Source organism: Streptomyces sp. NPDC099050 (assembly GCF_044759865.1).
Lineage (GTDB): Bacteria > Actinomycetota > Actinomycetes > Streptomycetales > Streptomycetaceae > Streptomyces.
Genome location: NZ_JBIWAE010000024.1, coordinates 1 through 56,240, shown reverse-complemented (window position 1 = coordinate 56,240; position 56,240 = coordinate 1). Strand labels below are relative to the sequence as shown.

Annotated in this window: 53 protein-coding genes and 2 pseudogenes (1 of these 55 running past the window's edge); 22 read left to right on the top strand and 33 right to left on the bottom strand. The window is 71.6% G+C overall.

Annotated features, from left to right (window positions below; translation table 11 throughout):
• Positions 1-783 carry the 5' portion of a glutamate-1-semialdehyde 2,1-aminomutase gene (gene hemL, locus ACIQV3_RS32100; protein WP_403718340.1) on the bottom strand. 540 nt of this gene lie to the left of the window's left edge, so only the first 783 of its 1,323 coding nucleotides appear in the window; it begins with the start codon at positions 781-783; its stop codon lies off the left edge, out of view.
• 293 nt (positions 784-1,076) lie between these two features.
• On the opposite strand from hemL, the gene ACIQV3_RS32095 reads away from it, so the two are divergent.
• Both ACIQV3_RS32095 and ACIQV3_RS32090 read left to right on the top strand, forming a co-directional pair.
• Positions 1,077-1,514, top strand: a complete 438-nt coding sequence (locus tag ACIQV3_RS32095; protein WP_008738524.1) for a hypothetical protein — start codon at positions 1,077-1,079, stop codon at positions 1,512-1,514.
• A gap of 142 nt (positions 1,515-1,656) precedes the next feature.
• Positions 1,657-4,182, top strand: coding sequence for an FG-GAP-like repeat-containing protein (locus tag ACIQV3_RS32090; RefSeq protein WP_403718338.1), 2,526 nt, complete (start codon positions 1,657-1,659; stop codon positions 4,180-4,182).
• A gap of 194 nt (positions 4,183-4,376) precedes the next feature.
• Here ACIQV3_RS32090 and ACIQV3_RS32085 read toward each other — a convergent pair whose 3' ends face one another.
• A complete protein-coding gene (locus tag ACIQV3_RS32085; protein WP_403718548.1) occupies positions 4,377-5,276 on the bottom strand; it encodes an NADP-dependent oxidoreductase in 900 nt (299 codons plus the stop codon).
• A gap of 202 nt (positions 5,277-5,478) precedes the next feature.
• Between ACIQV3_RS32085 and ACIQV3_RS32080 the strand changes: the two are divergent.
• Together ACIQV3_RS32080 and ACIQV3_RS32075 are read left to right on the top strand one after the other, a co-directional pair.
• Positions 5,479-5,886, top strand: a pseudogene (locus ACIQV3_RS32080) (winged helix-turn-helix transcriptional regulator); the annotation flags it as partial.
• 128 nt (positions 5,887-6,014) lie between these two features.
• A complete protein-coding gene (locus ACIQV3_RS32075) occupies positions 6,015-6,764 on the top strand; it encodes a Mut7-C RNAse domain-containing protein (protein ID WP_403718335.1) in 750 nt (249 codons plus the stop codon).
• 120 nt (positions 6,765-6,884) lie between these two features.
• Here the strand turns inward: ACIQV3_RS32075 and ACIQV3_RS32070 are convergent, their stop codons facing one another.
• Positions 6,885-7,382, bottom strand: a complete 498-nt coding sequence (locus ACIQV3_RS32070) for a hypothetical protein (RefSeq protein ID WP_403718330.1) — start codon at positions 7,380-7,382, stop codon at positions 6,885-6,887.
• 156 nt (positions 7,383-7,538) lie between these two features.
• Here ACIQV3_RS32070 and ACIQV3_RS32065 point away from each other — a divergent pair, with 156 nt between their 5' ends.
• Positions 7,539-8,300, top strand: a complete 762-nt coding sequence (locus ACIQV3_RS32065) for an SDR family NAD(P)-dependent oxidoreductase (protein ID WP_403718328.1) — start codon at positions 7,539-7,541, stop codon at positions 8,298-8,300.
• A 12-nt stretch (positions 8,301-8,312) separates the two neighbouring features.
• On the opposite strand, the gene ACIQV3_RS32060 is transcribed toward ACIQV3_RS32065, so the two are convergent.
• From ACIQV3_RS32060 to ACIQV3_RS32050, 3 genes are all read right to left on the bottom strand, one after another.
• Positions 8,313-9,059: a polysaccharide deacetylase family protein gene (locus ACIQV3_RS32060; protein WP_403718326.1), complete on the bottom strand. Its 747-nt coding sequence runs from the start codon at positions 9,057-9,059 to the stop codon at positions 8,313-8,315.
• Positions 9,060-9,100: 41 nt separating this feature from the next.
• Positions 9,101-10,057 carry a hypothetical protein gene (locus ACIQV3_RS32055; protein WP_403718323.1) on the bottom strand — a complete coding sequence of 319 codons (957 nt, stop codon included), beginning with the start codon at positions 10,055-10,057 and terminating at the stop codon, positions 9,101-9,103.
• Between the two features lie 453 nt (positions 10,058-10,510).
• A complete protein-coding gene (locus ACIQV3_RS32050) occupies positions 10,511-10,792 on the bottom strand; it encodes a hypothetical protein (protein ID WP_403718321.1) in 282 nt (93 codons plus the stop codon).
• A 618-nt stretch (positions 10,793-11,410) separates the two neighbouring features.
• Between ACIQV3_RS32050 and ACIQV3_RS32045 the strand changes: the two genes are divergently transcribed.
• Positions 11,411-13,018: a membrane-associated oxidoreductase gene (locus ACIQV3_RS32045; RefSeq protein ID WP_403718318.1), complete on the top strand. Its 1,608-nt coding sequence runs from the start codon at positions 11,411-11,413 to the stop codon at positions 13,016-13,018.
• Positions 13,019-13,079: 61 nt separating this feature from the next.
• Here ACIQV3_RS32045 and ACIQV3_RS32040 read toward each other — a convergent pair whose 3' ends face one another.
• Together ACIQV3_RS32040 and ACIQV3_RS32035 are read right to left on the bottom strand one after the other, a co-directional pair.
• Positions 13,080-14,660 (bottom strand): ISL3 family transposase, encoded by a 1,581-nt coding sequence (locus ACIQV3_RS32040; RefSeq protein WP_403718316.1) that lies wholly within the window; start codon positions 14,658-14,660, stop codon positions 13,080-13,082.
• 250 nt (positions 14,661-14,910) lie between these two features.
• Entirely contained in the window at positions 14,911-16,104 is a 1,194-nt protein-coding gene (locus tag ACIQV3_RS32035) for an RtcB family protein (RefSeq protein ID WP_403718313.1), read from the bottom strand.
• Positions 16,105-16,275: 171 nt separating this feature from the next.
• Between ACIQV3_RS32035 and ACIQV3_RS32030 the strand changes: the two genes are divergently transcribed.
• The 3 genes from ACIQV3_RS32030 to ACIQV3_RS32020 all read left to right on the top strand — a co-directional run bounded on the left by ACIQV3_RS32030 (position 16,276) and on the right by ACIQV3_RS32020 (position 19,778).
• Positions 16,276-17,157 carry a DUF3558 domain-containing protein gene (locus ACIQV3_RS32030; protein ID WP_403718310.1) on the top strand — a complete coding sequence of 294 codons (882 nt, stop codon included), beginning with the start codon at positions 16,276-16,278 and terminating at the stop codon, positions 17,155-17,157.
• 147 nt (positions 17,158-17,304) lie between these two features.
• Positions 17,305-18,141 (top strand): DUF3558 domain-containing protein, encoded by an 837-nt coding sequence (locus ACIQV3_RS32025; RefSeq protein WP_403718307.1) that lies wholly within the window; start codon positions 17,305-17,307, stop codon positions 18,139-18,141.
• A gap of 182 nt (positions 18,142-18,323) precedes the next feature.
• Positions 18,324-19,778, top strand: coding sequence for a DUF2637 domain-containing protein (locus tag ACIQV3_RS32020; protein ID WP_403718304.1), 1,455 nt, complete (start codon positions 18,324-18,326; stop codon positions 19,776-19,778).
• An 82-nt stretch (positions 19,779-19,860) separates the two neighbouring features.
• Here the strand turns inward: ACIQV3_RS32020 and lysS are convergent, their stop codons facing one another.
• Positions 19,861-21,600, bottom strand: a complete 1,740-nt coding sequence (lysS, locus tag ACIQV3_RS32015) for a lysine--tRNA ligase (RefSeq protein ID WP_403718301.1) — start codon at positions 21,598-21,600, stop codon at positions 19,861-19,863.
• 228 nt (positions 21,601-21,828) lie between these two features.
• Here lysS and argS point away from each other — a divergent pair, with 228 nt between their 5' ends.
• From argS to ACIQV3_RS32000, 3 genes are all read left to right on the top strand, one after another.
• The gene (argS, locus tag ACIQV3_RS32010) at positions 21,829-23,622 is read left to right on the top strand and encodes an arginine--tRNA ligase (RefSeq protein ID WP_403718298.1); all 1,794 of its coding nucleotides are present in this window, start codon (positions 21,829-21,831) and stop codon (positions 23,620-23,622) included.
• A 102-nt stretch (positions 23,623-23,724) separates the two neighbouring features.
• Positions 23,725-24,027, top strand: coding sequence for a hypothetical protein (locus tag ACIQV3_RS32005; RefSeq protein ID WP_403718295.1), 303 nt, complete (start codon positions 23,725-23,727; stop codon positions 24,025-24,027).
• Positions 24,024-24,524 carry a hypothetical protein gene (locus ACIQV3_RS32000; RefSeq protein WP_403718293.1) on the top strand — a complete coding sequence of 167 codons (501 nt, stop codon included), beginning with the start codon at positions 24,024-24,026 and terminating at the stop codon, positions 24,522-24,524. The genes ACIQV3_RS32005 and ACIQV3_RS32000 overlap by 4 nt, the downstream gene beginning before the upstream one ends.
• On the opposite strand, the gene ACIQV3_RS31995 is transcribed toward ACIQV3_RS32000, so the two are convergent.
• Positions 24,453-24,653, bottom strand: coding sequence for a FitA-like ribbon-helix-helix domain-containing protein (locus ACIQV3_RS31995; protein ID WP_403718288.1), 201 nt, complete (start codon positions 24,651-24,653; stop codon positions 24,453-24,455). The genes ACIQV3_RS32000 and ACIQV3_RS31995 overlap by 72 nt on opposite strands.
• 153 nt (positions 24,654-24,806) lie before the next feature.
• Here ACIQV3_RS31995 and ACIQV3_RS31990 point away from each other — a divergent pair, with 153 nt between their 5' ends.
• The 3 genes from ACIQV3_RS31990 (at position 24,807) to ACIQV3_RS31980 (ending at position 26,897) form a co-directional block, all read left to right on the top strand.
• Positions 24,807-25,601: a VOC family protein gene (locus ACIQV3_RS31990; protein ID WP_403718546.1), complete on the top strand. Its 795-nt coding sequence runs from the start codon at positions 24,807-24,809 to the stop codon at positions 25,599-25,601.
• Between the two features lie 112 nt (positions 25,602-25,713).
• Complete coding sequence (locus ACIQV3_RS31985; protein WP_403718285.1) at positions 25,714-26,439, top strand: RNA polymerase sigma factor; 726 nt, start codon at positions 25,714-25,716, stop codon at positions 26,437-26,439.
• On the top strand, positions 26,436-26,897 hold the full coding sequence (locus ACIQV3_RS31980) for a hypothetical protein (protein ID WP_403718283.1): 462 nt from the start codon (positions 26,436-26,438) through the stop codon (positions 26,895-26,897). Before ACIQV3_RS31985 ends, ACIQV3_RS31980 begins: the two co-directional genes overlap by 4 nt.
• Here ACIQV3_RS31980 and ACIQV3_RS31975 read toward each other — a convergent pair.
• From ACIQV3_RS31975 to ACIQV3_RS31965, 3 genes are read right to left on the bottom strand one after another with little or no spacing between them, the layout of a single operon-like run.
• Positions 26,887-29,385, bottom strand: coding sequence for a tetratricopeptide repeat protein (locus ACIQV3_RS31975; protein ID WP_403718280.1), 2,499 nt, complete (start codon positions 29,383-29,385; stop codon positions 26,887-26,889). The two genes, ACIQV3_RS31980 and ACIQV3_RS31975, sit on opposite strands and share 11 nt — an antisense overlap.
• Entirely contained in the window at positions 29,382-29,762 is a 381-nt protein-coding gene (locus ACIQV3_RS31970; protein ID WP_403718278.1) for a hypothetical protein, read from the bottom strand. The genes ACIQV3_RS31975 and ACIQV3_RS31970 overlap by 4 nt, the downstream gene beginning before the upstream one ends.
• Positions 29,763-29,798: 36 nt before the next feature.
• The gene (locus tag ACIQV3_RS31965) at positions 29,799-30,194 is read right to left on the bottom strand and encodes an ATP-binding protein (protein ID WP_403718276.1); all 396 of its coding nucleotides are present in this window, start codon (positions 30,192-30,194) and stop codon (positions 29,799-29,801) included.
• Positions 30,195-30,346: 152 nt separating this feature from the next.
• Between ACIQV3_RS31965 and ACIQV3_RS31960 the strand changes: the two genes are divergently transcribed.
• Both ACIQV3_RS31960 and ACIQV3_RS31955 read left to right on the top strand, forming a co-directional pair.
• Positions 30,347-31,132: a Scr1 family TA system antitoxin-like transcriptional regulator gene (locus ACIQV3_RS31960; RefSeq protein ID WP_403718273.1), complete on the top strand. Its 786-nt coding sequence runs from the start codon at positions 30,347-30,349 to the stop codon at positions 31,130-31,132.
• The gene (locus ACIQV3_RS31955; protein WP_403718271.1) at positions 31,129-31,374 is read left to right on the top strand and encodes a DUF397 domain-containing protein; all 246 of its coding nucleotides are present in this window, start codon (positions 31,129-31,131) and stop codon (positions 31,372-31,374) included. The genes ACIQV3_RS31960 and ACIQV3_RS31955 overlap by 4 nt, the downstream gene beginning before the upstream one ends.
• Here ACIQV3_RS31955 and ACIQV3_RS31950 read toward each other — a convergent pair.
• Positions 31,352-32,119, bottom strand: coding sequence for a TetR/AcrR family transcriptional regulator (locus ACIQV3_RS31950; RefSeq protein WP_403718267.1), 768 nt, complete (start codon positions 32,117-32,119; stop codon positions 31,352-31,354). The genes ACIQV3_RS31955 and ACIQV3_RS31950 overlap by 23 nt on opposite strands.
• 113 nt (positions 32,120-32,232) lie before the next feature.
• Here ACIQV3_RS31950 and ACIQV3_RS31945 point away from each other — a divergent pair, with 113 nt between their 5' ends.
• Positions 32,233-33,207 (top strand): ABC transporter ATP-binding protein, encoded by a 975-nt coding sequence (locus tag ACIQV3_RS31945; RefSeq protein ID WP_403718265.1) that lies wholly within the window; start codon positions 32,233-32,235, stop codon positions 33,205-33,207.
• Complete coding sequence (locus ACIQV3_RS31940) at positions 33,204-33,962, top strand: ABC transporter permease (RefSeq protein WP_403718262.1); 759 nt, start codon at positions 33,204-33,206, stop codon at positions 33,960-33,962. Before ACIQV3_RS31945 ends, ACIQV3_RS31940 begins: the two co-directional genes overlap by 4 nt.
• A 90-nt stretch (positions 33,963-34,052) precedes the next feature.
• Here the strand turns inward: ACIQV3_RS31940 and ACIQV3_RS31935 are convergent, their stop codons facing one another.
• The 9 genes from ACIQV3_RS31935 to ACIQV3_RS31895 all read right to left on the bottom strand — a co-directional run bounded on the left by ACIQV3_RS31935 (position 34,053) and on the right by ACIQV3_RS31895 (position 44,081).
• The gene (locus tag ACIQV3_RS31935) at positions 34,053-34,322 is read right to left on the bottom strand and encodes a DUF1876 domain-containing protein (RefSeq protein WP_403718260.1); all 270 of its coding nucleotides are present in this window, start codon (positions 34,320-34,322) and stop codon (positions 34,053-34,055) included.
• 73 nt (positions 34,323-34,395) lie between these two features.
• Positions 34,396-35,589, bottom strand: coding sequence for an acyltransferase family protein (locus ACIQV3_RS31930; RefSeq protein ID WP_403718257.1), 1,194 nt, complete (start codon positions 35,587-35,589; stop codon positions 34,396-34,398).
• A 199-nt stretch (positions 35,590-35,788) separates the two neighbouring features.
• Positions 35,789-36,790, bottom strand: a complete 1,002-nt coding sequence (hemB, locus tag ACIQV3_RS31925; protein ID WP_403718255.1) for a porphobilinogen synthase — start codon at positions 36,788-36,790, stop codon at positions 35,789-35,791.
• Between the two features lie 3 nt (positions 36,791-36,793).
• The gene (locus tag ACIQV3_RS31920) at positions 36,794-38,161 is read right to left on the bottom strand and encodes a HEAT repeat domain-containing protein (RefSeq protein ID WP_403718544.1); all 1,368 of its coding nucleotides are present in this window, start codon (positions 38,159-38,161) and stop codon (positions 36,794-36,796) included.
• An 82-nt stretch (positions 38,162-38,243) separates the two neighbouring features.
• Positions 38,244-39,911, bottom strand: coding sequence for a uroporphyrinogen-III synthase (locus ACIQV3_RS31915; RefSeq protein WP_403718253.1), 1,668 nt, complete (start codon positions 39,909-39,911; stop codon positions 38,244-38,246).
• On the bottom strand, positions 39,908-40,876 hold the full coding sequence (gene hemC / locus ACIQV3_RS31910) for a hydroxymethylbilane synthase (protein WP_403718249.1): 969 nt from the start codon (positions 40,874-40,876) through the stop codon (positions 39,908-39,910). The genes ACIQV3_RS31915 and hemC overlap by 4 nt, the downstream gene beginning before the upstream one ends.
• Positions 40,873-42,714 (bottom strand): glutamyl-tRNA reductase, encoded by a 1,842-nt coding sequence (locus tag ACIQV3_RS31905; protein WP_403718246.1) that lies wholly within the window; start codon positions 42,712-42,714, stop codon positions 40,873-40,875. The genes hemC and ACIQV3_RS31905 overlap by 4 nt, the downstream gene beginning before the upstream one ends.
• The gene (locus ACIQV3_RS31900) at positions 42,711-43,529 is read right to left on the bottom strand and encodes a redox-sensing transcriptional repressor Rex (protein WP_403718244.1); all 819 of its coding nucleotides are present in this window, start codon (positions 43,527-43,529) and stop codon (positions 42,711-42,713) included. The genes ACIQV3_RS31905 and ACIQV3_RS31900 overlap by 4 nt, the downstream gene beginning before the upstream one ends.
• Positions 43,530-43,802: 273 nt before the next feature.
• Complete coding sequence (locus ACIQV3_RS31895) at positions 43,803-44,081, bottom strand: glutaredoxin family protein (RefSeq protein WP_403718241.1); 279 nt, start codon at positions 44,079-44,081, stop codon at positions 43,803-43,805.
• A gap of 116 nt (positions 44,082-44,197) precedes the next feature.
• On the opposite strand from ACIQV3_RS31895, the gene ACIQV3_RS31890 reads away from it, so the two are divergent.
• The 3 genes from ACIQV3_RS31890 (at position 44,198) to ACIQV3_RS31880 (ending at position 47,889) form a co-directional block, all read left to right on the top strand.
• Positions 44,198-45,187, top strand: a complete 990-nt coding sequence (locus tag ACIQV3_RS31890; RefSeq protein WP_403718239.1) for an HAD family hydrolase — start codon at positions 44,198-44,200, stop codon at positions 45,185-45,187.
• A 361-nt stretch (positions 45,188-45,548) separates the two neighbouring features.
• Positions 45,549-46,367, top strand: a complete 819-nt coding sequence (locus ACIQV3_RS31885; RefSeq protein WP_266880342.1) for an ECF subfamily RNA polymerase sigma factor, BldN family — start codon at positions 45,549-45,551, stop codon at positions 46,365-46,367.
• A 304-nt stretch (positions 46,368-46,671) separates the two neighbouring features.
• The gene (locus tag ACIQV3_RS31880) at positions 46,672-47,889 is read left to right on the top strand and encodes a DUF5667 domain-containing protein (protein ID WP_403718235.1); all 1,218 of its coding nucleotides are present in this window, start codon (positions 46,672-46,674) and stop codon (positions 47,887-47,889) included.
• 96 nt (positions 47,890-47,985) lie between these two features.
• On the opposite strand, the gene ACIQV3_RS31875 is transcribed toward ACIQV3_RS31880, so the two are convergent.
• The 10 genes and pseudogenes from ACIQV3_RS31875 to ACIQV3_RS31830 all read right to left on the bottom strand — a co-directional run.
• On the bottom strand, positions 47,986-48,990 hold the full coding sequence (locus tag ACIQV3_RS31875; protein ID WP_403718232.1) for a lysophospholipid acyltransferase family protein: 1,005 nt from the start codon (positions 48,988-48,990) through the stop codon (positions 47,986-47,988).
• Positions 48,990-50,045: an NAD-dependent epimerase/dehydratase family protein gene (locus ACIQV3_RS31870; protein WP_403718229.1), complete on the bottom strand. Its 1,056-nt coding sequence runs from the start codon at positions 50,043-50,045 to the stop codon at positions 48,990-48,992. The genes ACIQV3_RS31875 and ACIQV3_RS31870 overlap by 1 nt, the downstream gene beginning before the upstream one ends.
• Positions 50,046-50,146: 101 nt before the next feature.
• A complete protein-coding gene (locus tag ACIQV3_RS31865) occupies positions 50,147-50,245 on the bottom strand; it encodes a 30S ribosomal protein bS22 (RefSeq protein ID WP_003948845.1) in 99 nt (32 codons plus the stop codon).
• 142 nt (positions 50,246-50,387) lie between these two features.
• Positions 50,388-50,597, bottom strand: coding sequence for a helix-turn-helix domain-containing protein (locus ACIQV3_RS31860; RefSeq protein WP_162688852.1), 210 nt, complete (start codon positions 50,595-50,597; stop codon positions 50,388-50,390).
• Positions 50,598-50,711: 114 nt separating this feature from the next.
• Positions 50,712-51,542, bottom strand: a complete 831-nt coding sequence (locus ACIQV3_RS31855) for a phosphatase (RefSeq protein WP_403718226.1) — start codon at positions 51,540-51,542, stop codon at positions 50,712-50,714.
• Between the two features lie 194 nt (positions 51,543-51,736).
• A complete protein-coding gene (locus tag ACIQV3_RS31850; RefSeq protein WP_403718540.1) occupies positions 51,737-52,888 on the bottom strand; it encodes an acetoin utilization protein AcuC in 1,152 nt (383 codons plus the stop codon).
• Positions 52,860-54,089 (bottom strand): MFS transporter, encoded by a 1,230-nt coding sequence (locus ACIQV3_RS31845; RefSeq protein ID WP_403718223.1) that lies wholly within the window; start codon positions 54,087-54,089, stop codon positions 52,860-52,862. Before ACIQV3_RS31845 ends, ACIQV3_RS31850 begins: the two co-directional genes overlap by 29 nt.
• A gap of 73 nt (positions 54,090-54,162) precedes the next feature.
• Positions 54,163-54,864 (bottom strand): HAD family hydrolase, encoded by a 702-nt coding sequence (locus ACIQV3_RS31840; protein WP_327305255.1) that lies wholly within the window; start codon positions 54,862-54,864, stop codon positions 54,163-54,165.
• Positions 54,865-54,978: 114 nt separating this feature from the next.
• The gene (locus ACIQV3_RS31835) at positions 54,979-55,347 is read right to left on the bottom strand and encodes a VOC family protein (protein ID WP_403718538.1); all 369 of its coding nucleotides are present in this window, start codon (positions 55,345-55,347) and stop codon (positions 54,979-54,981) included.
• A 561-nt stretch (positions 55,348-55,908) separates the two neighbouring features.
• A pseudogene (locus tag ACIQV3_RS31830) lies at positions 55,909-56,094 on the bottom strand (nucleotidyltransferase domain-containing protein); the annotation flags it as partial.
• Positions 56,095-56,240: the final 146 nt, after the last annotated feature.

The following is a 56,240-nucleotide window of genomic DNA, read 5'->3' as shown; positions in this document are numbered from 1 at the left end:
CCAGCCGGCGCGCGAGGTACGGAAACCCGTCATGACCTCGTCGGAGATGTACAGGGCGCCGTTCGCCCGGCACAGGTCGGCGAGCCCCTGGTTGAAGCCCTCCCCCGGGGTCACGACGCCCATGTTGCCGGGCGCCGCCTCGGTGATCACACAGGCGATCTCGCCGGGGTGCGCGGCGAAGGCCGCCCGGACCGATTCCAGATCGTTGTAGGGGAGCACGATCGTGTCCCCGGCCTGCGCGCCCGTCACCCCGGGGGTGTCCGGCAGCGCGAAGGTCGCGAGCCCGGAGCCGGCGGCGGCCAGCAGCGAGTCCACGTGCCCGTGGTAGCAGCCGGCGAACTTCACGATCTTGGCGCGGCCGGTGAACCCGCGGGCGAGGCGGATCGCGGACATGGTCGCCTCGGTGCCCGAGGACACCAGGCGGACCTGCTCCACGGGCTCGATCCGCGCGACGATCTCCTCGGCGAGCGCGACCTCGCCCTCACCGGGGGTGCCGAAGGAGGTGCCGCGGACGACGGCGGCCTGGATGGCCTCCACCACGGCCGGGTGGGCGTGGCCGAGGATCATCGGCCCCCACGAGCAGACCAGGTCGACGTACTCGCGCCCGTCGGCATCGGTCAGGTACGGACCGGTACCGGACACCATGAACCTGGGCGTTCCGCCCACGGCGCGGAAGGCGCGCACCGGAGAGTTCACGCCGCCAGGCGTCACGAGGGACGCGCGGTCAAAGAGAGTCTGCGAGACTTTGGCTTCATACGGGTACGGGTAGCTCACACCAGCCATGGTCTCATCAGGCCGCGACTGACTTGCGGACGGGCGTTTCACCGCGCCGCCCCGGGGGAGGTCACTGCCATGATGATCAGGCTGCGTGGCGGGGGTCACGGGGCCGGGGCAGGCAAGACACGTCGGGTGGAGATATGCAACGCGGTGGTGGACCGGGCGAGGGCACGGACGGCCTGGACCCGCAGCGCGCCCGGGAACGTCGCCGCGGCAAGCACCGCCGTCGTGCCACGGACGCGGCAGAACCCGTACCGGGACCCACGCAGGACCCCGACGGCCTGCCCAGGGGCCGCGGCATGGGCGTGACGTACAAGTACTTCGGCGCCCCCGACGGGGCCACGGCCGCGCGCGTCCCGGTGACGATGCGACCGGAGGAGCTCGGCGGCGACGAGCTCGGCATGGGCGGCATGTTCACCAAGATCAAGCCGGAGACCGTCGCCGCGATGGTCCTGACCGGCATCGAGGGCATACCCCTGCACAAGGTGCCCCCGCTGGAGCTGGTCGTCCTCCACCCCGACTACGCCGTCGTGAAGCTCCCGATGACCGTCGTCGACCCGCTGCGCGGCATCGGCGAGGAATCGGTCGGCGCCGCCGCCTTCATCTGGTCCACGGTCCCCGACCGGGGCGGCCCCCGCGACGCCTTCAACGTCTACCAGCTGCTCCACGAATGGCAGGATTTCAGCCACCGCCTGCACGAAGCCGGGCATCAGCCGTACTGCCTCGTCTGGCCCTGACCCGGCCTTCCCCCCCCCTGCGGGCGGCCCTCCGCGAGGACTTCCCGGCCCCGCCCGCGATCAACGGCCCCGGCCGTACAACCCGGCGGGGTCTTCGGGCGTCTCCCTTGCGGAGTAACTGCCTTTCACCTCAGGGGGATCCGTGCACCTGTCCGCTTCCGTCCGTCCCGCACGCGGCGCGCGCCGCCGCGGCCTGTCCGCGCTGGTGGTCGCCGCCGTCGTGGCCGGCACCGCCCCGGCACTGGTCGGCACCGCCCACGCGGCGTTCGTGCCCGCGTGGACCGCGGGAACCAGCGTCACCCCAAAGATGATCTTCAGTGACAGCCAGGCACTGGTACGGACCGACGACGGCACCGACGTCGTCCTCTACAACCAGGAGCTGGGCCCCGACCGCGCCCTGTACGCGGCGGTCCGCCCGGCCGGCACCGAGGTCTGGGGAGCCCCGGTCCTGCTGTCCGTGACCGCGCAGCACCCGGGCCAGGGGCGGCTCGTGACCGTCGGGAACAAGGTGGTCGCCGCCTGGACCGACTACCCGGCGAGCCGCATCGGCGACGGGGGCACGACCCCGGGCCGGGTCGTCACCGCCACCCTCGACAAGGGCGCGTGGTCAGCGCCCACCGTCCTGCTCGGCACGGACCAGAACCGCCGCCCGTCCGAGCCCGACCTGGCCGTCGGCGCGGACGGGACGATCGTCGTCACCTGGCAGCAGCGCCTGCCCGCCGGGGCCGAGTCCTCGGTCTGGGCCGCCACCCGCTCCGGCGCGGGCGCCTGGTCCGCCCCGGCCCGCGTCAGCAACGCGGCCGGGGACGGCCACGCCGGGGCCGACCGCCCCCAGGCCGCCGTGGACGCCGAGGGCACCCCCGTGGTCGCCTTCCACCAGCAGACCGAGGACGGCGGCTCCAGCATCCGTACGTCCACGCTGCCCGCCGGCGCCTCCGCCTGGACCCTTCCCGCCGCGGTCGCCGAGTCCGCCGCCGCCCAACTGGGCGAGCCCGCCCTGACCAGCTCCGCCGCCGGCACCGTGGCCCTGACCTGGTCCGAGCCGCGCCCCGCGCAGGGCGACCGGCTGCTGCGCACCGCCACCGCCGCCGACGCGTCCGCCGCCTGGAGCACGGCGGAGCCGCTGCCCGTCGCGGCGGCCCTGCAGGAGACCCCGGAGCCGCTGATCGAGCCCGACGGCGACGTGACCCTGGTCTGGAACGGCGGCCCGGACCGCGGCAAGGGCCGCATCCGCTCCGCCACCCTGGACCACACCGACCGCCACTGGTCGGCCGTCGCCACCGTCTCCGCCAAAGACCACTCGATCAACGCCGAAGACCACTCCGTGTCCCTGGGCAAGGACGGCACCGTCTGGGTGACCTGGGCACACAACGCCGACCGCCAGGAGATGCGCCAGGCTCGCCTCAAGGACGGTGTGTGGAGCGGCAGCGGCAGGCTGTGGAACTCCAGCGCCGACAGCGTCAAGGGCCTGATCGCCGCCGGCCCCGACGGCAGCGCCACCGCCGTCTGGGACCGCGACGGCGAAGGTGACATCGGGCTGCTGAGCGCCCACACCACGGACGCTCCGGTGACCGTCGTCAGCTCCTCCGTCACGGCGGAGTACGACCACGCTCGCGGCTCCTGGGGTCCGCGGTGGCAGCTCAGCCGCCCCGTCTCCTCCTGGACCCTGACCCTCGCCGAAGCGACCGGGACCTTCAAGCGCACCATCAAGGGCGGCGCGACGCTGAGCCCCTCACTGATGTGGGACGGCTACGGCGACGACGGCACCACCGTCGCCGCCCCCAACGGCCCGGTGACGTGGACCCTCACGGCCACGCCGTACGCCGGGGACACCAGCGCGCGGACCCTGGCCACGGGCACGGTCACCGTCGTCAACGGCACCGCCCCCCTCCGCGACCAGGGCAGCGCCACCGGCCGGCCCGACGGCACCGGCGACGCGTTCGTCCTGACCACCAACGGTGGCATCCGCTCGATCTTCGGGGACCGCGCCACCGGCGCCTTCAAGGGCTACGCCACCGGCTACGGCTGGCCCGCCGGCACCCTGCCGATCCCGGTCAAGGACGCGAACACCGACCGCTGCAACGACCTGCTGGTCCGCAACTCCAAGGGCGAGCTCCGCCGTTACACCCCCGCCTGCGGCCAGACCGTCACGCCGAAGACCCCCCACAAGCTCATCGGCGGCGGCTGGAACCAGTACGACGTGCTGACCTCCCCCGGCGACGTCGCCGGTGGCGGCCCGGCCGAACTCGTCGCCCGCAACGCCTCGACCGGCGCCCTGTACCGCTACGCCCGCGCCACGGACGGCACCTTCGCCCCGCGCGTGCAGATCCCCGGCTCGTACAAGGGCTACAAGAAGATCCTCGGCGCCGGCGACCTCAACGGCGACCGGTTCGGCGACCTGATCCTCCAGGACAAGTCCAACCGGCTGTGGCGCATGAACGGCACCGCCAAGGGCACCTTCACCGCGCCGGTGAAGATCTCCGACAGCTGGGGCTCGTCCTACGACTTCGTGGTCGCCGCCGGCGACCTGAACGGCGACGGCCGGACGGACCTCCTGTCCCGGGACACCTCCGGCGCCGTCTGGCGGATCCCCGGCACCGGCAAGGGCACCTTCGGCAGCCGCGTGAAGGCCGGCACGGGCTGGCAGATCTACAAGGGTCTGTACTGATCCCGCTACCGGCCTGATGGACCGGCGCCTGGGACCTGCCGGGGCTGGGCCGGGCCTGGGCCTGGGCTGGGCCTGGCTCAGGCTCGGCTTAGGCCTGGGCCCCGGCCTGGCAGGGCCTGGCGGGCCGGGCAGGGCCAGGCCTGGCCCGGTCGGGACGGGAGGGCCCGGCCCGGCCGCCCGGGCTCCCCGTGGGCTCAGGCCGTCAGGACGATGCGGCCGCGCGTGCCCGGGTCCGCGAGGTCGGCGTGGGCCTTGGGGGCCTCCGCCAGGGGGAAGGTGCGCGCCACCCTGAGCGTCAGCTCCCCCGCGTCGACCAGCGTCACCAGGCGGGCCAGGTGCGCGCCGTCCGCCGCCACCTCCTGCTCCACCACGCGGACGCCCCGCTCCGCCGCCGGGGCCGCGTGGGGGATCAGCCCGACGTACGAGCCGCCGTCGCGGACGAAGGCCAGGGCCGGCCCGCCGAGCACCGCCGTGTCCACGACGCCGTCCACGGTGCCCGCCGCCGGAGCCGAGCCGCGCGGGACGAAGTGGGCCGCGCCCAGGGACCGTACGAGTTCCTCGTCATCGGCTCCCGCCAGGGCCGTCACCACGTAGCCGGCCCGCGCCGCCAGCTGGACCGCGAGCCCGCCGACCGCCCCCGCCGCGCCCGTGACCAGGACCGCGGCCCCGGCCGGGAGTTCCAGCAGATCCACCGCACGGGCCGCGGTCAGGCCGCTCAGCGGCAGCGCCGCCGCCGTCACCCGGTCGACCGTGACCGGGGCCGGAGCGAGCGCCGACGCGTCCAGCACCGCGTACTCCGCGTGCGTGCCGAGCGGCTTGACCGGCCCGTAGTGCAGGCCGACCACCTGGTCGGACACCGCCCAGCCGTCCACGTCCGCGCCGAGCTCGTCGATCTCGCCCGCCACGTCCCAGCCGAAGCCCAGCCGCTGCCCCTCGCCGCCGAAGACCCCGGCCCGTACCGCGCCGTCGACCGGGTTCAGGCCCGCCGCCCGGACCCGTACCCGGACCTGCCCGGCGCCCGGCCGCGGGATCGGCACCCGTACGATCTCGACCCGCTCGGGGCCGCCGAAGCCCTCGGCCACCGCCGCCGCCATCGTCCCCGTAGCCGTCGCCCTAGCCGCAACGGTCTCCGTCGCCTGGCCGGTCGTCTGCTCGGTCTCGCTCATCGCCATCGCCTCTTCCGCGGGCTCGCTCTCTCGTTCCGGTGTTCCCGGTGAGAACCAACCTAGGGAGAGCTACTCTCTATTCGTAAGTACGTACCTCGAAGTGCGTACCCGACCCGGAAGTGGGGCACCCATGGCCACCCGTACCGCCGAGGCCCGCCGCGAAGAGGCCCGCGAGTCCTACGACGCCTTCCTCAAGGAGTGCCCCACCAGCCAGCTCCTGGCCCGCATCAGCGACAAGTGGGTCGGCCTCATCGTCAGCGCGCTCACCCAGGCCGAGGACCGCACCATGCGCTACAGCGAGCTCGGCCGCAAGATCCCCGGCGTCAGCCAGAAGATGCTGACCCAGACCCTGCGTTCCCTGGAGCGCGACGGCCTCGTCGCCCGCGCCGTCACACCCACCGTCCCCGTCCGCGTCGACTACCGGCTCACCGAACTCGGCGCCAACCTCGGCTGCCTGCTCAGCTCCGTGAAGGAATGGGCCGAGAACCACTTCGACCAGGTCAACGCCCATCGCGAACTGCACGACGCGGTGGCCGCGGGCACGGACACGGGCACGGGCACGGCTACGGGCACCGATCCGGGCACCCGTACGCGCACGGACGCGAACGTGCGCGCGGAGGCGTAAATCCCCCGCCGCACCCCACCCCGCGATGGCATGCTGGCCCCGTGAACGGACCCGGAATTCAGCTCACCCTCGCCCCCGAACTGCACGTGTTCGCCGCGCCCGCGCGCCGCGGCACCCGCGTACCGACCACCACCGACGGCGCCTCCAGCCTCGGCCACGTCGTCGAATCGGCCGGCGTCCCGCTCACCGAAGTCGGCCGGATCCTCGTCGACGGCGCCGAGACGCCCCTCGCCCACGTGCCCCGGGCCGGCGAATCCGTGGAAGTCTTCGGCGTGGACCGCCCCCAGCACCTCCCCGGCGTCCCCGGGAGCATCCCGCTGCGCTTCCTCCTCGACGTCCACCTCGGCACCCTCGCCCGCCGCCTGCGGCTGCTCGGCGTGGACACCGCGTACGAGAACGAGGACATCGGCGACCCGGCCCTGGCCACCCGCTCCGCCGCCGAGCAGCGCGTCCTGCTCTCCCGCGACCGCGGACTGCTGCGCCGCCGCGAGCTGTTCGCCGGCGCGTACGTCTACAGCGACAACCCCGACGAGCAGGTCCGCGACATCCTGGGCCGGTTCGCCCCGGCCCTCGCGCCGTGGACCCGCTGCACCGCGTGCAACGGGACCCTGCGCGAGGCCGACAAGGACAGCGTCGGCGACCGGCTGGAGAGCGGCACGCAGCGCTCGTACGAGGTCTTCGCCCAGTGCACCGACTGCGAGCGCGTCTACTGGCGCGGAGCCCACCACGCCCGGCTGGAGCGGATCGTCGACGAGGCCCTGGCCGAGTTCGGCGGCGTGAGCACGCCGTAGCGACACCCGCCCGGGCCCGCTCGGGCCCCGGCGGACTCCGGCGGGCCGAACCGGGTTCGCCCCGGCCCCCGCAAGGTCACCCGGGCCCACGCGACCCACACGACCCACACGACCCACGCGTCAGAACGCGTACGTGTCCCCCGTGTCCAGGGCCAGCACCACGTGCTCGTTGTTGGTGTGGTTCCGGTCCGTCGCGCCGCCGTTCCACCACGTGTCCACCCGCACCACCACCTCCGGAGCCGGCTCCTTCAGCCGCAGCACCAGCCCGATGTGCCGCCCCCGCCCGCGCAGCGGCAGCGCACCCGTCTCGCACACCACCTCGCGCAGCCCGGCCCGCGCACAGCCCTCCGCCAGTTCCTGCCGGTCCGCGAGATCGGCCGACAGGCGCAGCCGTACGGTCGCGTTCGCCAGGGCGGACGGACCCTCGTTCTCCGGGACCAGCAGGATCCGCAGCCGGCCGCCGTCCAGGGCGACCCGCCCGTGATAGGCCACATCGGCCTCCGGCCCGGCCCCGGCGCGGGCGTTCCCGACACCGCTCCCCAGCCCTCCGAGCAGCACCAGCAGCCCGGCCATCACCACACTCCGTACGGCACCTCGGCGCACCGCGACCACCTCCACGCGCGGACGCTAGCCCTCCCACCCGCCCGATGGTCGGACCATCACACGAACGAGGGCGAGCCCTCCCCCGCGCGGCCGGTGACCTGCGCGGGGACCGGCCTATGCTGGCCAGGCCAGTCACCACCGTACGAACACACGACCGCACGAGGAGCCAGCATGAGCACGGCCACCCGAACCGCCGTAGTCACCGGCGCGAGCAGCGGCATCGGCGCGGCCACCGCCCGGCAGCTCGCCGCGGCCGGCTACCACGTCGTCCTCACCGCCCGCCGCAAGGACCGCATCGAGGCCCTCGCCGCCGAGATCACGGCCGCCGGCCACGAGGCGACCGCCCATGCCCTCGACGTCACCGACCGAGCCGCCGTAGACGCCCTCGCCGCGTCCCTCGACCGCTGCGACGTGCTCGTCAACAACGCCGGCGGCGCCATCGGAGCCGACCCCGTCGCCACCGGCGACCCCGCCGACTGGCGCACGATGTACGAGGTCAACGTCATCGGCACGCTCCACGTCACCCAGGCCCTGCTCCCGGCCCTGACAGCCTCGGGCGACGGCACGGTCGTCGTGCTCTCCTCCACCGCCGGCCACGCCACCTACGAGGGCGGCGCCGGCTACGTGGCCGCCAAGAACGGCGCCCGCGTCCTCGCCGAGACCCTCCGCCTGGAGATCGTCGGCCAGCCCGTCCGCGTCATCGAGATCGCCCCCGGCCTGGTCAAGACCGAGGAGTTCGCCAAGACCCGCTTCCGCGGCGACGCGGAGCGGGCGGAGAAGGTCTACGCCGGCGTGGCCGAGCCGCTCTCCGCCGACGACGTGGCCGACACCATCACCTGGGCGGTGACCCGCCCCAGCCACGTCAACATCGACCTCCTGGTGGTCCGCCCCCGCGCCCAGGCCTCGAACACGAAGCTCCACCGCGAGCTGTAGCCCCTACGGGCCCTACTTCACCAGCCCGGCACTCTTCAGGTGCGGCATCAGGGCCGCCGGCTTCAGCCCGGCGGCCTTCGCCGCGTCCAGGGCCCGCTTCAGGTCCGCGCCCAGCGTCGGCGTGAAGTGCAGCAGCACGATGTCCCCGGCGTTCAGCTGCGGCGTGGCCGGCGTCTCGCTCCACGTCGTGAAGTCGTGCGTCCACGTGATCAGCGCCTTGACCCCGCACGCCTTGGCGGCCAGCCGCACGTCGTCGTTGACCGCCCCGTACGGCGGCCGCAGCAGCTTCGGCTCCCGCCCGAAGGCCGCGGAGAGCTGCTCCCCGGCCCCGCACACCTCGGCGTCCTTGCCGGCGGCATCCAGCATCGTCAGATCAGAATGACTGACGGTGTGGTTCTCGACGTTCACCGACCGTCCCTGCGCGACCAGCCCGGTGAAGTACTGGGCGTCGTACGAGAACGCCCCCGGCAGCAGGAACAGCGAAGCGGGCACCCGCTGATCCACCAGCGTCCGCGCGACGGCGGGATCGTGCGCCCACCCGTCGTCGATGGTGATGAACACGACCTTCTCGCTGGTCGGCACGTGCGACACGACGGGCGGCAGCCCGACGGCCCGCGCGCCCGCGGCGGCGGCCGGAGCAGCGGCCGGGACAGCGGCCGGAGCGGCACCCCCGGACCCGACGGCATCGGCTGCCTGAGCGGCACCAACGGTGAGCGACAACGACGCGAGCGCGGCAAGAACCGCACGGGATCTCCACATGCGGCACACCTTGGTCTAGACCAACTCCCGCCGTCAATCCCCTATGCGGGAGTTCCTTTCGCGGAAAGCAGCTCCGCACCACGGGAGTTGACGGTCACGACATCGGCCGGTCCCTGCGCCGGAACCTCGATGACCGCCGTCACCGCCCAGTGCCGGTCCGCGACCTTCCAGCGCCGGGACCCGCCCAGCATCCGCTCGACGTCGCCGCCCTTCTTGAACGTGAACCACTTCGTCCCCGGCTTGTTCTCCGAGTGCTCGGACATCACGTACGTGCAGGTCACCAGCGAAGCGCCGCCCGCCAGCCGCACCACCGGCAGGTCACCGCCCGTGGGCGCGTAGGAGAAGGTGTCCCGCACCAGCCCGTCGACCAGGGCGTCCTTCGCGTTGTACGCGTCGACCACCCCGCCCGTGAGGGGACCCTGGACGAAGTGCTCGCTCTCGCGCTTCCCGTCGGGGGCGGTGAAGCTCAAGTAGTCCCCGTACCGCCCGCAGACCTTCCGGTCCTCATCGGCCCGCGCCGAGAACACCGCACCCGCGACCACCTCCGTACCCGGAGCCGCGATCTCCTTCTCCCGCATCAGGAGGCCCTCGCCCTCAAGGTACCGGGCCGGGGACTCCCCCGCCTTGGCCGGCGCCCCGTACACCCAGGACGTGGCGGCCGCCTTCCACGCACCGCCGGACCGGTCCTGCACGAAGTGGTGCACCGCCGTCGCACGGTCCTCCACGTAGGAATCGACCTTGCTGAACACGACGAACGAACGCGGATACCCCGGCTGCTCGCGCTCCGTCGGGATCACGAACACGGGTCGCGCGAAATCGGTGTCCCCGTCCCTGACGATCGAGTGCAGGTTCTTGCGCTCGTGCCGCGCCTTGCTCTCCTCCAGCAGCGCACCGGTCTGGATCCTGAAGATCGCCCCGAAGTCGGCCTTCCCCTCGGCCACCGAGTTCGCCCACCCGTAGTTGTTGAACACCTTCTCGGCATCGGCGACGGAAATCACCCGCGGCTCCACGGGCGCGGCGGATACGGAAGCCGGCGCGGCCTTCGCCCCGCTCTCCCCCTTCCCGCCCGAACACCCGGAAGCCCCGGCCACGACCACGAGAGCGACCCCGAGCCCGACCCACCCACCAGCAACCCCACGCACCACGACAGCTCCCCCTCAGGACTGGACAACCGAAACGCCGCCGATCCCATCACACCCGCGAACACCCGCATCGACACCCCCCACCCGAAAGGGAACAACGTCGTCTACGCCAAGGAAGCGGTCGTCGAACGGGCCTCACACCTCTACACCGGTTCGTGATTCAGGTGCCGGAAATGTGATGAGCACTGGCACGACCCGAAGAGCTGCTCCCGGGCGCACTCCCGGTAGCGGGCTGTTCGGGGAGCTGCCAGAGCTGGGCGGGCAGACGCCGGGGAGGTGACGGGTCAACGAGCACCACCCGGCGGACCGTCACCTGACCAGGAGCAGCCTGAGGAGCAGCAGTGAGGAAAGGATCGCCGCCGCCAGCAGCGGGGGGCTGGTGAACCGGCGGAGCAGGCTGACCGACCAGGCGACCGATGCAACCGGGCCGCCTACGAGGGGGACTACGAGCAGGAGTTCGAGCATGCCGACCAGGCCGCCGCTGGAGGTGGACGCGTTGTCCAGCAGGCTCATCAGCACGTACGAGATGAATGCCAGGGGCAGCCCGAGCAGCCAGATGAACCACGTCTGACGCTGGTATGTGTCAGGCAACGGGGGCCGGAGGGCTGTTGCCGGCACCGGCGGCCGTGGAGGCGCCGGGGGCTTCGGGAGCGGCGGGGGCAGTGGTGGTGCCTGACCGGTCGTTCCAGCATGTGCGCCAACGCCCACCACGTCCGCCAGTAGCGCGGCGTAGGCAGCGTCCCGGCCAATCTCGTCAGCCAGGACCGACGCGGCGATCGAGACAGCGCTCTCACCGGGCTCGTCCCGTAGGCGATTCAACGAGGCCGCCCCCAGCGCACTCTGGCGGAGCCGGTCCTCGACGACCACGCGGAGCTTCGCTTGCCGGGCGGCCCCCTCCGCGGTACCTCCCGCGCCCCCTGCCAACATCCGTATCGCGGTAGTCGCCAACTCCATACCGTGCACTTCAGCCCCCTCCAGCCAGCCGATCACAGCGGGAACTGATCGTATGTACAGCCGAACCCGAAGCCCAGGCCTGTCACTGAAACCCGCGCCGCTGTGGAGTCAGAACTGGGTTCTGGCACAGATCTTGGGGAGTCGTCGCGGAGTGTTACCTCGATGTTCGATTGCGAGCGGACTGTTCGCGTCAGACCGTGTCGGGGACGAACGCATCGAGGACGACGCGGCGAGGTCCTCGACGCTGCTCGAGAGGTGGTGAAGATCGTGATGAACTCGCAGTTGATAAATTGGGGGCCGGGCTCGGTGCTGGCCGGGCGGGACGGGGGATTCGAGCAGAATGACGTTCTCTGTGCGGCAAGTGACAGCTCGAACGCGACACGTCAGAGTCCCGGCGTGAGCGAGACCAATGATCTGACGTCGGCGGAAGCGCGTATATGGCGGGCCTTTTCGCGAGGCGAGTCCGTGGACTTTCGCGCCGCCGAGGACGAGGATCCGGCGCTCGCCAACGCCTGGGGCGCTGAGCGGACCGTGCGGGCGAGAGTACTGCGGGCACTGCTCATCAAGGCTCCGCAGGAGGAGGGAGAGATCGCCGCGCTCAAGATCACGGGGGCGCGGATCACCGGCGTACTGGCCCTGAAACACGCCGCGATCGATGCCGCCATCCGGCTGAGCCACTGCCAATTCGACGACGTTCCCGACTTGTACGGTGCCCAGCTGCGCGAGCTCGATCTGAGCAGGTCGGTCCTGCCGGGCCTGACCGCAGAGACCTTGAGGGTCGAGGGGGTGCTGCGGATGACGGGCTGCCGTATGCAGGGGCCGGTGCGGCTCGGCGGGGCGCAAATCTTCGGGGCGTTGTTCATGGAGGAGGCGGAGTTCACGGCGCCGGACGACTCCGAGCCGGTGCTGCAGCTCAACCAGGCCGTGATCGGTGCCGACCTGTGGGCGCCGGAGATGCGCGCCAACGGACAGGTACGACTCACCGGCGCTTCCATCGCCGGGCGGATCAACGTTCAGGACGCCGAACTCAACCAGCCCGGTGGCACCGCACTGGACGCACAGAACCTCAACGTGGGAGCCCACGTACGGGCGCGGCGCATACGTACGCAGGGCGGGATCGAGCTCCGGGGCTCGCGCATATCAGGCCGTCTCGACCTGCTCCACGCCCACCTGTCGCATCGGGGCGGCACGGCACTGCGGGCCAGCAGCTGTGTCATCGGTGAACTCTGGCTGCTCGGTGGCGATCGCATCGAGGGTGCCCTGAATCTGCGGCGTTCTCGAATAGAGATCATGAACGTCGAACCGAAGATCCTGCCGGACCAGGTGTTCATCAGCAATCTCGCCTACACCGTACTCACCCCGCACGAGCCCGCCGAGAGGCGCCTTCCGATGCTGGAGCGGGACGGCGACCGTTATGAGCCGTACGGCTACGAGCAGTTGACGGCGGCATACCGCCACGTCGGTGACGACGACGCGGCCCGACTCGTCCAACTTGCCAAGCAGCGCCGCCGGCGCACCACGCTCACCTGGTACGGACGGCTGTGGGGGTACCTCCAGGACGGCATCGTCGGCTACGGCTTCCGACCGTTGCGCGCGGCCGTCTGGTTGCTGTCGCTCATGGCCATCGGGTCGATCGCGTACGGCCTGGACCACCCCGGCCCCGTCAAGGCAGGCGAGGGGCCTGCCTTCAACGCCGTCTTCTACACCCTCGACCTGCTCCTGCCGATCATCAGCTTTGGCCAGGAGTCGGCATTCGCCCCTGTCGGCTGGCACCAATGGTTGTCGTACGCCCTGATCATCACCGGCTGGATCCTGGCGACGACGATCGTCGCAGGCGTGACCCGTACGGTGAGCCGCCAATGACCCGCCCTGACCTGCACGACACGGCTCCCTAGGTAAAAGATCTTGAAGAGTTGCGGGGGTGTTATTGGAGGAGGATCATCTTGCGGAGTAGTTCGAATCCGGCTCGGCCGTAGAGCTGCCGCTTGATCTTCTTGATGCGGTTCACAGCACCCTCGGTGCCGCCGGAGCTCCAGGACAGGGTGAGGCCGGCGGTGACGGCGTCGAAGTCGGTGTTCAGGCCGCGGGCGAAGCCGTTCAGTCCGGGCAGGTAGTCCCGGACGACGGCTTCGATCCAGCCGGGGAGTTGGTTGCCGAGGCGGCAGGTGAGGATCTTTCCGAAGTCGCGGATGTGCTGGTGGGCGGCTTCCAGTTCGGGGCATTGGGCCAGGATCATCTTTAGGTGTTGATGCTCGTCTTCGCTGAGCGTGCCGGGATGGCGGGTGAGCCAGCCGGTGACCCGCCGGACACTGGGCGGCGCGGGTGCCGGAGTGCCAACTGTGGGACGGAAGGCCACGAGGTAGTCGCGAACGGACGCGTAGCCGTCGGGGTATCCGCGTTCAGTGATCTCGCGATGCAGGGCGCGCGCGTTCTTGCACCCCTCCGACCAGCGCCGTTGCAGGTATGGCTTGTAGGGATCGAGCTTGCTCGGACGCGGTGGCATTCCAACGATCATGTCCTGCCAGCGGGCGGCGTGCGCGTACCGCATCACCGTTTTCCGGCCCCAGCCGAGGTGCCGGGCGATCCCCCGGAGGCTGTGTCCCTGGGTGATCAGCTCGTGGACCTGGGCGTGGGCAGATCGCATACGCTCTGCTCGTGGTCCGGTGGGATCCGCATGTGCAGGAGGCTCGATGCTGTCCGCCTGCGTCGATGGCGGAGCCGGTTCCTGCAGGCAGGAGCGGTGTGCGCCGACGGACTTCTCCACTGCCCGGCCAAGACCCTGCCAGAGATGGAAACGGTCGGCGACCTGGACCGCATCTGGGGCGCCGAGTCGCGAGCCCTCCGCGTAGGCTCCCGCCCGGTCCCGGCAGATGACCTCCACCCCCGGATGCGCGCTCAGCCAGGCGGCCAGCGGCCCCGCCTCGCGCCCCGGCAGCACGTCGATGACCTGGTGCGTCTCACCACTGGTGATCACAGTGGCGTATGTGGCTCCGCGGCGGGTGGCGAAATCATCGACGCCCAGGACCCGCGGAACCCCGCGCTCGGGATCGGGCAGCGCCAGCACCCGCCGCAGGAACGTCATACGGCCTGCCACGATGCCGAAGGCTGTCGCGAGCCGGGCCCCGGCCCGGCCGGCGAGGGCCAGCCCGATCACCTCCAACCAGGAGCCCAGACGCCGCGTGCAGCGCGCGTACGGTGCGGTTACCCGAGTGAACGGCTCGGCGAACGTCCGACGCGCACAACGCGTGTTATCGCAGATGAAACGGCGTACCAGCAACGTGATCACCACAGGCTGACCGCCCAGCGGGAGATCGTGCACCCGCCTGCGATAGCGATCGTGGACACGCTCGCCCAGCCGTCCGCAATCCGGGCACTCCTCACTCGCCGACCGGCCCGATCCCGTGACGCACACCAGCCCCAGGGACGACCGCACCGCTCTGACGGCGAGTTCGCCGTCGAGACCAGCGAACACGAGCGAGGTCCAGCAGGAATCTTCGAGGCCCATGCCCGACCGTTCGCGCGCACGCCTCCGCCCGTCACGACCCGAACCTGTGCCTGATGGAGCGTCACCTACTATCCGGCACGCGCGTCAAGTCGACTGTTCACCCCGGCGCACGACCCTCCCACTCGAACACGGCAGTAACTCTCCGCGACAGCTCCCCAAGATCTGTGCCAGACCCCGCTTGTCACCTATGGACGCTGGAAGGCCGGAACCCATCGGGTTCCGGCCTTCCAGCGTTCCGCACCTCTTCGCGTCAGCCCTTGATGCAGACGACCTGCCGGAGCCTGGCCACGACCTCCACGAGGTCCCGCTGCTGCTCCATGACCTGTTCGATCGGCTTGTACGCCGCCGGGATCTCGTCCACGACGCCCGAGTCCTTACGGCACTCCACACCCTTGGTCTGGTCCGCCAGATCCTGCGCCGTGTACCGCTTCTTCGCCGCCGTCCGGCTCATCCGCCGGCCCGCGCCGTGCGAGGCCGAGTTGAAGGCGGCCTTGTTGCCGAGGCCCTTCACGATGTAGGTACCGGTGGCCATCGAGCCCGGGATGATCCCGTACTCGCCGCTGCCGGCGCGGATCGCGCCCTTACGGGTGACCAGCAGGTCGACGCCGTCGTACCGCTCCTCCGCCACATAGTTGTGGTGGCAGCTGATCTCCGGCTCGAAGGTGACCTTCGCCTTCCGGAACTGCCGGCGGACGACCTCCTTCATGAGGCTCATCATCACCGCGCGGTTGTACTTGGCGTACTCCTGCGCCCAGTAGAGATCGTGCCGGTACGCGGCCATCTCCGGTGTCGCCGACAGGAAGACCGCGAGGTCCCGGTCGATCAGCCCCTGGTTGTGGGACAGGCCCCGGGCGATGCCGATGTGATGGTTGGCGAGTTCATTACCGATGCCTCGGGATCCGGAGTGCAGGGTCAGCCACACTGACCCTTCTTGATCGATACTGACTTCTTGATGGTGATTTCCGGATCCAAGTGTCCCCATTTGCCGCAAAGCCCGCTCCCGCCGGAACTTCACCGCGTCCGCGACATAGTCGAACCGCTCCCACAGATCCCCGAACCCCCGTTCCGAGAACCCGTACAGCCGCCCCGGGTCCACCGCCTCGCGGTGCATCCCAGCCCCCACCGGGACCGCCTTCTCGATCTGCGAGCGCAGGCCCGACAGGTCGCCCGGGAGGTCGTTCGCGGTCAGCGAGGTCTTCACCGCCGACATGCCGCAGCCGATGTCCACGCCCACCGCCGCCGGACAGACCGCGTCCTTCATGGCGATGACCGAGCCGACCGTGGCGCCCTTGCCGTAGTGGACGTCCGGCATCACGGCGAGGCCCTTGATCCAAGGGAGGCCGGCGGTGTTCTGGAGCTGGCGCATCGCGCTGTCCTCGACCGACGCCGGGTCGGTCCACATCCGGATGGGAACCTGCGCCCCGGGAACTTCTACGTACGACATTTCATCCTCAACACCCCGTCAACACCACAAAAGTCTGAAAACGCAAAAAGCCTCGCTCATAGCCCTAAATACGACAGAGGACCGGCGCCGGCACCAGCGTGTGCGATAGACATTGTGTCCATCCGCGCCCGAGCCGCGGCAACGCATTTTCCCGAAGGGAGCCGGTGGAACGTGCAGCGCAAGACGGTACGAGTGCGTGGAGTCCTGCCAGCCATCGCGATGCTCGCCGCCCTCACGGCCGGCCTCACCGCCTGCACCGACGGCGACGGCGGAATCGGAATCACCAGCGGCGACTCGAAGCCCGGCGGCAACGCCGGTACGGTCCCGCAGCCCGGCAAGTACCGCAGCCTGCCCATGCCCTGCAAGGCCGCCGACACCAAGAAGGTCAAGGCCATGCTCCCGGCCGCCGAGGGACTCACGCCCGAGGCCCTGGCAGCCCTCTACGCCGGGGTCGCGGACCCCTCCTACGACGCCGACCGGCGCGTCGGCTGCCGCTGGACCGCGCAGACGCCGGCCGAGACCCGGCTGCTGTCGGTGGACTTCGAGCGCGTGGTCTCGTACGACCGGGCCACCACGAGCGACGACGACAAGGCGCGCCAGGTCTACGGCCGCCAGCTCACCGCCGCCAACCTGCCCGCCCCGGGGCCGTCGGCGAGCCCGACGCCGTCCGGGTCGGGGGCCGCCCCGACCGGGGCTCCGGCACCGACCCCGAGCACGGGCGCCAGTACGGGCGCCGGCACGGGCGCGAGCACGGGCGCGAGCACGGCTACGAGCCCGAGCCCGAGCGGCAGTCCCTCCGCCCCGCCCGAGCTCGGTTCCCGCGTGCTCGACGGGCTCGGCGACGAGGCCTTCGTCGACGACAAGCTCGCCGCGGCCGGCGCCACCGCCGCCCAGGCGCGCACCGTCCGCATTGTGTTCCGTACCTCGAATGTCATCGTCACCGTCGAGTACAGCGTCCAGCCCGCGCTCCCCGGCACGGTCCCGCCCAGCGGTGAAACCCAGGACAGGGCACGGCAGTTGGCGCAGGCACTCGTGGAGCGGTTCGACGACTAGTCGGCCTTGCCCCAGGGGGGCGTGCGGGGGCGCCGTGACGGCGCGCACAGCAGGCGGGCGCCGGGTCGGGCTACCGTTGCTCGGGTCCCGCGCCCGCCGGAGGGCCCGAACGAGCCCGCACGAAGACCCACAACGTCTGAAGGAATCATGCACCGATCAGCCTCGCGCCTCACCCGCGTCCTCGCCTGCGCAGCCGTCCCGGTGATCCTCACGGTCGCCGGCTGCTCGTCCGACTCGGGCGAGAAGTCGGGCACCGACAGCGGCAAGAAGTCCGAAAGCTCCTCGTCCGCCCAGCCGAGCTCCGAGCCCTCGAAGGAGGCGCTGGAGAAGGCCGCGTACGCCACGCTGCCGGAGCCGTGCAAGGCGGTCTCCGCGAAGACCATCGGGACGATCGTCCCCAAGGCCAAGGACGCGAACGGCACCGCCGCCAAGTCCAACGACCTCACCAGCCGTGCCACCTGCACCTGGAACGGCCTGGACGAGGCCGGTCTGAAGGGCTCGCAGTACCGCTGGCTCTCGATCTCCCTGGTCCGCTACGACCCGCTCGCCTCGGTCGGCACCGGCAACAAGCGCGCCGAGGACGAGTACGCCAAGCAGGTCGAGAAGGCGAAGGCCGTCGAGGGCGCGGAGAACGTGAAGCCGGAGGCGGCGGGCGGCATCGGCGACCAGGCCACCTCCGTCACCTTCACCACCAAGAAGGGCGGCGAGTTCTTCAACACCTCGGTCATCGCCCGTACGCAGAACGTCGTCGTCACCCTCGACTACAACGGCACGGCCTACGAGGGCGCGACCGCTCCGGACCAGGCCAAGCTGCTCCAGGACGCCATCGCGGCGACGAAGGAGGCGGTGGCCTCGGTCCAGGCCGCGAACGGGGCGCAGCAGCCCGAGCAGTCGGCCCAGCCTTCGCAGCCCGCGCAGTCCGCGCAGCCGTCGCAGTCGCCCTCGCAGGCACCCTCGCCGTCGCCCTCGCCCTCGAACGTCTAGAAGCGGATTCCTCGAAGGGAACTCCCAGGACCGGGCTCCCGGAGCCGAACTCCCGGGACGCACCGCGCCGTCGGCGGTCCGGCCCGTGCCCGGAAGGGCCGGGTCCGGACCGCCGACGTTCCGTTCCCCGTACGCGCGTACGCTGTGCCCTGCCGTAGCTCGACAAGGGGAGGGGATCGCGGGTGGCCGCGATGCAGCTGACTCGTACGCACCGGATATTGATCGGTGTCGTGGTCGCCGGAGCCGTCGTCATCGCGGGGATCGGATTCGCCGGTTCGTACTCCGCCGTGCGCGCCCTGGCCTTGAAGAAGGGCTTCGGTTCCTTCTCGCTGGTCTTCCCGATCGGCATCGACATGGGCATCTGTGTCCTGCTCGCGCTGGACCTGCTCCTGACGTGGATCCGGATCCCGTTCCCGCTGCTGCGCCAGACGGCGTGGCTGCTGACGATCGCGACGATCGCCTTCAACGGCGCGGCCGCCTGGCCCGACCCCCTCGGGGTCGGCATGCACGCCGTGATCCCGATCCTGTTCGTGGTCACCGTGGAGGCCGCCCGGCACGCGGTGGGCCGGATCGCGGACATCACCGCCGACCGGCACATGGAGGGCGTGCGCATCACGCGCTGGCTCCTCTCGCCGATCCCCACCTTCAAGCTGTGGCGCCGGATGAAGCTGTGGGAGCTGCGCTCCTACGAGCAGGCCGTCGGCATGGAGCAGGACCGGCTGATCTACCAGGCCCGCCTGCAGGCCCGCTACGGCCGGGGCTGGCGCCGCAAGGCCCCCGTCGGGGCCCTGATGCCGCTGCGCCTCGCCCGCATCGGCGTCCCCCTGTCGCAGACGGCCCCCGAGGGCCTGGCGGCGGCGGGCATCGAACCGCTCCTCATCCCGCCGCCCCCGGCCGCCGACCCGGCGGCCCCGGCCCTCCCGGCGGGCGCCGAAGGCGCGGAGGCCGCCGGGGGCGCGCAGCAGCCGGCCACGGCGGCGGCGGCCCTGACCGCCGCCGCTGCCGCCGCCCCTGCCGCCGCGGGAGCCCCCGCCGACGCCGCGCAGCACCAGCTCGCCGGGCCCGGCCCCAACCCCGGGTCCGGCTCCGGGCCCGGACCCGGGCCGCAGTACGCGGAAGCCCCGGCCGGGGCCATGGCCCCGCAGGGTCACCCCGACCCCGCCCCCTTCGTGGTGGACCCGACGGCCATGCCGGCCGCGCACAACAGCGCCTGGTTCGCAGCCCAGCGTGCGCCGCAGGCCGCGTACGAGGGCGGCTACAACCCGCAGTACGTGGAGGGCCTGGAGCCGACCCCGGTCATGCCCCCGTCGGGCCCGGAGCAGCCGGAGCGGGAACGCGAGCGGGAGCGGGAGCCGGAGCCGCAGGAGCTGCCGATACCGGGTCCGCGCCAGGAGGAGGCCTTCCCCGAGGGCGAGCCGCCGAGCGACGACGACGTGAAGTTCGCGGAGGCGGCGTACGAGGTGTTCCGCTCCCACCTGGAGGAGAACGGCGAGGTCCTGACCGCCGAGCAGCTCGACATACTGCTGGCCGACCGGTACGGGGTGGTGCATCCGCGCAGCGCCTCGCTGATCCGCAGGATCTTCCCGCAGCTCAAGCAGCGGTACCAGACGGAGCTGGAGAACGAGCACATCGCGTAAGCCCTTGTACACATGAGGAAGGGCCCGCACCCCCGAGGCGGTTTCCAGGGGTGCGGGCCCTTCCTCATGTCACACGTCGTCCTCAGACGGCGAGCAGCTTGCGCACCCGCTCCGCCCCCACCGCGAGCAGCAGGGTGGGCAGGCGCGGCCCGGTCTCCCGGGTCACGAGCAGGCGGTACAGCAGGGCGAAGAAGGTCCGCTGCGCGACCTTGAGCTCCGGCGTCGGCTTGGCGTCCGGTTCCAGGCCGGCCATCACCTTCGGCACGCCGTAGACGAGGGTGGTGAGCCCGTCGAGGGACCAGTGCGAGTCGAGCCCGTCGACGAGGCGGCGCAGGGATTCGCGTCCCTCGTCGTCGAGGGAGGACAGGAGCTCTGTGTCGGGTTCCTCGCGCACCAGCGTCCGCTGGTCGGCCGGGACCTGGGTGGAGATCCAGTTCTCGGCGCGGTCCAGGCGCGGGCGCACCTCGTCGAGCGAGGTCAGCGGCCGGTCCGGCTCCAGGTCGCTGAGGATGCGCAGGGTCTGCTCGTCGTGTCCGCCGGTGATGTCGGCGACCGAGGCGAGGGTCCGGTACGCCATGGGGCGCGGGGTGCGCGGCAGCTCGTGCGAGGCGACGCGTACGGCGCGGGCGTGGGCGGCGGCGTCGGCGGGCAGCACGGAGCCGTCGGCGACCTTGGCCTCCAGCTTGTCCCACTCGTCGTAGAGCCGCTGGATCTCCTGGTCGAAGGCGATCTTGAAGGACTGGTTGGGCCTGCGGCGGGCGTAGAGCCAGCGCAGCAGCTGCGGCTCCATGATCTCCAGCGCGTCGGCCGGGGTCGGGACCCCGCCCTTGCTGGAGGACATCTTGGCCATGCCGCTGATGCCGACGAAGGCGTACATCGGTCCGATCGGCTGCTCGCCGCCGAAGATCCCGACGATCTGCCCGCCGACCTGGAAGGAGGAGCCGGGCGAGGAGTGGTCGACGCCGGAGGGCTCGAAGATCACGCCCTCGTAGGCCCAGCGCATCGGCCAGTCGACCTTCCAGACCAGCTTGCCGCGGTTGAACTCGCTGAGCTTGACCGTCTCGGTGTACTGGTCCTCGGTGCAGACGTAGGTCAGCTCGGTGGTCGCGTCGTCGTAGGACGTCACCTTGGTGAAGTCCTTGCCGCACTCGCCGCAGTACGGCTTGTACGGGAAGTACTCCGTGCCCTCCGCGCTGCCGTCGTCCTCGGCGGCCGCGCCGGAGCCCTCGGCGGCCTCCAGCTCGGCCTCGTCGACCTGCTTCTGCTGCGGCTTCTTGCCGCCCGGCTTCTGCTTGGTCCGGTACTGGTCGAGGATCGCGTCGATGTCGCCGCGGTGCTTCATCGCGAACAGCACCTGCTCGCGGTAGGTGCCGGCGGTGTACTGCTCGGTCTGGCTGATCGGGTCGTACTCGACGCCCAGCTCGGCCAGCGCCTCGACCATGGCGGCCTTGAAGTGCTCGGACCAGTTCGGGTACGCGGAGCCCTCGGGCGCGGGCACGGCGGTCAGCGGGCGGCCGATGTGCCGGGCGTGGGACTCCTCGGTGACACCGGGGATGCCCTTGGGCACCTTGCGGTACCGGTCGTAGTCGTCCCAGGAGATGAGGTGGCGGACCTCGAAGCCCCGGCGGCGGACCTCGTCCGCGACCAGGTGCGGGGTCATGACCTCGCGGAGGTTGCCCAGGTGGATCGGGCCGGAGGGGGAGAGACCGGACGCGACGATGATCGTTTTGCCCGGGGCTCGGCGCTCCGCCTCGGCGATGACCTCGTCCGCGAAACGGGAGACCCAGTCGGTCTCGGTGCTGCTCGGGGCGCTCTGAGCCACGACACGTCCTTCGTTCTCGAATGCTGGCTTCTCGCCATTCTCCCAGACGGAACAGAGCGCTCAGTGGTTTATCGGCGCCGCCTGGTCGCCGGTATATCCCGGGATGTGGACAGCCCTCGCGTGGGATACTCGGCACTTGTCTGAAACCCCAATCGGAACCCCCAACCCGAACCCCCAACCCGAACCCCCAGTGCACCCTCAGGCACGACCTCACAGGAACGGCAGCTCATGGCCTCGGTCCCTTCCCTCGCTTCCTCCGTCAACCAGCGCGTCGCCGACGCACTCGCCTCCGCCCTGCCGGACGCCGGTGCGAGCGACCCGCTGCTGCGACGAAGCGACCGGGCCGACTTCCAGGCCAACGGCATCCTGGCGCTCGCGAAGAAGGCCAAGGCCAACCCGCGTGAGCTGGCGACGACCGTGGTCGAGGGCATCGACACGGCCGGCCTGATCCAGGAGATCGAGGTCTCGGGTCCCGGCTTCCTCAACATCACGATCACCGACAAGGCGATCGTCGAGACCCTGGCGGCCCGTGCCGCGGACGACCGCCTCGGCGTGCCGCTCGCCGCGAAGCCGGGTACGACGGTGATCGACTACGCGCAGCCGAACGTGGCGAAGGAGATGCACGTAGGCCACCTCCGGTCGGCGGTCATCGGTGCGGCGATGGTGGAGATCCTGGAGTTCACCGGCGAGAAGGTGGTCCGGCGTCACCACATCGGCGACTGGGGCACCCAGTTCGGCATGCTCATCCAGTACCTGCTGGAGCACCCGCACGAGCTGGACCACAGGTCGTCCGAGGGCGCGGACGGCGCGGAGGTCGCGGAGGTCTCCGGTGAGGAGGCCATGTCCAACCTGAACCGCCTCTACAAGGCCTCGCGCACGCTCTTCGACTCCGACGAGGAGTTCAAGACGCGGGCCCGGGCCCGGGTGGTGGACCTCCAGGCGGGCGAGCCGGAGACGCTGGCCCTGTGGCAGCGGTTCGTGGACGAGTCGAAGATCTACTTCTACTCCGTCTTCAACAAGCTGGACATGGACATCCAGGACCCCGACGTGGTCGGCGAGTCCGGCTACAACGACATGCTCGTCGAGACGTGCAAGCTGCTGGAGGACTCGGGCGTCGCCGTCCGTTCCAACGGCGCGCTGTGCGTGTTCTTCGACGACGTCAAGGGTCCGGACGGCAACCCGACCCCGCTGATCGTCCAGAAGTCCGACGGCGGCTTCGGCTACGCCGCGACCGACCTCTCGGCGATCCGCGACCGCGTGGGCGGGCTGGGCGCGACCACCCTCCTCTACGTGGTGGACGCGCGGCAGTCCCTGCACTTCAAGATGGTCTTCGAGACGGCCCGGCGGGCCGGCTGGCTGAACGAGGACACCAAGGCCGTGCAGCTGGCCTTCGGTACCGTGCTGGGCAAGGACGGCAAGCCATTCAAGACCCGTGAGGGCGAGACGGTGCGGCTGGTGGACCTGCTGGACGAGGCCGTCGAGCGGGCGACCGCCGTGGTCCGCGAGAAGGCGGAGAAGGTCGGCCTGACCGAGGCGGAGATCGTCGAGAACGGCCAGTACGTGGGCATCGGCGCCGTGAAGTACGCGGACCTGTCCACCTCGGCCGCGCGCGACTACAAGTTCGACCTGGACCAGATGGTCTCGCTGACCGGTGACACCTCCGTGTACCTCCAGTACGCGTACGCCCGGATCGGCTCGATCATTCGCCGGGCGGGCGACCGCGAGCCCGTCGCGCACCCGGAGCTGGAGCTGGCGCCGGCCGAGCGCGCGCTGGGTCTGCACCTGGACCACTTCGGCGAGCTCATCGCCGAGGCGGCCGCGGAGTACGCCCCGCACAAGGTGGCCGCGTACCTCTACCAGCTGTCCTCGCTGTTCGCGACGTTCTACGAGCAGTGCCCGGTCGTGAAGCCCGAGCCCGAGCTCACCGTCGGCGAGAACCGCCTGTTCCTCTGCGACCTGACCGCCCGCACCCTCAGCAAGGGCATGTCCCTCCTCGGCATCCGCACCCCCGAGAAGCTCTGACCCCGGGACTACGTCGCACCGTCGGCCCCCGCCTCCCCACCGGGAGACGGGGGCCGCCGCGTTCCCCCAGCAACCCGTAACACGCAGTGCTACGCTCGCTCCATGGCCCCTAAGGAGCGGTTCAGCATCAGCATGGACGCGGCGCTGCGCACAAGAGTGAAGGAGCACGCCGACGCCATGGGGATCGACGTCTCCTCGTACGTCACGGCGGCCGTTCTGCGGCAGATCGACGAGGACGTCCTCGTCGCTCGCCGCTTCGCCGACATCGACGCGGACATCGCGGCGACCGAGGCGATGGCTCCGCCGCAGGGCCAGGACGAGGAGTTCGACGAGGCCGACATGGCCGCGGTACGGGCGGGCATCGCCCAGGCCCTCGCGCCCGAGGCGCGGGACTCCGCCGCGTGAGCAATCCCGTCTTCGTGTACGACACCGGCATGCTGGTCGCGCTGGACCGTGCCGAACAGCACGCCAGGCGCCTGCACCAGTACCTGACCGAACAGGGCCATCCTCCCGTCGTGCCGCTGCCCGTGCTGGCGCAGGCCTGGCGCCCGGGCCAGTGGACCCCCCTGACCCGCGCCGTCCCCCAGTGCACGGTGTTCGGCGTACGGTCCTCCGCGCCGCTGTCGTGCGGTGTGTGCCTGGCCGGTCACGCGGAGGATGACGCCAAGCGAGCCGGCCGGATCCTCGCCTCAGCCGCGATCCCGGCCGAAAAGCGGCCCGACGCCGTGGATGCCCTCGCCGTCGTGATCGCCGCCAGGCATCCGCATGCCGTCATCGCCACCTCCGACCCCCGAGACATCTCGGCCTACCGCGATGCCCTGCCGGGCGCCTCAGAGGCCGTGCGGGTGCTCGACGTGACCGACCTCGCCGCGTTCATCGCGGGCAAGCGCGTCCTGCGCTGAAGTCATCCTGGCCACGTCCTCAAGGAAGGTCCGCACGTAGGCCTGCAGCGACTGGCCGTTGCGCGCGGCCCGTCTTTTCAGCTCGGCGAGCACTTCCTCGGACACTCCACAGACGCTCAAGTCGGCCATGCGGCAAGCCTGGCACCCGGGCCACGTTCCGTCGGCGGATACCGCGTCGCCCGCCCCCGGTTCACCCGTACGGTCCGATTTCGGCCATACCTGCCGGGTAGGGGACGGGCCGTCCACCCCCTACCCACCCCATCGGAGGGCCCCGTGCCCGACATGAACGGCCCCTACAAGCCCGGCACCCCCTGCTGGATCGACCTGATGGTTCCCGACCAGCAGGCCGCCATCGACTTCTACGCCGATCTCTTCGGCTGGCAGGGCGAGATCGGCCCGCCCGAGACCGGCGGGTACTCCGTCTGCACCCTCAAGGGCAAGCCGGTCGCCGGAATCATGAAGGCGATGAACCCGGACGGCACCATCCCCGACCCGGCGCCCCCGACGGTGTGGACCTCGTACCTGGCCACGGACTCCCTCGACTCCACCCTCAAGTCGGTCACCGACGCGGGCGGCACGGTCATGGTGGGCGCGATGGACGTCATGGACCTCGGGCGGATGGCCGTCATCGTCGACCCGACCGGCGCGGTCGTCGGCCTGTGGCAGGCGGGCACCTTCGACGGAGCCGGCATCGTCAACGAGCACGGCGCACTCATCTGGAACGAGCTGAGCACCGGCGACGTCCCCGCCGCGAGAGCGTTCTACGGCGCGGTCCTGCCCGTCACCACGGCCACCTCCGAGATGCCGGGGGCCGAGGGGTACACGGAGTTCCAGGTCGACGGCCGCGCGGTGGCCGGAATGATGGACCTGAAGGACCTCCCGCCGGGCACCCCGCCGAACTGGATCCCGTACTTCAGCGCCGACGACGTCGACGAGATCCAGGCCGCCGCCACCCGCGCCGGAGGCTCCGTCATGGCCCCCGCCTTCGACATGGCGGCCGGCCGCATGGCCGTCCTGGCCGACCCGCAGGGCGCCGTCTTCTCGGTGATCAAGGCCCGCCCGGAGACCATCGACTGACGGGTCGCCACCCACCCGCGTGACGGGGCTCACAGGGAACGTTTCCCCTGCGAGCCCCCTCCTCTGTGTGCCGGAGCGTTGCCGGAACGTTCCATCACCGAGGGGGCCGACCATGAAGGACACGACGAACGACACGACCCGCATACGCACCGGGCGGGCACTCGCCGCGCTGCTCGCCGCCGACGGACTGGTCCACTTGTGCTGGGCCACGGGCCTGACCTGGCCCGCCCCCGACGCGCGGACCCTGTCACTGGCCGTGCTCGGCTCCGAGGTGTCCTTCGGCCCGCCCGTGGTCCTGCCGCTCGCCGCGCTCACCCTGACCGGGGCCGCCGCCGTGCTCGCGCACGCACACGGCCGGGGCGGGCGGCCCGCCCGCCTGGTGACGGCCGCCGTCGCCGCCGGGCTGGCCGTACGGGGCCTCGCGGGCCTGGGCTGGGCCGCCGGCCTCCTCCCCACCCCCGCGGACGGCCCCGACGCCACGCAGGAGGCGCTGCTCGCGGTCTTCCGCTCCCTCCGCACCCTCCGCGACCCGGAGACCCTGTACGGCTGGGTCCGGTCCATCGCGGTCCGCGAAGCCGTCCGCACCGCCCGGCGCGCGTCCCGCGACCGCCCGGCCGAACTGGCCGACGTACCCGCCCGGGACGACCCGCAGCTGGCCGCCGACATCGAGGACGTCCTGCCCCGCCTCTCGCCGGCCCACCGGGCCGTCCTGGTCCTCCGCGACGTCGAAGGCCTCGACGAGGAGTCCGCCGCCACCCTGCTCGGCGTCCCGCCGGGCACCGCCAAGTCCCGGCTGCACCGGGCCCGTACGAGCTTCCGGAAGGCGTGGTCCGCATGACGCACCCGCACACACTGGACCCCGTCGACCCTGTTGCCCGCCTCCGCATCATGGCGGCCGCGATCCCGGGAGCGAGGGTCGTCGAAACGACCCTCCCCACCCCCCTGGCGGAGGTCTGGGCGGTGATGTCGGACCTGGAGGGCGAGTTCGCCCGCTTCCAGCCCGACATGCGCCGTGTGCGCGTCCTCCACCTCACCGGCGACCGCGTGGAAGCCCTGGCCCGCAGCAAGTACGGCCTACGCGCCCACTTCCACGGCGTCCTGCGCCCCGGCTGGTGCTGGCTCCAGAGCCGCTTCCTCATCATCGGCATGGCCGCCACCCCGGCCCCCGACGACACCACCCGAGTAGCCCTGACGGGCGGCGTCCGCGTCCCCGGCCGCGCGGCGATCGTCCCCCTGGGCGCGGAGCGCGAACTCCGGCTGGCGATGACCCGCCTGACGGCCCGCCTCAGCGCCTGAGGCGGTCCCGCCAGCGCTGCCGGGGGGTGTCTTCGGGTGCGCCGGAAGGCCCCTGCGCGGCAGCGGGCCCGGAGGCGTCCCGATCCCCCGCCGGAGATCCGCGGAGCTCCTCCGCGGCGCTTCGGGCCGCCGCGGCCAACTCGGCCGTCCCCATGGCGTCGTACGCATCCGCCAACACGTCGAAGGCCCTGGCGGCCTCGGCCGTACCTCCCGCCCTCTTCAAGGTCAACGCCATCGCCGTGACCGCCGCGGCCGCATTTCCGTCCTCGCCCGACCGGACGAAAAGCACGACGGCCCGCTCCTGTGCCCCCAGTTGCTCGTCCACCAGGCCCTCCCGCTCATGGATCTGCGCCAGACCGAGCAGCGCCACCGCTTGACCGGACTCCTGGCCGATCTCCGCGAACAGCCCGAGGGCCTCCTCGCACGCGGCCCGCGCCTCTTGCGACCGGCCGTCGTCGAGCAACGACCGGCTCATGTGGATGAGCATCCGGGCGGTCTCCGACCTGTTGGCCGCCTCCCGCACCAGGGCGAGCGCTTGCCCCTGCGCGGCCATGGCTTCCTCTCGCTTGCCAGTCCGCCACAGCGCGCCCCCGAGTGCCCCGTACAGCAGCGCGGTCCCGTGGCGGTTCCCGTCCTCCACCACCAGCGTGACGGCCTCCCGGTACACGGCCACGGCCTCGTCCCACCGCTCCAGCGACTCCAGGTTCTGCCCGAGACCGACCATCGCCGTTCGCTGCTCGGTCCGCCTCCCCAGCTCCCGGAAGATCACCAGCGCCTCCCGGAGGATCACGGTCGCCTCCTCGAACCGGCCCTGCTTCTGGCGCACGGCGCCCAAGAGCCCCATCGCCCTGGCCTCCCACGCCCGGTTGCCCAGCTCGCGGAACGTCCGGAGGGCGACGTTCAAGCACTCGTCCGCTTCGTCCACGGGGCCCCGCGCGGCGAAGAAGAGCATGACGGCAGTCAGGTTGCACAGCGCGACCGCGAGGACCTCTGGAGGGCCTTCGCGCATGGCCAACTCCACCATGATCCGCTCGACCACCAGGGCGTCATCGACGTACCCGTAGGTCCCCAGATGAGTGCTCACGTGGGGGCCCAGCCCGAAGGCGAGCTGGGTGCGGCCGCTGTCGGCCGCGAAGACCACGGAGGCGACCAACACGGCCCGTTCGGACTCGAACCAGTGTGCCGCCTCGGCAACCGTGCGCGAGTCCGCGGTGGAGGCCGGACCGGGCTGCGCCCCGATGGTCTGCCCGGCGAGTGCGGCGCCCTCGATCAGGCCCCTCAGGAACCGGTCGGTCACGGCCTCCCGGCCGTCCACTGCCGCGTGCTCCTCTCCGCGCTCCAGCGCGTACAGCCGTACGAGGTCGTGCATCCGCCACCGCCCCGAGCCGACAGGCTGCTCCGCCAGCAGGCTGGCCCGTACGAGCGCGGCCAGCGCGGGCCGCAGCGTGGCGGATGCGACCGCGAGGTCCCCGGGCGCGGGAACCTCCTCGCACGTGACCAGGTGGGCGAACATCGTGGAGCAGTCCGGTCCCGGCACCACCGTCAGCAGCCGGAAGAGCCGCGCCTGGTCAGCCGGCAGCCGCGCGTACGAGAGGTCGAAGGCGGCCCGCACCCCGACCGGCACGTCACCGTCGATGTGCAGCTTCTCCAGCCGGGTCCTCGCTTCGGCCAGCTGCCGCGCCAACTCCCCCGCCGCCAGCCCCGGATCCCCCGCCAGCAGCGCCCCCGCCACCGTCAGGGCCAAGGGCAGCCGCCCGCACAGGTCCGCGATCCGCGTCAGCGCCTGCGACTCCCGCGCCGGCCGCGGATCCTCCGGCCAGGTCCGCAGCAGCGCGCCGGCCAGCAGCTCCGCCGCGGGCTCCGCCGCCAGCTCGTCCAGGCCGACCACCCGCGCGGCGAAGCCAGGCGCGACCAGCCGGTGCCGCGAGGTCACCAGAAGCCGGTGCGTGCCGTCCGGCGGTACGAGGTCCCGCACCTGGGACACCGACCCCGCGTCGTCCGCGACGATCAGCACCCGTTGCCCGGCCCGCGCCAGCGAGGCCAGCCGGGCCCGGTACAGCGCCACCTGCCCGTCCGGCGACGGCGGCGCGTCCCCGTCTCCCACCCCGAGGTACCGCAGCATCTCCCGTACCGCCTGCGGTCCGCTCACCGCGCCGTTCGGGGCGTAGCCGTGCAGCTGGAGGAAGAACACCCGGTCCTCGAACCACCCGTACTCCACCACCCGATGGGCCGTCGCGATGGCCAGCGCACTCTTGCCGACCCCGGGCAGCCCGGCCACGACCGTCACCGGAGCCCCGCCCTCGTCGAGCAGGTCGGTGAGCACCTTGACCGGCCCGTCCCGCCCCACGAGCGCGGCAGGCGGCGCAGGCAGCCCCGACGCGGCCGGGGGTACGGGATCGGCTTCGGGCCCCGGGGCGGCGTTGTAATCCCCGGCCACCTGAATGATCGTCGCGGACCCATCCGCCCGCGCCCGCTGCTCGGCGCTCACGGAGCCGGGTCCGGATCCGGCGGCTGCTCACCGCCGCCGGCGGCCGTCTGCCGTACGCGGGAGTCCCCGTCGGCCCGCGCCACCTGGTCCACTGGCCCGGAGGCACCGCCACCGGTCTGCGAGACCCGGCTGGTACCGGACGCACGGGCCCGCTGCCGCAGCGAGTTCCCACCGCCCCCGCCGCCGCTGGCCCACCAGACGCCGAACGCCGCCCACGCGGCGGCCGCGGCCCCGCCCAGCCCGGCGGCGACCGACACCCGGTCGGAGTCCTTCTCCGGCAGCCAGTCGAAGGGGGCCCACACCCCCAGCCGGAACCCGATCAGGAAGGCGACACCCGTCCCCCCGACCACCACAACCCAACGCAACGGACGCGTCATTGACCCCCCTCGGCCGAACTTCCCCAGGGGCCGAAGCTAGCAGCCGAGCCCCCGGAATTCGCACCAGACGACCTTCCCGGGAGCCCGGGGCAACACCCCCCACGCATCGGCCAGCGCCCCCACCAGCAGCAGCCCCCGCCCCGGCGGCTGCTCCCGGATCCGCGACAGCCCGGGCCCGCTGTCATGCACCTCGATCCGGACCGTCCCGTCGTACGTGAGCAGCCGCAGCAGGTAGCCCCGGCCGCGCGGGACCCCGTACCGCAGCGCGTTGGTCGCCAGCTCGCTCACGCAGAGCAACAGGTCGTCCTGCCGGGACGCCCTGCCCCACGCGTCCAAGGTGTCACGTGTGAAGTGTCGTGCGGCGCCGATGGTTTGGGGCGAGCGCAGGTAGAGGCGCTCCTGGACCAGGGCGGGTTGAGTATGCAGATTCACGCGCCGATCGTCGCGTTACGTGACTAGCGTGGAGCAGTACGGCAACCCGTACTCAGTGATGAGTACGGGTTGGCACGGGGTAGTGCAGCCGCGAGGGTGGGGAGTTCACCGTCATGCCACCGAGGAAACGCGCACGGCCGAACGCGACGACCATGAAGATGGTCGGGAGGATGGTGGCCGCGGCCCGGATCGCCAAGAACCTGACGCAGAAGCAGCTCGGCGTGTTGGTGCAGCTGGACGAAGAGACCATCGCGTCCATCGAGCAGGGGCGGCGGGCGCTGATGCCGAACGTCGCGGAGCTGATGGATCACCATCTGGGTCTGCCAGGACTGCTGACCGTCGCTGCACACGAAATGCCGCCGGTGGACACGACTCCTCCATGGGCGGAGGAGTACATGGATCTGGAGAGCAGGGCCGTTGCACTCTCCTGGTACGAGTCCATCCGCATCCCGGGGCTGCTCCAGACCGAAAGCTACGCAAGGGCCCTGTTCCGCAACCGCGTACCGGCCCACCCCGAGGAAGAGGTCGAAGCCCTCACGGTCCGCCGTGTAGCCAGGCATGCCATCTTGCGCCGCAAGGCCCCACCGAGCATCAGCTTCATCCTCTGGGAAGCCGCGTTCCAGGCCCGCATCGGCGGGGAGGAGGTCTATCTGGAGCAGCTGCACCATCTGCGCACCTGTATGGACCTGCCGAACATCACACTGCAGATCCTGCCCTTTGGGCAGACCACCCACCCAGGCCTCAACGGTCCGTTCATTCTTCTGGAGACGCCGGACCACCAGCACTTCGCGTACTCCGAAATGCAGCGCGGCAGCCTGTTGATCTCCAATCCGGGCGAGGTCAGCATCCTCGCCCGCAGGTATGCAATGCTGCGGACTCAGGCCCTCAACACCGAGCAGACGCGAGGCCTGTTGAGCCGCCTGCTAGGAGAGACATGAGTGCCCCGACCGCACCGAAGTGGTTCAAGTCGAGCTACAGCGGCGACGACGGCGACGCCTGCCTGGAGGTGGCCATCGCCTGGCAGAAGTCCACGTACAGCGACGGCGAATACGCCGCCTGCGTAGAGGTCGCCACCTGCCCGGACTCGGTCCACGTCCGCGACAGCAAGGTCCCCCACGGCCCCGTCCTCGACCTGACCCCCGCCGCCTGGGCCGCCCTCACGGAGTGGACCGCTCGCTGATCAGCGCCGCCAGGCCGTCCAGGATGCGGTCCAGGCCGAAGCGGAACTGGAAGTCCGGCTCGTCCGCGCCCGTGAACGCGTCGGACTCCAGCAGGCGCGTCACCGCCGGGTGCGTGTCCGGGCCGGTCATCAGCCGCAGGGTGCGTACGTACTGACCCAGTACCCGGTCCGGTGAGACGCCGGACTTCACGATGGCGTCCATCATGTCCGCGACCATCGTCGCCTCGTTGCGGACCAGGCCGCCGATGAGGATGATCGCCGAGACCTTCTCGCCCTCCCTCAGGGCGGTCCCGGTCATCGCCGCGAGCCCGCGTTCCATCCAGGCGAGCTGGTTCGGGCTGACCGGCGCTCCGGTGAGCGGGATGCGCACGATCCAGGAGTTCGCCATCAGGACGGCGCGCTGCGCGAACGCCCACTCCGACAGCAGCTCCCGCCAGCCCCGCCCCTCCCCGCCGGCCGGCTCCGGCGGGGTGCCGACGCCGGCGTCGGCCATCAGGATGTACAGCTCTTCCTTCGCCGTGACGTACCGGTAGAGGGACATCGTCGAGACGCCCAGCTCCTTGGCCACCCGGCCCATGGAGACGGCGTCCATCCCCTCCGCGGCGGCCAGCGTCACCGCCGCGTCCACGATCCGCTGGAGGGTGAGGGTGGGGCGCGGGCCCTTACCGGGGCGTTCGCGCAGGCCCCAGGCCATGGCCAGGCTCGCCGGGAGCCCCGTGCCGTCGTCTTCCGCTTCGTTCGCCATCGCCGCTCCCTCCCTCCACCCTCCGTCATGAGTCGTTGACGCACATCCTAGTTCTGTGTATTACTTACGCAATGGCGCGTAGCCCATACGCAGAACGCAGATCGGAGTCCGCCATGGCCGACCTCGGCACCGACCTCGGCATCCACGCCACAGCTCTGACCAAGTCCTACGGCGCCCTGCGCGTCCTCGACGGCATCGATCTCGCCGTCCCGCGCGGCAGCGTCCTCGCCCTGCTCGGCCCCAACGGCGCCGGGAAGACCACCACCGTCCGGATCCTCGCCACCCTCACCGAGCCCGACTCCGGCACCGCGCGGGTCGCGGGCCACGACACCGTCGCCGCGCGGGCCCTCGTACGCCGGGCCATCAGCCTCACCGGGCAGTCCGCGGCCGTCGACGGCCTCCAAACCGGCGCCGAGACCCTCCGCATGATGAGCCGCCTCCACGGACTGCGTCCGCGGGCGGCCCGGGCCCGCGCCGAGGAGCTGCTGGAACGCTTCGGGCTCGCCGAAGCCGCCGGACGCACCGCGAAGAGCTACTCGGGCGGCATGCGCCGGCGCCTCGACCTCGCCGCGAGCCTGGTCGCCCGCCCCGAGGTGGTCTTCCTGGACGAGCCGACCGCCGGGCTCGACCCGCGCAGCCGCCAGGACCTGTGGGAACTCGTACGGGAACTGCGCACCGACGGCACCAGCGTCCTGCTCACGACCCAGTACCTGGAGGAGGCCGACCGGCTCGCCGACCGCGTGGCCGTCCTGGCCGGCGGCCGGATCGCCGCCGAAGGCACCCCCGCGGAGCTCAAGTCCCGCGTGGCGGGCCACCGCCTCGACCTGACCTTCGCCAACCGGGCCGCTTACGAGGCCCTGACCCCGCGCGCGCTCGAGCTGACCGCGGGGGAAGCCGCGGCCTCCACGGAGAGCCTCACCCTCGCCCCGGAGGAACTCGGCCTCAGCCTGCCCACCGACGGCAGCGCCGCCCACGTCCGGTCCCTGCTCGACGCACTCGACCCGGACCGCACGGCCGTGGACCGCTTCGCGGTCCGCGGCGCCACCCTCGACGACGTGTTCCTCACCCTGACGGGAGCCGCTCCGTGACCACCACGACAGCCACCGCCGCCTACACCCTCACCGGCCGCAGCCTGCGCATCAGCAGCCGCCAACCGGACGTCCTGATCACGGCGTTGATGCTGCCGGTCATGCTGATGCTCATCTTCGTCTACTTCTTCGGCGGAGCCATCGACACCGGCACGGCCTACGTGACCTACGTGGTCCCGGGAGCGATGCTGCTCTGCGCGGGCTTCGGCGCGGCGAGCACCGCCGTCAGCGTCGCCACCGACATGAAGGAGGGCGTGATCGACCGCCTCCGGTCCCTGGACATCGGCGGCATCCCGATCGTGGCCGGGCACGTCGCGGCCTCGGTCCTGCGCAACCTCGTGTCCACCGGCCTGGTCCTGGCCGTCGCCCTCGCCATCGGGTTCCGCCCGCAGGCCTCGCCGTCCGGCTACCTGGCCGCCGCCGCGCTGCTGGTCGCGTACATCACCGCGATCTCATGGCTGGCCGCGACGCTCGGGCTGCTCGCCGGCACGCCGGAGGCCGCGGGCGGCTTCACCTTCCTGATGATGTTCCTGCCGTACCCGTCCAGCGCGTTCGTCCCCATCGACACCATGCCCGGCTGGCTCCACGGCTTCGCCGACCACCAGCCGCTGACCCCGGTGATCGAGTCCCTGCGGGCCCTGCTCCTGGCGCAGCCGGCGGGCGACGCCCCCTGGATCGCCCTGGCCTGGTGCGCGGGCATCGGCCTGGTGTCCGTAGCCCTGTCGGCCGTCGTCTTCGAACGGCGGACGCGGTAGCCATCCCCGGCGGCAGACATCCCCGGCGGCAGACACCACCGCGGCCCGTCCATACCCGTGGACGGGCCGCGGCGTGCGGATCTCGGTGCGTCAGTGCAGCGGGTACGAGTGCCGGCCCGTCGCCGCGTCGATCTCCGAGTGCGCCTTCTGCAGCATCTGCGACGCGATGTCCATCAGCGCGCGGGCGCCCGCGATTTCCTCCCCGACCCTCAGCTGTTCCGGGTCGGAGGGGTGTCGCATGGCGTAGCCGCGCGCCCGTATCTCGGAGCCGTCCCCGAGTCTGACCAGGGCCGCCGCACTGGTGCGGTGGCCCTCCTCGGTGAATTCGAGCTCCACATGCCACCCGACGAGCGTGGTCATGGCGGATCACCTCCAGGGGGTCGATGCACCCTGTCTCCAGAGTGCGCCCGGGCGGGATCCGATGCGAATCGGCTCAGCCGGCGGTCTTCGTACGGCGCCGCGAGCGGCCGAAGCGGCGCACGAGCGGGGTCTCCACCCAGGCGAAGAGGCCCCAGGACATCAGCAGCGTGGCCGCTCCGACGCCCGCCAGCAGGCCCAGGGTCACCGGGAGCGAGTACATCTGCTCCTCGCCCAGTGCCCAGCGCAGCGAACACATCGTGATGTAGTGCAGCAGGTAGAAGGCGAAGGAGATCTCGCCCAGCCACACCATCGCGCGGTGCCGGAACACACTGGGCCGGCCCTCGATGTCGGCGCTCGCGGCGGCCGCGATCACCAGCACGATCGGCACGATCATGACGGCGCGCTGACCGTAGAGGTAGGGCACGTGGAAGGTCAGCCAGTAGCCGGCGGCCAGCAGCAGGCTCGACCAGATCATGCCGATGTTGCGCCAGCGCCCGTGCTTCACGGCGAGCGCCACCAGGATGCCGAGGGCGAAGTCGGCCATGCGGACCGGGGGCAGCACGTAGCTGAACCAGTACTGCGAGACCGAGCTGTCGTGGCCGCTGGGGATGCGGTCGCCGCTCGGGAAGAGGGCGTACGCGAGGGCCGGGGTGGCCACGACCGTGGCGACCGCGCCGGTGATCCAGTACTTCAGCCGGCCGGGGTCGATCCGCTTGAAGGCGGCCAGCAGGGCGGGGAAGCAGAGGTAGAAGACCGCTTCCACGGCCAGGGACCAACTCGGCGCGTTCACGCTGAAGTTGGTCATGTACTCCGGCCACCAGACCTGCGCCATGAACAGGTTGGCCACCGCGACGCCCGCGGAGGTGTAGTACAGCGCGAACAGCGACAGGGCGAGCGCCCAGGTGACCACGTAGTTCGGGTAGATCTTGACGAACCGGCGCCGCCAGAACCCGGTCGTGGTGTCCCGGTCCCGGGCCGACCAGGTCAGGACGAACCCGCTGAGGACGAAGAAGAACGTCACGCCGAGCCCGCCGGCCTGCGTGAACCAACTCGCCAGCCGGTACTCGGTGTCGTCGTCCGCCAGCAGCCGCAGCGGGGGTATGGGCAGGAAGGCGTGATGGGCGAAGACCAGCAGCGCGGCGGGGAAGCGCAGGCCGGTGAGCGAGTCGAGCCGGGTCGTACGGGGCGGCGGCGGTGCGGCGGTGCGGGGCGGCGCCGTTCTGGAGGGGGTCGGCGCAGAACCGGTCAAGATCTGGTCAGTGGCCATGGGGCTTCCTTCGGGGATGTGGTCCTGCGGCGCGGCCCTGATTCGGCAGGTGAGCGCTTTTGTACCGGCGCCCGCTCGTGGCCCGCTCAACACGTCCGGCGCATCCGGTTCCGGCCGCTCACCGCGGGCGCACGCGAAGGGGCCCGGGCATCCCCGCCCGGGCCCCTCCCGCCTACCGCTCAGCGCGGCGGGCCGAGCCCTATTGCTCGGCCCGGATCCACTGCGCGACCTCGGTCGCCCAGTACGTGAGGATCGTGTCCGCGCCCGCCCGCTTGATGCCGAGCAGGGTCTCCATGATCGCCCGGTCGCGCTCGATCCAGCCCTTCTCCGCCGCCGCCTCGATCATCGCGAACTCGCCGCTGATCTGGTACGCCGCCACCGGGACGTCCACCGACTGCGCGACCCGGTAGAGGATGTCCAGGTAGGGACCGGCCGGCTTGACCATCACCATGTCGGCGCCCTCCTCCAGGTCGAGGGCGAGCTCGCGCAGCGACTCCCGTGCGTTCGCCGGGTCCTGCTGGTACGTCTTGCGGTCGCCCTGGAGCGAGGAGGCGACGGCCTCGCGGAAGGGACCGTAGAAGGCCGAGGTGTACTTGGCCGTGTACGCGAGGATCGAGACGTCGTCGTGGCCCGTCTCGTCCAGCGCGTCGCGGATCACGCCGACCTGGCCGTCCATCATCCCGCTCGGGCCCACCACGTGGACGCCCGCGTCGGCCTGGACCTGCGCCATCTCGGCGTAGCGCTCCAGCGTCGCGTCGTTGTCCACGCGGCCGTGCTCGTCCAGGACCCCGCAGTGCCCGTGGTCGGTGTACTCGTCGAGACACAGGTCGGACATGATCACCAGATCATCCCCCACCTCCGCCTTCACATCGCGGATCGCGACCTGGAGGATCCCGTCCGGCTCGGTGCCGGCCGTGCCCCGCGCGTCCTTGTTCTCGTCCGCCGGAACACCGAAGAGCATGATCCCCGCGACCCCGGCCTCGACCGCCTCCACGGCCGCCTTCCGCAGCGTGTCCCGGGTGTGCTGGACCACGCCCGGCATCGCCGAAATGGCGAGCGGCTCGCTGATGCCCTCCCGGACGAACGCCGGGAGGATCAGGTCCGAGGGGTGCAGCCGGTTCTCCGCGACCATCCGCCGCATCGCCGGGGTGGTGCGCAGCCGGCGGGGCCGCGAGCCGGGGAAGGATCCGTACGTGCTCATCTTCTAGTCGCCTCTTCGAGCTTCGACAGCAGTCGGGACCAGCCTAGAGCCCGGCCCCGGCCCGTCCCGCCCCGTCGCGTTCCGCCACTTCCACCGCCACAGCCCGTCCGTCCGGTGGTCGTGCTCGTACTCGGGGCCCAGCGGGCCGACCTTCGCATAGGCCTGCGGGGTGCGCGGGTCGTCCCGTACCGCCAGGCCGTGGGCCGCGCCCAGCCGGACGTCCGGATCGTCGGAGTCGAGGCACCGCACCAGCAGCTCGGCGACCTCCGGCACACCGCGGGTGACGGACCCGAGGCCGCGCAGGGTCCGGCGCACGACCTCCGGGTCCGGATCCCACAGCAGGTCCGGCAGCAGCGCCAGGTCCTCCTCCTGCGGTTCCTCGGCGGCCAGCACCCCGGCGGCCTCGGCCCGCACCGCGCCGTTCTCGTCGCGGCACAGCTCCCGCAGCGCCCGCCGCACCTCCGGGGACAGCACCCGAGGCGCGTCCCCGGACGGCCACCAGTCGAAGAGGCCCGGCACCCAGCGCCGCACCCCCGGGTCGGGATGCCCGGCGCGCCGCAGCCCGATGGCCTCCCGGGTGGGTACCTCCGCCTCGCCCAGGGCCTCCAGAACCCTGCCCAGTACGTCCGCGTCGGTCTCCTCGGCCTCCCACTCGACGAGGATCCGGTCGCACTCCTTCTCGTACCAGCCCGCGTGCGCGGTATCGGCCCACCCCCACATCCGGTACCGGACCACGTCGACCACGAAGGCCCGCCGCAGCGGATCCGGATCGTGCCGGAAGGCCACCGCCTGGCCCCAAGTCTGCGCACTGACACGGCTGTTCAGGACGTACAGCGCCGCGTTCCGGTCCACGTGGTCCGTCCTCGGGGACCGGACCCCGCGGGCCACCAGCTCCGCCACCGGCGCCAGGATGCGGAACGCCCACTCCAGATCGGTCAGGACCGCGCCGTGTCCGGCCCGTACGCGCCGCCCTCCGAGGGCGATCTCGGGGACGGTCTCGTACTCCGAGTCCGTCACCCACGCGACGTCCGCCGGGTCCGCCACCCCCGTCAGCCGCCGCAGCTCGGCCTCCGCGCCCGCCCCGTACCAGCGCCGGGCCGCGTCCAGCAGCCGCCCGCGCTCCGCCTCCGGCAGCCGCAGGCGGGCGTCGTGGCCGAGCAGCGCCGTCACCATCGCCCGGGAGCCGCCCTCGACGGCCCGCAGCAGCGGGGTCGACCCGTCGGGCAGCACCCGGTCGGGGTCCGCGCCGGCCTCCACCAGCGCCTCGGCCGCCTCCTGGTCGTACGCCGCCACGGCCGCGCACAGCACGGCCACCGCGTCGCCGGCACCGCCGGCACCGTCGGCATCATCCGCATCACCGGGATCCGTCATCACGATCACGGCCCGAACATGCCACAGGGCCCGGGCGCGCATCGCACCCGGGCCCCGCTGAGTAACACCGCTAAGGCGGCCATCAGGTCGTACGACGCCTGCGCGCCCCCGGCCGCCGCTCGCTCGGCCGGTACACGCTCTCCCCGGCCTCCTTCGCGGCCTCGCGGCGCGCGGCCCCGTACTCCGCCAGGGCCTCCGCCAGCTTGCCCACGCTCGGCTCCGGCGACAGCACGTCGACCCGGAGCCCGTGCTCCTCGGCCGTCTTGGCCGTGGCCGGGCCGATGCACGCGATCACGGTGACGTTGTGCGGCTTGCCGGCGATGCCGACGAGGTTGCGCACGGTGCTCGACGACGTGAAGAGCACGGCGTCGAAGCCGCCGCCCTTGATCGCCTCACGCGTGTCCTGCGGCGGCGGCGAAGCGCGCACGGTCCGGTAGGCCGTGACGTCGTCGACCTCCCACCCGAGCTCGATCAGCCCGGCGACCAGGGTCTCGGTGGCGATGTCGGCGCGCGGCAGGAAGACGCGGTCGATCGGGTCGAAGACCGGGTCGTACGGCGGCCAGTCCTCCAGCAGTCCGGCGGCGGACTGCTCGCCGCTGGGTACGAGGTCGGGCTTGACGCCGAACTCCACCAGCGCGGCGGCCGTCTGCTCGCCGACTGCGGCCACCTTGATGCCGGCGAAGGCACGGGCGTCGAGCCCGTACTCCTCGAACTTCTCGCGCACGGCCTTGACCGCGTTCACCGAGGTGAAGGCGATCCACTCGTAGCGGCCCGTCACCAGGCCCTTGACCGCCCGCTCCATCTGCTGCGGGGTGCGCGGCGGCTCCACGGCGATGGTCGGCACCTCGTGCGGCACCGCGCCGTACGAACGGAGCTGGTCGGAGAGCGAGGCTGCCTGCTCCTTGGTGCGCGGCACGAGCACCCGCCAGCCGAACAGCGGCTTCGACTCGAACCAGGACAGTTCCTCGCGGCGCGCGACGGCGCCGTGCTCCCCGACCACGGCTATGACGGAGCGCGCGCCCTCGGGCGAGGGGAGGATCTTGCCCTGCTTGAAGACCTGGGCGATGGTGCCCAGCGTCGCGCTCCACGTCCGCTGGCGGGTCGTCGTACCGGCCACGGTCACGGTGAGCGGGGTGTCGGGCTTGCGCCCGGCGCCGATCAGCTCGGCCGCCGCCGCCGAGACGGTCTCCAGCGTCGCGGAGACGACGAGGACGCCGTCGCTGGCGCCCACCTCGCTCCAGCAGCGCGCGGAGGCGGTCCGCGCGTTCACGAACCTCACGTCCGCGCCCTGCTTGCCGGCCAGCGGCACACCGGCGTACGCGGGCACGCCGACGGCGGTCGCGACGCCGGGGACGACCTCGAAGGGGATGCCGCCGGTGGCGCAGGCGAGCATCTCCTCGGCCGCGTTCCCGTCGAGCCCGGGGTCGCCGGTGACGGCACGGACGACCCGCCTGCCGGAGCGCGCGGCCTCCATGACAAGATTGGCGGCATCTCGGATGACCGGGACTCCGGCGGCTGCTGACTTCTCGTCAGCAATCGTCAGCTGTGGCGTGTCCACCCCCGCGCGCGCATGCGTACGTACGACCTCGAGCACCTCGGGCTCCGCGATCAGTACGTCCGCGGCGGCCAGGGCCTCCACGGCGCGAAGCGTCAGCAGTCCCGGATCGCCGGGGCCGGCACCGAGGAAGGTGACGTGCCCCTGGACGGCGACGGACGGAAACGCGGAGGTGGTTGGGCTTGTGGGGTTCAAAGCGACCGCTCCCCCATCAGACCGGCCGCGCCCTTGGCCAGCATCTCGTCCGCGAGTTCGCGGCCGAGCGCCATGGCCTCGTCGTACGACTGGGGCACGGGACCGGTGGTGGACAGCTGCACCAGCGTGGAACCGTCGAGGGTTCCCACGACTCCCCGCAGGCGCATCTCATTGACAATCTGCCCGTCGGCCAGCAGGTCGGCGAGCGCGCCCACGGGGGCACTGCAGCCGGCCTCCAGGGCGCCGAGCAGGGCGCGTTCGGCGGTCACGGCGGCCCGGGTGTACGGGTCGTCGAGCTCGGCGAGCGCGGAAATCAGGTCCGTGTCGGACGCCAGACACTCCACGGCCAGGGCACCCTGGCCGGGGGCGGGCAGCATGTTGTCCACGGAGATCAGGTCGGTGGCCTCGTCGCCGCGGCCGATCCGGTTGAGCCCGGCGGCGGCCAGCACGACGGCGTCGAGCTCACCGTCCCGCACGAACCCGATCCGGGTGTCGACGTTCCCGCGGATGGCGACGGTCTCGATGACCTTCCCCAGCGAGCGGGCGTACGCGTGCAGCTGCGACCTGCGGCGCGGCGAACCGGTACCGATCCGCGCACCGTCGGGCAGCTGCTCGAAGGTCAGGCCGTCACGGGCGACGAGCGCGTCGCGCGGGTCCTCGCGCGGCGGCATGGCCGCGATGACGAGGTCGTCGGGCTGCGTGGTGGGCAGGTCCTTCAGCGAGTGCACGGCGAAGTCGACTTCGCCGCGCACGAGGGCCTCGCGCAGGGCGGTGACGAAGACGCCGGTGCCGCCGATCTGGGAGAGGCTCTCGCGGGACACGTCACCGAAGGTCGTGATCTCCACGAGCTCGACGGGCCGGCCGGTGATCGCCCGTACCGCCTCGGCTACATGCCCGGACTGGGACATGGCCAGCTTGCTGCGCCGCGTGCCGAGCCTCAGCGGCTGGTCGAGACGTGGATTCATGATGCCCGTCCTGAGTCGTGGTTCTTGTCAGCCTCGTCGGCCCGGCTGACGGAGGCCACCGTCTGCGGGTCGAGATCGAAGAGTTCGCGCAGCGCCTCGGCGTACCCGGCGCCGCCGGGCTCGCTCGCGAGCTGCTTGACGCGCACGGTCGGCGCGTGGAGGAGCTTGTCGACGACGCGCCGCACGGTCTGGGTGACCTCGGCCCGCTGCCGCTCGTCGAGATCGGGCACGCGCCCGTCGAGCCGTGCCACTTCCATGGCGACGACCTCCGCGGCCATGGCGCGCAGGGCGACCACGGTCGGCGTGATGTGCGCGGCCCGCTGGGCGGCACCGAAGGCGGCCACTTCCGCGGCCACTATCGCGCGTACGGCGTCCACGTCGGCGGCCATGGGCGCATCCGCGCTCGTCTCGGCGAGCGACTCGATGTCGACGAGCCTGACTCCCGGAATCCGGTGCACGGCGGCGTCGATGTCGCGCGGCATGGCCAGATCCAGCAGCGCGAGCCCTACGGGCTGCGCGTCCACCTGGCTCCGTACGCCCTTGCGCGGCTGCTGCCGCTGCGCGGCGGCCTCGCCCTGGTCGGCCCAGGTCCCGTGCAGCTCCAGCGACCCGGCGTCCACCCCGGCGAGCGCGGCCCGCCCGTCGGCGGTACGCCCCGGATCGGAAGCAAGCGCCTCGAGCCCGACGGGACACCCGTCCCGCTCCTCGACGACCACCTTGCTCCGCACGGCCCCGGCATCGGCGATCCGCCGCCCCTCCCCCGCAAGCACGGCAAGCCGCGCGACGAGGTCGGCCTCAGCCAAATGCAGCCCCGCCGGGACCACATCCAGCCCCGCCGGCGCTTCAGCGCCACTCAGCCCCGCAGCGCCACTCAGCCCCGCCGGCGTTTGAGGCGCTGGGGTCCGGGGGCTGGCCCCCGGCAACGGCGCCGCACCGGCATCGGGTCCGGGGCGAAGCCCTGGGGAACGGTGGAAGGGCGGGTAGGGGACAGCCCCCGCAGGGCGCTCCTCCATGGCCACGGCCACGTCATCCCCGGTCAGCACCAGCCCAGTGGCCCCGGTACAGGACACGACGACATCAACCCGAGCCAGCTCACCCGCGACAGCGGACATCGGCACGGCGGAAGCCGTAACCCCGGTGCCCGAGGCAACCAGAATCTCGGCCAACCGCTCAGCCCGCTCGGCGGTCCGGTTGGCGATCACGATCTCGCCCACACCCACCCGCGCCAGCGTCGCCGCGGCCAGCGAAGACATCGACCCGGCCCCGATGACGAGCGCGCGCTTGCCGGCGGCCCACTCCTCCACCGGCACCCGCACCGCGAGCTGCTCCAGCCCGAAGGTCACCAGCGACTGCCCCGCCCGGTCGATCCCGGTCTCGGAGTGCGCCCGCTTGCCGACCCGCAGCGCCTGCTGAAAAAGATCGTTGATCAACCGACCCGCCGTGTGGAGCTCCTGCCCCAGCGCCAGCGCGTCCTTGATCTGCCCGAGGATCTGCCCTTCACCGACGACCATCGAGTCCAGCCCGCACGCCACCGAGAACAAATGGTGGACGGCCCGGTCCTCGTAGTGCACGTAGAGATAAGGAGTGAGCTCCTCCAGAGCCACCCCGCTGTGCTGCGCCAACAGCGTCGACAGCTCGGCCACACCGGCGTGGAACTTGTCCACGTCCGCGTACAGCTCGATCCGGTTGCAGGTGGCGAGCACCGCCGCCTCCGCCGCCGGCTCCGCGGCGAGCGTGTCGTGCAGCAGTTTGGCCTTGGCATCGGCGGCCAGCGAGGCGCGCTCCAGCACGCTCACGGGCGCACTGCGATGGCTCAGCCCTACGACGAGCAGACTCATGCCGGCATCACCGCCGGAACGTCCCCGTCGGGTCCGCCCTTGCGCGCGACGGCGGTGGCACGCCCGGCGGGCGGCACGACGGCGGCGGCCGGAGCCGCCCCGGTGCCGGTGCCCGCGACGGAACCGCCGGCAGCGGCCTGGGCCGCCGCTTCCTCGCCGGCCTTGCGCTGCTCGTGGAAGGCCAGGATCTGCAGCTCGATCGACAGGTCGACCTTGCGCACGTCCACGCCCTCGGGCACGGACAGCACGGTGGGCGCGAAGTTCAAAATGGAGGTCACCCCGGCGGCGATGAGCCGCTCGCTGACCTGCTGGGCGGCTCCCGCCGGGGTCGCGATGACCCCGATCGAGACGCCGTTCTCCTCGATGATCTTCTCCAGCTCATCGGTGTGCTGCACGGGCATGCCCGCCACCGGCTTGCCGGCCATGGCCGGGTCGGCGTCGATGAGCGCGGCCACGCGGAAGCCGCGGGACGCGAAACCGCCGTAGTTGGCCAGCGCGGCGCCGAGGTTACCGATGCCGACGATGACGACCGGCCAGTCCTGGGTCAGCCCGAGCTCGCGGGAGATCTGGTAGACGAGGTACTCCACGTCGTACCCGACGCCGCGGGTCCCGTAGGAGCCGAGGTAGGAGAAGTCCTTGCGGAGCTTCGCGGAGTTGACTCCGGCGGCCGCGGCCAGCTCCTCGGAGGACACCGTGGGCACCGATCGCTCGGAGAGCGCGGTGAGGGCACGCAAGTACAGCGGAAGCCGGGCGACAGTGGCCTCGGGAATACCTCGGCTGCGGGTCGCCGGTCGGTGAGTTCGGCCAGTTGCCACGATGCTCCTGCGGGATGAGCGGGGCTGCAGGTGGCCACTTGTCCCAGGACCACCCCGTCGAATGCAGGCTATGTCTTTGTGAACGCGTGCACAAAGATTGTGTCCGCTTTGTCCGAGCAAAGTGACCGGGGTCACGCGCCTTGGGCGTATGGACCGGGAACCGACGACACGCCGAACCCGTTCAATTCCCGAAGGGGGCAAAACGGTACACACTCCTCACCAATACGCCCCCGAGGCCCCATAAATCGCCCACGATGGTAACCGCCCGACGGCTCAAGCCTGCAATGCCCGTCGGAGCCGGTCAGGGTTCACCCTCCAGAAGGTGTGCTGTTCACCGTCCACCAGGACGACCGGAATCTGCTCCCAGTGCAGGCGGTACAACTCCTCGTCCTGCGAAATGTCCTTCTTCTCCCACTGTGCGCCCATCTCGGCGCAGACCTTCTCGACCACTTCCTGGGCGTCATCACAGAGATGGCACCCCGGCTTGCCGATGAGCGTGACCAACCGCTCCTCCGGACGCTTCTTCTGGGCACGGCGCAGCAAAGGACTCATGCACCCATTCTCCCGCGCCGCCGCCCCGACCGGCCCGGGTCCGCGGCGGGGAAGAGTTCACGCCCGCGACTCCCATCGGTTCGGGAAGTCCCGAACACAGTGGCTATGCTCGCGTCATGGCCGCTCTGGGATGGCTCACCCCCCGTAGGCGCTCCGCCACCGCGCGGAGCGTGCTGGCAGGCGAGGCCTCGGCCGAGGCCGCCCGCAAGACCGCACTGGCCGACGAGGACTTCGACGGCGCGGACTCCCTTGAGTACGTGGAAGCGGAACCGGACACGGCCGCCGGGCCACAGGCCCCGCAGGAGCCCGAAGAGCCTGCGTTCCCCGTCGCCGGCGACGATCTGGCCGCCGCCTTCTTCGACCTCGACAACACCGTCATGCAGGGCGCCGCGATCTTCCACTTCGGCCGCGGCCTCTACAAGCGGGAGTTCTTCCGCCGCCGCGAACTCGCCCGCTTCGCCTGGCAGCAGGCCTGGTTCCGGCTGGCCGGGGTCGAAGACCCCGAGCACATGCAGGACGCCCGCGACAGCGCGCTGTCCATCGTCAAGGGACACAAGGTCTCCGAGCTGATGTCCATCGGCGAGGAGATCTACGACGAGTACATGGCGACGCGGATCTGGCCGGGCACCCGCGCCCTGGCCCAGGCCCACCTCGACGCTGGCCAGAAGGTCTGGCTCGTCACGGCCGCCCCCGTCGAGACCGCCACGATCATCGCCCGCCGGCTCGGACTGACCGGAGCCCTCGGCACCGTCGCCGAGTCCGTGGACGGCGTCTACACCGGCCGGCTGGTCGGCGAGCCGCTGCACGGCCCCGCCAAGGCGGAGGCGGTCCGCGCCCTGGCCGCCGCCGAGGGGTTCGACCTCGCGCGCTGCGCGGCGTACAGCGATTCGCACAACGACATCCCGATGCTGTCGCTGGTCGGACATCCGTACGCGATCAATCCCGACACAAAACTGCGCAAGCATGCCCGCACCAACGACTGGCGCCTGCGCGACTATCGGACCGGCCGCAAGGCCGTGAAGATCGGCGTCCCGGCCGCCGCGGGCGTCGGCGCGATCGCGGGCGGCACGGCCGCCGCGATCGCCCTGCACCGCCGCCGCAAGTAGCGGCCGCGGGGCCCCGCCCGGCCTCCCGCCCCACCACGCCCGGCGCCGTCCCCCGCCCGGCACATTCGCTCACCTCTACCCGCACCCCCGGTGCGGCACTCCGCCATGCCCCAGTCGGTCGCGAGCCACCGAGGAAGCAGGCATTCCGCGCATCCAACTGATCAAGAATCGATCACCATCCGTGCCTGAATATGCCCTCGACACGCAACAGAAGTGTCGTAACCGGTGATTTGAGCAACTGGGTGTAGCGCCGCCTGTACGAAGCGTTATTCTCCTCAAACGCATGCCACCGCCATCTGTCGCTACGACGGGTGAACGGTCCCGCACTGCACGTGATGGAAGCTCTGCCTCTGGGAGTCCCGTGTACCCACCTGTCGGGGTTGACGCCTCGGGCCTGGCTACGCTGCGCGCAACGGTCCTCGACCAGCTGCGCGGCTTCGTCCCCACCGCGTACACCGCCCCCGCATTCGCCACCGCGGTCCCCGCCGGACTCGGCCCGGCCGGTCCTTGCTACGCCCTGACCGACGGCGGGGCAACGGTGGGCAGACGCGGTCGCGCCGGCGGCTCGTCCGCCGGGGGCGCAGCCTCCGGGACCACCGCGCCGGCCGCCCGCCGCCCCACCGCGGACAGCGACCAGGCCCGCATGATGGACCTGGTCGAACGCGCCCAGGCCGGCGAAGCCGATGCCTTCGGCCGCCTGTACGACCAGTACAGCGACACCGTCTACCGCTACATCTACTACCGCGTCGGCGGCAAGGCGACCGCGGAGGATCTCACCAGCGAGACCTTCCTGCGCGCGCTGCGCCGCATCTCCACCTTCACCTGGCAGGGCCGCGACTTCGGCGCCTGGCTCGTGACGATCGCCCGCAACCTGGTCGCCGACCACTTCAAGTCGAGCCGCTTCCGCCTGGAGGTCACCACAGGCGAAATGCTCGACGCCAACGAGGTGGAACGGTCCCCCGAGGACTCCGTCCTGGAGTCCCTCTCCAACGCGGCCCTGCTGGAAGCCGTACGGAAACTCAATCCGCAGCAGCAGGAGTGCGTGACCCTGCGCTTCCTGCAGGGCCTCTCGGTCGCCGAGACGGCCAGGGTGATGGGGAAGAACGAGGGTGCCATCAAGACCCTCCAGTACCGGGCGGTCCGCACCCTGGCCCGCCTGCTCCCCGACGACGCCCGCTGACGCCGCCTCCTCTCACATTCCGGTACCCCTCCCTGATGACCTTGATGACACCGACTCCACCGACGGCCCCAACGTCCTCGACGCCTGGGGCGACGGGGACGGCAGTGACGAATTCGACGCCGCTGTGGTCCGATCATCCTTCGTCCGTAACCCAAGTGCCGCGCCGCTCGTTGTGGGGAATGCAGGCTCCCTGTGGACAAGCCCTGCCTGAAGCCGCTCACTCGAAAGTGTGGATGTGCTCAAGGAAGGCAACCTTCCGGACACCTTGGGGAGTCGATCGTCATGACGAGAGGAGGTGCCGCCAGTGATCGCGAACGTGACTCCGCACCGGCGGGCGAACGCCTTCGCCCAGGCCCTGGAGGAGCGGACCCCGTCCGACCCTTCGGAACCGGACCCGGCGGCCGAGCAGTCCGAGGCACCTGCCGAACCTGCCGACCACGACCGGTTGTTGGCCCTGGCGAGCGTGCTCGGCGAAAGAATGCCGCGCCCGGTGCTGGACCCCGAGGTCAAAGTGGTGCAACGAGCCCAGCTCATTGCCGCCATGGAAGCCAAGGTGATGGAAGAGAGGGCCGGGGGCGGCGTGGCCGCCGACCCTCAAGTGCCCGAACAGCGGACCGGCCGCGGCGCCCACCGGGCGACCTCGCTCCGGAAATTGCGGCCCCGCTCCCGCTGGTCCAAGGGCATCGCGGCGGGTGGTCTCACCGTAGGTGTGGCCGCGGGGGCCTTCAGCGGAGTGGCCGCTGCCAGCACGGACGCCCTGCCGGGTGACAATCTGTACCCCGTGAAGCGGGGCATGGAGGACATCCGGCTCGGGATGGCCGACGGCGATTCGGACCGGGGCGAGCTCTATCTCGACCAGGCCTCCAGCCGCCTGTCGGAAGCCCGCCGGCTCATGGAGCGCGGCCGCCTCGGCGCGCTCGACCACGAGTCCCTCGGCGAGATCCGCCGAGCCCTCGCGGGCATGAAGCACGATGCCTCGGAGGGCCACCGGCTGCTCCAGGCCGCCTACGCACGGGACGGCTCGCTCGGCCCCATCCAGGCGCTGTCGTCCTTCTCCCGTTCACACCGGGACGCGTGGGCCAAGCTCCGGGGCAACCTCCCGGCGCAGCTCACCGATGTCGGCGGAGAGGTGGAGTCGGTCTTCCAGGCCATAGACCAAGAGGTGGCGCCGCTCCAGAACCTGCTCCCGAAGCCTCCGGAGCAGACCCGCGGCTCCGGTCCGTCCACGAAGCCGAGCACCCCGGCGGGCAAACAGCAGACGGCGCCCTCTCCGGGTACACCGTCCGCGGCCCCCAGCACGCCCACGGAGCGGACCTCGGGTTCCCCGAAGACCCCGCCGTCCGACGGGCGCGGTCTCCTGGGCGGCACGGGCAACCTCCTGGACCCGCCAGCGGGCCAGGGCCAGTCCACCCCGTCCGAGCCCGGCGGCACGCCCACGCCCGCCCACCCGGACATCACCCTCCCGCCCCTCCTCCCAGGCCTCCTCCCAGGCCTGGGCATCAAGGCGGAGGACGCCGACTAGCAGCGACCGGTACCGGCGAGCACCACATGCCGAAGCGCCGGCGGGTCTGGGAATTCCAGCCCCGCCGGCGCTTCGGTGCGTCGGAAACCGTGCCCGTCAGAAGAAGACCGACCTCCGCTGCACCAGCAGCTTGTACAGCGTGTGCTGGATCTGCTCCCGCACCTGATCCGTCAGGTTGAACATCAGCATCGGGTCCTCGGCGGCCTCCGCCGCGTACCCGTCCGTCGCGATCGGCTCCCCGAACTGGATCGTCCACTTCGTCGGCAGCGGCACCGCGCCCAGCGGTCCCAGCAGCGGGAACGTCGGGGTGATCGGGAAGTACGGGATCCCCAGCAGCCTCGCCAGCGTCTTCGAGTTCCCGATCATCGGGTAGATCTCCTCGGCCCCCACGATCGAGCAGGGCACGATCGGCGTCCCCGCACGCAGCGCGGTCGACACGAACCCGCCCCGCCCGAACCGCTGGAGCTTGTACCGGTCCCCGAACGGCTTCCCTATCCCCTTGAAGCCCTCGGGCATTACGCCCACCAGCTCCCCGGCCTCCAGCAGCCGCTGCGCGTCCTCCGCGCAGGCCAGCGTGTGCCCGGCCTTGCGCGCGAGCTCGTTCACCACGGGCAGCATGAACACCAGGTCCGCCGCCAGCAGCCGCAGGTGCCGCTGCGCCGGGTGCTGGTCGTGCACGGCGACCTGGAGCATCAGGCCGTCCAGGGGCAAGGTCCCGGAGTGGTTCGCCACGATCAGCGCGCCGCCCTCCTTCGGGATGTTCTCGATGCCCTTGACCTCGACCCGGAAGTACTTGTCGTACAGCGGCCGCATCAGGGACATCAGGACCTGGTCCGTCAGCTCCTTGTCGTAGCCGAAGTCGTCGACCTCGTACTCCCCGGTGATCCGCCGCCGCAGGAACGCCAGCCCGCCGGCGATCCGCCGGTCCCAGCCCTCCCCCGGTACGGCCGGCTCCGGTACGGCCTCCACCAACGGCTCCACCGCCGCCGGCTCCGCGGCGGGTCCGAGCGGCGCCTCCGGCGCGACCCGTACCCGCCGGGCGGGCGAGGACCGCCGTCGCGGCCGGTCCTCGTCGAACGGAATGACCTTGGCGTCCGCCACTATCGCTTCGCTCCATCCATGTCCACGTCCAGCATCCCGGCCACCCGGTCCACGGCCCGCGCGACCCGCTCCGGAGGGAGCAGCCCGCCGCTCCGGCTCCGCGTGAAGTCGGCGAAGGTCTCGGCGGTCGTATACATCGGCTCGAATCCCAGCACCTCCCGCATCCGCGTGGTCTCCACGACCCGCCCGTGCGTGAGGAGCCTTATCTGCTCGGGCGAGAACTCCGTCGCCCCCACCGCCCGCAGCGCCGCGCCCACCCAGGTCACCGCGGGCAGCAGCAGCGGCACCGTCGGCCGTCCCAGCCGCCGCGCGCACTGCGACAGCAGCAGCACCCCGTCGCCGGCGATGTTGAAGGTCCCGCTGAGCCCGCCGGGCCCGCTGGTCTGCGAGGCCAGGCGCAGCACGTCCAGTACGTCGTCCTCGTGCACGAACTGCAACCGCGGGTCGTAGCCCAGCACGGTCGGGATCACCGGCATCGAGAAGTACTCGGCGAGTGCCGAGTCGGCGAAGGGCCCGAGGATGTTCGCGAACCGCAGCACGCACACCGCGACGTCGGGCCGCCTGCGCGCGAAGCCCCGTACGTACCCCTCGACCTCGGTGGCGTCCTTGGCGAAGCCGGCGGCGGGCAGCGACTTGGGCTGCGTGGTCTCGGTGAAGACGGCCGGATCCCGCGAGGTGCCCCCGTACACACTGGTACTGGACTTCACCACGAGCCGCCGTACCGTCGGGGACTTCTGGCAGGCTCCCAGGAGCTGCATCGTCCCGATGACGTTGGTTTCCTTGACGGTGCCGTACGAGACGGAGCCCGCGCCCGTCGCCGCTCCCCCGGTGACCGCGAGATGGACCACCGTGTCGACGGCGTTCTCCGCCAAGACCCGGGCGATGCCCGACTGTCTGATGTCCGCACGGACGAACTCGGCCGAGCCGAGCCGGTGCGGCGGGGTCACCGCGTCGACCGCGATCACCCGCTCGACCTCGGGGTCCCGCTGGATCCGCCGCACGAAGCGGCCCCCCAACTGCCGGGCAGCCCCGGTGACCAGCACGACCTTCCCCACGAGCTCAGCGCCTCCCTAGATCGGAACAACCGTCTCCGGCTGCACCGCAGCCCCCCCACCAGAATGGTGGGGGGGCTGCGGAGAACACGTACAGCTACCGTTTACTTCTTGTTACGGCGCTGGACGCGGGTGCGCTTGAGCAGCTTGCGGTGCTTCTTCTTAGCCATCCGCTTGCGCCGCTTCTTAATAACAGAGCCCACGACTACCCTCGCTCACTTCTCTTCATTCGGTGCGGGGCGTCGGGGCCCACACGACCTACGTCGGCCTAGCCTACCCGCCCAAGCTCTGAGCTTGTAATCCGAGTGCCCCCGAGGGCTAATCACGGCCTCCCGGCCCTCGCCCTCAGGCCGATTCCACCCCCACAAAGGACTCGCGGAGGTACTCGTGCACCGCATTTTCGGGGACCCGGAAGGACCGGCCCACCCGGATTGCGGGCAGATGTCCGTTGTGCACCAAGCGGTACACGGTCATCTTCGACACTCGCATCACCGAGGCGACCTCCGCCACGGTCAGGAACTGAACCTCACTGAGAGGCCTCTCGCCAGCAGCCATGACACACCTTGACCTTCCGCGCATGACGGGCACCGGCTTCCCCTCCGGTTACGCCCCGTCGTCGCACGCTCACTCACCAGAGTAGGGGCGTGTGATACGAGTGGGGAAGAGGAGCTACGTCCACTCCTGACGAAGCGACAGACTCGCCCGATTGAGTACATAGCGAGTGAGCGGTCGGTAGTAGTCCGCGCGCACCCCGTCATCAAGCGGAACCGCCACCGACACCTGCCCCTCGGCCTCCCCCACGAACAGCGCGGGATCATCGGTGTCGGCCAGCCCGATCGCCTCCACACCGAGCTGACCTGCGCCGCAGACCCACCCGTGGTCCCCCACCACCAGCTCCGGCAACGGCCCGCCGGCCTCCGCCAGCACCCCGAGCGCGATCCGAACCGGCAGTGGCGAATGGGAGTGCGCGCCGGTGTCACTCCCGTCCCGCCGCACGCCCTCTTCCCGCACCAGTGCGACCCCTCGTACGTAATCGATGCGGTGCGTGCGTACGCCAAACCGGGTCTGCATGTCGACGGGCACCCCCCGCGCCGGAGTGAGGACATCACATCCCGCCGCCGACAGGGCGGCGGCCAAGCTGGCGTAGAACGCCAGGAGCCGGTGCGGGTGACCGGTCCCGAACAACACCGGGGCCCGCGCGTCCGCGGCCGCCCTCAGCCTCTCCGCGAAGGCGTCCAGCCCCGCCACCGTCAGCTCGGGATCGATCACGTCCGGCCCGCTGACGTGCGCGGGATCGGCCGAGACCCCGCACTTCTGCGCCATCAGCCGCAGCAGATCACCCTCGCCCCACCCCCACGCGGGATCCAGCCCCAGCAGCACCCGCGGATCCCGCGCCGCGAACAGCCGGTAACTGCGCAGGCTTTCCTCCCGCGAGGTGGCCACGGGCCCGGCCAGACGGGCGGCCAGCAGATGCGCACGCAACGCGCCGGTACTCAACACCTTCCCGATGCTCCCGCACGAACCCTGACGCCTCGCCAGTTCCGGCCAATCCCCCACCCGTTGGCCCAACCATTGCAGCCTCGCCGGCGTTTATGGCGCGGGGTCTGGGGCGGAGCCCCAGCGGGGTCCGGGCAGAGCCCGGGGAACGGTGGAAGGGCGGGTAGGGGACAGCCCCGCAGGGCCCCCACCCCCACCTAGGCCAGCATCCCCCGCAGCGGGAACACCGCCCGCCGGGTGGCCAGTACGGCCTGGTCGATCCGATCGGCAGGGTCGTAACCGCCCTCCCAGTCCCGGAAGCCCGCCACCCGCCCATCCGTCATCCGCCCGGGCGCCACGACCCCCGTCCGCGCATACACCGCATCCCGCCAAGACCCCGGCACAGCCGTCTCAGGATCGATCGGCCGATGCCCAGCGATAGCCACCAGATGCGTCCAAGACCGCGGCACCACATCCACCACGGCGTACCCACCCCCACCCAGCGCCAGCCACCGCCCGTCCTCCCCACAGGAGTGGGCCAGCTCGTGACAGGCCTCCATCACCGCCCGCTGCGCGTCCAGCGACACCGCCAGATGAGCCAGCGGGTCCTCGAAGTGCGTATCGGCCCCGTGCTGAGTCACCAGCACCTGAGGCCGGAAGTCCTCCACCAGCTCCGGCACCACCGCGTGGAAGGCCCGCAGCCACCCCTCGTCCCCGGTCCCGGCGGGCAGCGCGATGTTCACCGCCGACCCCTCCGCCGCCGGCCCGCCCGTCTCCTCGGGCCAGCCCGTCTGCGGGAACAGTGTCCGCGGATGCTCGTGCATCGAGATGGTCAGCACCCGCGGGTCGTCCCAGAACGCCGCCTGGACCCCGTCCCCGTGGTGCACGTCCACATCCACATACGCGACCCGCTCGGCCCCGAGCTCCAGCAGCCGCGCGATCGCCAGCGCCGCGTCGTTGTACACACAGAACCCCGCCGCCCCGCCGGGCATCGCGTGGTGCAGCCCGCCGGCGAAGTTCACGGCGTGCCCGGCTTCCCCCCGCCAGAGCGCCTCTGCCGCCGCCACAGACTGCCCGGCGATCAGCGCGGACGCCTCGTGCATCCCGTGGAACGCCGGGTCGTCCGCCGTCCCCAGCCCGTACGAGCCGTCCGCGACCCCGGGGTCGGCGGACACCTCGCGCACCGCCTCGACGTAGTCCTCGCGGTGGACCAGCCTCAGCGTCGACTCCCCCGCCGCCCGGCCCGCCCGTACCTCCAGCTCCCGGTCGAGCCCGAAGGCCCGTACCAGGCCCATGGTCAGCTCCAGGCGCACCGGGTCCATCGGATGGCCCGGCCCGAAGTCATACTTCGTTACCGCCTCGTCCCACATCAACAGCCCGGTCACCGGTTCGCCGCTCATGCCGGACACCGTATCGGGCGGGCTCCGTACCGAACGAGCGGGCATAGAAAAGAGTGACGAGGACCAGCACCATCGGCACGAGCATCGCCCCCCGGTAGTTCCAGGCGTCCCCGATCCCGCCCACGAGCGGCGCCCCGATGAGGAATCCGACGTAGTTGAAGATGTTGAGCCGCGCGATGGCGGTGTCGGAGGAATCCGGGAACAGCCGGCCGGCCGCCGCGAAGGTCTGCGGCACGATCACGGACAGTCCGAACCCCAGCAGCGTGAAGCCGAGCATCCCCACCCCCACCCCGGGCGCCGCCGCCACCACGGCGAACCCGCCCGCCGCGACGACCGTCCCGATCCGCACGACGGCCACGGCCCCGAAGCGCCGCACCCCGAGGTCCCCGACGGCCCGCCCGAGCAGAGTGGTCACCATGTAGACGTTGTACGGGACGGTGGCGGCCTGCTCGGAGCTGCCGAGCACGTCCTGGAGGTACTTGGCGCTCCAGTTCGAGACCGTCGAGTCCCCGATGTACGCACACGCCATCACCAGGCACAGCGGCAGCAGCAGCTTGAACCCGCCCGGCCCGAGCCCCTTGGCGGTGCCGGCCCCGGCGGCCTTGCCGTCCTGGTCCACGTAGAACCGGCTGGCGAGCAGCGCGAGCGGCAGCAGCACCACCACGGCGGGCAGATATGAACCGAAGAGCGAGAGGTGCCAGTGCGCCCCCGCCCACGCGGCGGAAGCGCCCAGGATCCCGCCGAGGCTGTACGAGGCGTGGAAGCCGAGCATGATGCTGCGCCCGTACGCACCCAGCAGGCTCACCCCGAGCATGTTCATGGAGGCGTCGAGCGCCCCCACGAACAGACCGAACGCCCCGAGCGACAGCGCCACGTGCCACATCTCACTGCCGGCGCCGACGCCCAGCAGGGCGAGCAGCACGAGCGGCTGCGCCCACCGCAGTACGGTGCCGGGCGCGACCCGCTTCACGAGGTGCTCGGTGGCCACGCTGGACACACCGGCGAGGATCGGTACGGCGGCCAGGAAGACGGGCAGCAGGGCGTCGGATATGCCGTACCGGTCCTGAATGGCGGGGATCCGCGTCACGAGGAGCGCGAAGGCCACGCCCTGCACGAAGAAACTGAACCCCAACGCCCCGCGCCCGCGGCGCAGCCGCACGTCTGCTGTCATGGCGGCACAGCGTAGGCGCCGGACCTACCGGTGGGTAGAGCGATCACATACCGATTGGGCCGGCGCGATCACCTCAGTGCGAGAACCCGCCGCCGTACCCCGTGTATCCGGACCCGGTGGTGTCGACCTCCAGGCCGAGGAGCCCGGCCAGCTGGTTCATGTCGCCGAAGTACGCCGTGGCTCCGGGCAGCCGGTCCGCGGGCACCATCGCGGTGTACCCGAGCACGTCCATCCCCGCGGCCAGCGCGGCCTGGACGCCCAGCGGGCTGTCCTCGACGACCACGCACCGCGCCGGGGCCACGCCCATCTGATCGGCGGCGTGCAGGAAGAGATCGGGGGCGGGCTTGCCCTTCCCCACATCCTCCGAACTGAAGATCCACTCCTCCTCGAACCACTCGTCGAGCCCGGCCGCCCGGTGCCCCACGCGGATCCGCTCGTGGCTCCCGGAGGACGCGAGGCAGTACGCGGTCCCGCTCTCGACCAGAGCCGCCAGCACCCCCTCGACCCCGGGCACGGGCTTGAGCTCCCGCTCGAAGGCCGCGAAGGTGCGGGCGTGCAGCGTGCTGTCGAAGTCGGCCGGCAGCGCCTGCCCGGTCCGCTCCCGCACCAGATCGTGGATCCGGTGGACCGCGGCACCCATGTAGTCGCGGAGCGATTCCTCGTACGAGGTCGGGTGCCCCAGCTCGGTCAGGTACCCGGCGAGGATGCTGTTGGCGAGCGGCTCACTGTCCACCAGCACGCCGTCGTTGTCGAAGATGACGAGGTCGTAGCCCATGCGACAACCCTACGAGCCGTCAGGGCCAATCCTTCCGGACCCCATGCCGGGCATCCGCAGGACATCCAAAGATCCTCACCGCAGATCCCCACCGCAGATCCCCACAGCAGACCCTCACTGGCCGCCCGCCCGGTCGGACTCGCTCCGCAGGACGCAGAACTCGTTGCCCTCGGGATCGGCGAGTACCGCCCAGCCCGAACCGTCGGGGTTGCGGTGATCGGCCACGAAGCCGGCTCCGAGGGCCAGCAGCCGGTCCACCTCCCGGTCCCGCGAGGTCCCGGGGCGCAGACACAGGTGGATCCGGTTCTTCACGGTCTTCGGCTCGGGCACCTGGTTGAAGTACAGCGCCGGCCCCTCCCCCATCGCCACCTGGGTCTCCCGATCTCCGGGCCCGTACGCGGAATCCAGGGGACGGCCCGTCACCTCGCTCCAGAACCGGGCCAGCTCGTAGGCGTCCGCACAGTCGATCGCCACGTTCTGCAGCACCGAGACCTCGCCCGCCGGGCGGGCGTCGCCCCGCCAGACCCGGCGGTAGCCCTCGCGGAGGGGGCCGCCCACCAGGTCGAGCACGCGGTACGCCGCTGCGGCCAGGGCCGTCGGGTCCCCGGCCGTACAGGCCTCCAGATGCCCGGCGAGCAGAGCGGCCCCCAGTACGGGGTCCGCCTCGAGCAGCCGCCGCGGCAACCACTTCCCGTCCCCGCCCCGCCAGGCCCGGTGGTGCTCGAGCAGCAGCTCGGCTGCGCCAGCCAGCACCGACCCGGCGATGACCATGCGTTCCACCGGATCGTCCGCGTCAGCCAGGTCGTCCAGCGCGTCGGTGAGCCCGTACCGCTTGGTCTCGACGCCGTCGGCGTCCAGCGCCCGCGGCCCCCGCCGCAGGTCCGCCTCGGCCAGCGCCCGGGCCCGGCCGGCCTCCCCGTCCCTGTCGACCAGGACGACACCGGAGGCGTACATCGCCTGCAGCACGGGCCGGCGGCCGGCCAGGTCCCGCGCGAACAGCTCCGCGAGCCCGGTGCGCGTGTGGACGAAGAGCTCCACGAGCCGCCCCTCGAAGCGGACCGTCTCCCGGCAGGTCTCGCCGCCGTCCTCGATGAGCACGGCGATGTCCAGATCACTGCCGGCCGTCGCCCGCCCCGCGGCCGTGGATCCGGCAAGGATCACGGCGAGCGCGTCGGGAAAGCGGTCGTGCGCGAGGCGTCGCGCCTGTTCGATCGGGTCCACGTCGTTCATGCGGGACAGGCTTTCACGGCCCCCGATCCCGAGACCACGCATTTTCGGCCCGTAAACGCAGAAAAGCCCCGTACCAGTTCCCTGGTACGGGGCTCTTCTCCAATGATTGTTCGGCGGCGTCCTACTCTCCCACAGGGTCCCCCCTG

Excerpts from the sequence above, each read along its gene's own strand:
- ACIQV3_RS32095 (WP_008738524.1), top strand. The coding sequence starts at position 1,077 with ATGGGCGTGACGTACAAGTACTTCGGCGCCCCCGACGGGGCCACGGCC.
- ACIQV3_RS32085 (WP_403718548.1), bottom strand. The coding sequence starts at position 5,276 with ATGGCGGCGGCGGTGGCCGAGGGCTTCGGCGGCCCCGAGCGGGTCGAG.
- ACIQV3_RS32065 (WP_403718328.1), top strand. The coding sequence starts at position 7,539 with ATGAGCACGGCCACCCGAACCGCCGTAGTCACCGGCGCGAGCAGCGGC.
- ACIQV3_RS32060 (WP_403718326.1), bottom strand. The coding sequence starts at position 9,059 with ATGTGGAGATCCCGTGCGGTTCTTGCCGCGCTCGCGTCGTTGTCGCTC.
- ACIQV3_RS32040 (WP_403718316.1), bottom strand. The coding sequence starts at position 14,660 with ATGGGCCTCGAAGATTCCTGCTGGACCTCGCTCGTGTTCGCTGGTCTC.
- ACIQV3_RS32035 (WP_403718313.1), bottom strand. The coding sequence starts at position 16,104 with ATGTCGTACGTAGAAGTTCCCGGGGCGCAGGTTCCCATCCGGATGTGG.
- ACIQV3_RS32025 (WP_403718307.1), top strand. The coding sequence starts at position 17,305 with ATGCACCGATCAGCCTCGCGCCTCACCCGCGTCCTCGCCTGCGCAGCC.
- argS (WP_403718298.1), top strand. The coding sequence starts at position 21,829 with ATGGCCTCGGTCCCTTCCCTCGCTTCCTCCGTCAACCAGCGCGTCGCC.
- ACIQV3_RS32005 (WP_403718295.1), top strand. The coding sequence starts at position 23,725 with ATGGCCCCTAAGGAGCGGTTCAGCATCAGCATGGACGCGGCGCTGCGC.
- ACIQV3_RS31995 (WP_403718288.1), bottom strand. The coding sequence starts at position 24,653 with ATGGCCGACTTGAGCGTCTGTGGAGTGTCCGAGGAAGTGCTCGCCGAG.
- ACIQV3_RS31990 (WP_403718546.1), top strand. The coding sequence starts at position 24,807 with ATGAACGGCCCCTACAAGCCCGGCACCCCCTGCTGGATCGACCTGATG.
- ACIQV3_RS31985 (WP_403718285.1), top strand. The coding sequence starts at position 25,714 with ATGAAGGACACGACGAACGACACGACCCGCATACGCACCGGGCGGGCA.
- ACIQV3_RS31980 (WP_403718283.1), top strand. The coding sequence starts at position 26,436 with ATGACGCACCCGCACACACTGGACCCCGTCGACCCTGTTGCCCGCCTC.
- ACIQV3_RS31970 (WP_403718278.1), bottom strand. The coding sequence starts at position 29,762 with ATGACGCGTCCGTTGCGTTGGGTTGTGGTGGTCGGGGGGACGGGTGTC.
- ACIQV3_RS31960 (WP_403718273.1), top strand. The coding sequence starts at position 30,347 with ATGAAGATGGTCGGGAGGATGGTGGCCGCGGCCCGGATCGCCAAGAAC.
- ACIQV3_RS31955 (WP_403718271.1), top strand. The coding sequence starts at position 31,129 with ATGAGTGCCCCGACCGCACCGAAGTGGTTCAAGTCGAGCTACAGCGGC.
- ACIQV3_RS31950 (WP_403718267.1), bottom strand. The coding sequence starts at position 32,119 with ATGGCGAACGAAGCGGAAGACGACGGCACGGGGCTCCCGGCGAGCCTG.
- ACIQV3_RS31945 (WP_403718265.1), top strand. The coding sequence starts at position 32,233 with ATGGCCGACCTCGGCACCGACCTCGGCATCCACGCCACAGCTCTGACC.
- ACIQV3_RS31935 (WP_403718260.1), bottom strand. The coding sequence starts at position 34,322 with ATGACCACGCTCGTCGGGTGGCATGTGGAGCTCGAATTCACCGAGGAG.
- ACIQV3_RS31930 (WP_403718257.1), bottom strand. The coding sequence starts at position 35,589 with ATGGCCACTGACCAGATCTTGACCGGTTCTGCGCCGACCCCCTCCAGA.
- hemB (WP_403718255.1), bottom strand. The coding sequence starts at position 36,790 with ATGAGCACGTACGGATCCTTCCCCGGCTCGCGGCCCCGCCGGCTGCGC.
- ACIQV3_RS31920 (WP_403718544.1), bottom strand. The coding sequence starts at position 38,161 with ATGACGGATCCCGGTGATGCGGATGATGCCGACGGTGCCGGCGGTGCC.
- hemC (WP_403718249.1), bottom strand. The coding sequence starts at position 40,876 with ATGAATCCACGTCTCGACCAGCCGCTGAGGCTCGGCACGCGGCGCAGC.
- ACIQV3_RS31905 (WP_403718246.1), bottom strand. The coding sequence starts at position 42,714 with ATGAGTCTGCTCGTCGTAGGGCTGAGCCATCGCAGTGCGCCCGTGAGC.
- ACIQV3_RS31895 (WP_403718241.1), bottom strand. The coding sequence starts at position 44,081 with ATGAGTCCTTTGCTGCGCCGTGCCCAGAAGAAGCGTCCGGAGGAGCGG.
- ACIQV3_RS31890 (WP_403718239.1), top strand. The coding sequence starts at position 44,198 with ATGGCCGCTCTGGGATGGCTCACCCCCCGTAGGCGCTCCGCCACCGCG.
- ACIQV3_RS31860 (WP_162688852.1), bottom strand. The coding sequence starts at position 50,597 with ATGGCTGCTGGCGAGAGGCCTCTCAGTGAGGTTCAGTTCCTGACCGTG.
- ACIQV3_RS31850 (WP_403718540.1), bottom strand. The coding sequence starts at position 52,888 with ATGTGGGACGAGGCGGTAACGAAGTATGACTTCGGGCCGGGCCATCCG.
- ACIQV3_RS31845 (WP_403718223.1), bottom strand. The coding sequence starts at position 54,089 with ATGACAGCAGACGTGCGGCTGCGCCGCGGGCGCGGGGCGTTGGGGTTC.
- ACIQV3_RS31840 (WP_327305255.1), bottom strand. The coding sequence starts at position 54,864 with ATGGGCTACGACCTCGTCATCTTCGACAACGACGGCGTGCTGGTGGAC.